The organism is Collinsella aerofaciens, from assembly GCF_040910265.1.
GTDB classification, from domain to species: domain Bacteria; phylum Actinomycetota; class Coriobacteriia; order Coriobacteriales; family Coriobacteriaceae; genus Collinsella; species Collinsella aerofaciens_BK.
The window spans coordinates 1-51871 of the sequence record NZ_JBDGAW010000016.1 but is presented as its reverse complement, the minus strand read 5'-3'; the positions used below and the strand labels follow the sequence as shown (position 1 = coordinate 51871).

The 51871-nt window shown below is 59.1% G+C and carries 33 protein-coding genes; 15 read left to right on the top strand and 18 right to left on the bottom strand.

What is annotated here, in order from left to right:
• Positions 1–140: 140 nt before the first annotated feature.
• Positions 141–2048, bottom strand: coding sequence for a DUF6273 domain-containing protein (locus tag AB5Z14_RS07345; RefSeq protein ID WP_368130919.1), 1908 nt, complete (start codon positions 2046–2048; stop codon positions 141–143).
• Positions 2049–2277: 229 nt separating this feature from the next.
• Entirely contained in the window at positions 2278–3189 is a 912-nt protein-coding gene (locus tag AB5Z14_RS07340) for a zinc-ribbon domain-containing protein (RefSeq protein ID WP_368130918.1), read from the bottom strand.
• A 133-nt stretch (positions 3190–3322) separates the two neighbouring features.
• On the opposite strand from AB5Z14_RS07340, the gene AB5Z14_RS07335 reads away from it, so the two are divergent.
• From AB5Z14_RS07335 to AB5Z14_RS07315, 5 genes are all read left to right on the top strand, one after another.
• Complete coding sequence (locus AB5Z14_RS07335) at positions 3323–4012, top strand: zinc-ribbon domain-containing protein (RefSeq protein ID WP_368130917.1); 690 nt, start codon at positions 3323–3325, stop codon at positions 4010–4012.
• A gap of 283 nt (positions 4013–4295) precedes the next feature.
• Complete coding sequence (locus AB5Z14_RS07330) at positions 4296–6890, top strand: hypothetical protein (RefSeq protein ID WP_368130916.1); 2595 nt, start codon at positions 4296–4298, stop codon at positions 6888–6890.
• Between the two features lie 192 nt (positions 6891–7082).
• Positions 7083–8354: a hypothetical protein gene (locus AB5Z14_RS07325; RefSeq protein WP_368130915.1), complete on the top strand. Its 1272-nt coding sequence runs from the start codon at positions 7083–7085 to the stop codon at positions 8352–8354.
• A 60-nt stretch (positions 8355–8414) separates the two neighbouring features.
• Entirely contained in the window at positions 8415–10823 is a 2409-nt protein-coding gene (locus tag AB5Z14_RS07320; RefSeq protein ID WP_368130914.1) for a hypothetical protein, read from the top strand.
• Between the two features lie 25 nt (positions 10824–10848).
• Positions 10849–12072, top strand: coding sequence for a DUF4357 domain-containing protein (locus AB5Z14_RS07315; RefSeq protein WP_368130913.1), 1224 nt, complete (start codon positions 10849–10851; stop codon positions 12070–12072).
• A 137-nt stretch (positions 12073–12209) separates the two neighbouring features.
• Here the strand turns inward: AB5Z14_RS07315 and AB5Z14_RS07310 are convergent, their stop codons facing one another.
• From AB5Z14_RS07310 to AB5Z14_RS07265, 10 genes are all read right to left on the bottom strand, one after another.
• Positions 12210–13274 carry a hypothetical protein gene (locus AB5Z14_RS07310; RefSeq protein WP_368130912.1) on the bottom strand — a complete coding sequence of 355 codons (1065 nt, stop codon included), beginning with the start codon at positions 13272–13274 and terminating at the stop codon, positions 12210–12212.
• A 27-nt stretch (positions 13275–13301) separates the two neighbouring features.
• Positions 13302–14207 (bottom strand): hypothetical protein, encoded by a 906-nt coding sequence (locus tag AB5Z14_RS07305; protein WP_368130911.1) that lies wholly within the window; start codon positions 14205–14207, stop codon positions 13302–13304.
• Positions 14208–14228: 21 nt separating this feature from the next.
• Positions 14229–15095, bottom strand: a complete 867-nt coding sequence (locus tag AB5Z14_RS07300; RefSeq protein WP_368130910.1) for a hypothetical protein — start codon at positions 15093–15095, stop codon at positions 14229–14231.
• A 392-nt stretch (positions 15096–15487) separates the two neighbouring features.
• Positions 15488–16114: a hypothetical protein gene (locus tag AB5Z14_RS07295; RefSeq protein WP_368130909.1), complete on the bottom strand. Its 627-nt coding sequence runs from the start codon at positions 16112–16114 to the stop codon at positions 15488–15490.
• Between the two features lie 99 nt (positions 16115–16213).
• Positions 16214–19714: a protein kinase domain-containing protein gene (locus AB5Z14_RS07290; RefSeq protein WP_368130908.1), complete on the bottom strand. Its 3501-nt coding sequence runs from the start codon at positions 19712–19714 to the stop codon at positions 16214–16216.
• Between the two features lie 2 nt (positions 19715–19716).
• Positions 19717–20478, bottom strand: a complete 762-nt coding sequence (locus AB5Z14_RS07285; RefSeq protein ID WP_368130907.1) for a PP2C family protein-serine/threonine phosphatase — start codon at positions 20476–20478, stop codon at positions 19717–19719.
• A complete protein-coding gene (locus AB5Z14_RS07280) occupies positions 20475–22430 on the bottom strand; it encodes an AAA family ATPase (protein WP_368130906.1) in 1956 nt (651 codons plus the stop codon). The genes AB5Z14_RS07285 and AB5Z14_RS07280 overlap by 4 nt, the downstream gene beginning before the upstream one ends.
• A gap of 3 nt (positions 22431–22433) precedes the next feature.
• Positions 22434–23030, bottom strand: a complete 597-nt coding sequence (locus AB5Z14_RS07275) for a 4Fe-4S single cluster domain-containing protein (RefSeq protein ID WP_368130905.1) — start codon at positions 23028–23030, stop codon at positions 22434–22436.
• Entirely contained in the window at positions 23020–24036 is a 1017-nt protein-coding gene (locus AB5Z14_RS07270) for an FHA domain-containing protein (RefSeq protein ID WP_368130904.1), read from the bottom strand. Before AB5Z14_RS07270 ends, AB5Z14_RS07275 begins: the two co-directional genes overlap by 11 nt.
• A gap of 3 nt (positions 24037–24039) precedes the next feature.
• A complete protein-coding gene (locus AB5Z14_RS07265) occupies positions 24040–25515 on the bottom strand; it encodes a hypothetical protein (RefSeq protein ID WP_368130903.1) in 1476 nt (491 codons plus the stop codon).
• Positions 25516–25705: 190 nt separating this feature from the next.
• On the opposite strand from AB5Z14_RS07265, the gene AB5Z14_RS07260 reads away from it, so the two are divergent.
• Entirely contained in the window at positions 25706–26971 is a 1266-nt protein-coding gene (locus AB5Z14_RS07260; protein ID WP_368130902.1) for a protein kinase domain-containing protein, read from the top strand.
• A gap of 114 nt (positions 26972–27085) precedes the next feature.
• Here the strand turns inward: AB5Z14_RS07260 and AB5Z14_RS07255 are convergent, their stop codons facing one another.
• Positions 27086–28309, bottom strand: a complete 1224-nt coding sequence (locus AB5Z14_RS07255) for a zinc-ribbon domain-containing protein (RefSeq protein ID WP_368130901.1) — start codon at positions 28307–28309, stop codon at positions 27086–27088.
• A 178-nt stretch (positions 28310–28487) separates the two neighbouring features.
• Here AB5Z14_RS07255 and AB5Z14_RS07250 point away from each other — a divergent pair, with 178 nt between their 5' ends.
• The 8 genes from AB5Z14_RS07250 to AB5Z14_RS07215 all read left to right on the top strand — a co-directional run bounded on the left by AB5Z14_RS07250 (position 28488) and on the right by AB5Z14_RS07215 (position 39725).
• Positions 28488–28805, top strand: a complete 318-nt coding sequence (locus AB5Z14_RS07250; protein ID WP_368130900.1) for a hypothetical protein — start codon at positions 28488–28490, stop codon at positions 28803–28805.
• 3 nt (positions 28806–28808) lie between these two features.
• Complete coding sequence (locus AB5Z14_RS07245; protein WP_368130899.1) at positions 28809–29450, top strand: FHA domain-containing protein; 642 nt, start codon at positions 28809–28811, stop codon at positions 29448–29450.
• 171 nt (positions 29451–29621) lie between these two features.
• On the top strand, positions 29622–31706 hold the full coding sequence (locus AB5Z14_RS07240; protein ID WP_368130898.1) for a serine/threonine protein kinase: 2085 nt from the start codon (positions 29622–29624) through the stop codon (positions 31704–31706).
• A 381-nt stretch (positions 31707–32087) separates the two neighbouring features.
• Positions 32088–35447: a hypothetical protein gene (locus AB5Z14_RS07235; protein ID WP_368130897.1), complete on the top strand. Its 3360-nt coding sequence runs from the start codon at positions 32088–32090 to the stop codon at positions 35445–35447.
• Positions 35448–36025: 578 nt separating this feature from the next.
• On the top strand, positions 36026–38365 hold the full coding sequence (locus AB5Z14_RS07230) for a heavy metal translocating P-type ATPase (protein ID WP_368130896.1): 2340 nt from the start codon (positions 36026–36028) through the stop codon (positions 38363–38365).
• Positions 38366–38512: 147 nt separating this feature from the next.
• Positions 38513–38734, top strand: a complete 222-nt coding sequence (locus AB5Z14_RS07225) for a heavy-metal-associated domain-containing protein (RefSeq protein WP_055251893.1) — start codon at positions 38513–38515, stop codon at positions 38732–38734.
• A 135-nt stretch (positions 38735–38869) separates the two neighbouring features.
• Positions 38870–39139: a metal-sensing transcriptional repressor gene (locus AB5Z14_RS07220; RefSeq protein ID WP_229066831.1), complete on the top strand. Its 270-nt coding sequence runs from the start codon at positions 38870–38872 to the stop codon at positions 39137–39139.
• Positions 39140–39251: 112 nt separating this feature from the next.
• Entirely contained in the window at positions 39252–39725 is a 474-nt protein-coding gene (locus tag AB5Z14_RS07215) for a hypothetical protein (protein ID WP_195234706.1), read from the top strand.
• A gap of 106 nt (positions 39726–39831) precedes the next feature.
• Here AB5Z14_RS07215 and AB5Z14_RS07210 read toward each other — a convergent pair whose 3' ends face one another.
• From AB5Z14_RS07210 to gltB, 5 genes are all read right to left on the bottom strand, one after another.
• Positions 39832–41202 (bottom strand): amidohydrolase family protein, encoded by a 1371-nt coding sequence (locus AB5Z14_RS07210; RefSeq protein ID WP_368130895.1) that lies wholly within the window; start codon positions 41200–41202, stop codon positions 39832–39834.
• A 295-nt stretch (positions 41203–41497) separates the two neighbouring features.
• Positions 41498–42574: a hypothetical protein gene (locus AB5Z14_RS07205; protein ID WP_368130894.1), complete on the bottom strand. Its 1077-nt coding sequence runs from the start codon at positions 42572–42574 to the stop codon at positions 41498–41500.
• A gap of 193 nt (positions 42575–42767) precedes the next feature.
• Positions 42768–43475: a hypothetical protein gene (locus AB5Z14_RS07200; protein ID WP_195234702.1), complete on the bottom strand. Its 708-nt coding sequence runs from the start codon at positions 43473–43475 to the stop codon at positions 42768–42770.
• A gap of 415 nt (positions 43476–43890) precedes the next feature.
• Positions 43891–45372, bottom strand: coding sequence for a glutamate synthase subunit beta (locus AB5Z14_RS07195; RefSeq protein WP_368130893.1), 1482 nt, complete (start codon positions 45370–45372; stop codon positions 43891–43893).
• 5 nt (positions 45373–45377) lie between these two features.
• Positions 45378–50075, bottom strand: coding sequence for a glutamate synthase large subunit (gltB, locus tag AB5Z14_RS07190; RefSeq protein WP_368130892.1), 4698 nt, complete (start codon positions 50073–50075; stop codon positions 45378–45380).
• Between the two features lie 362 nt (positions 50076–50437).
• Between gltB and AB5Z14_RS07185 the strand changes: the two genes are divergently transcribed.
• Positions 50438–51694: an Nramp family divalent metal transporter gene (locus AB5Z14_RS07185; protein ID WP_368130891.1), complete on the top strand. Its 1257-nt coding sequence runs from the start codon at positions 50438–50440 to the stop codon at positions 51692–51694.
• The last annotated feature ends 177 nt before the right edge of the window (positions 51695–51871 follow it).

The following is a 51871-nucleotide window of genomic DNA, read 5'->3' as shown; positions in this document are numbered from 1 at the left end:
TAAAGCCGTTTGTCTCCACCCGCGTAGCGGGTGGTTTAAAGCTGGCCGCTGCGCGGCCAGCGGACTAAAGTCTTGAACAAAAGCCCTCGGAGAGGATTCCTCTCCGAGGGTCCATGATCACCGTTGAGCAGTATTAACGACTACAGACAGAAACCAGGGAAAACCGCATGTGCTTCGTCGGCCTCAATACCCGGGTAGAGAACAGAACCGTTATAGACAATAAAGGCTCCAGACTGAGACGCATCGCACGAGCGCGTCCATGCAGAGGGAGTATTTGAATTCCAGCCTTCGATGTGCTTGTGGGACTGATAAAAATGCTCAACGAACAAATCGCCTTCCTTCTCGTAGACAGCAATCTGGTCGGGCTGCCGTCTAATGAGTCCCCGAGATTCACTTTCGATTCCAGAATTCCCAAAAAGTTCCAAGGCAGACGGCAGCCATAGCGTATCCTCGGTCTCCGTCACAGAAGAGGCATCGGTCGTCACGCCAGTGTTGTTAGTAAGCTTCTTGACCTTAACAAGATTTTTCTTAAGGTCATTGGGCAGCTCTTTAATGAACTGCTTGTTGAGCGTCTTACGAAGGTCGCTATCCTTCCAGCCGCCAGAATTGGCGCCGTCCTTGTTCATAGCGGCCTCGAACGGAGCAATGTCGTCGAACATAAACGTGATGCCCGCTTTGCCCTTGCCATCGGCGCGATCGTCCCAAGCGAAATCCTGAATATACGCTTTAGTCGTCACGCCGTTCTTGAGCTCTACCGTCTTATAGCTAGAAGCCGTGGGGATGCCGTCTTCATCTCCCAGATGGTATTTGACAGCAACGGCATAGGGATCGCCGCCATTATTCTCCGCGTCGGCGATCTCGTCGGCAATAACCTTGAGGTCGCTCCAGCTGTAATTGTCGACGCTGTCCTGAATGGTAACGCTATTGGATTCTGCGGCAGCAGAGTCCTCATCGGCGGCGGGAGTAAGGCAGAACAGGGGCTGGGTCACCTTGTCGCCGGGGTTGGTTAAAGCTTTGTAGCGGCCAGGATCGGAAAACTTGGATTGACCAATCGAAATGGCATAGTTATTGAAATTTTCATCCGGCGTTTTCGGATTCAAGAACAGCGACCTATAGACGGTCACGCATTGATCGTCATCCGAATCACTGGTTTTGAAAATATCCGGCGTGGCGTCCTCTTTCACCGTTCCGTGACTGCCATTCATAGCATCATTCTGCTCAACAAAGTCATCATCGCTGTAGCAGCAGGTATAAAAATAGGATGTTGGATAATCCGAGAACGCCCCCGACTGATCGTCCCAGCTTAGACCCTGGTCTTTAAATAGGTCATACTGTGTGCCCTCGGCATTCAGCGCGTTTGCCATCCACTCAGTATCGCGATTTAAGCCTGCCATGTCTTTGGCATCGCCCAGGACCTCAACAGCCGAGGGAGCCCACAGCTTGGCGTCGAAAGAAACCGCCTCGCCTTTTTTGCCTGAATCGACGGATGCCGTTTTGACTGAAACCGTTGCCAAACGGCTGGTGAGATCCGACGGCAGCCAAGAATCGGCTGCAAGACCCTGCATCACTGTATCCATGAGTTTGAAATTATCGAAACCGCGGGCGCCATTTTCGCTCAGAAAGTCCGTGTTGCACATGCCATCGACAAACTGCCACGTGATGCCGGCCTTGCCGGATCCATCAGACAGGTCGTCATGGTAGAAGCCGACGATACGGACCGAGGTCTTGCCCGCAGACAGCGCCACACTCTTGGTCTGGGTACCGTCGAGCTTGCCCTTCTTGTCGCAGAGCTTGTACTCCTTGGCGATCTTGAGGGCAGCCTTGCGGCTACCAGACTTGGTCATGGCGTCGGAGATCTTCGCGAGCTCTGCCCAAGAATACTTGTCGACCTTCTTCTTGACCTTAACGCCCTTTACCGATCCGTCCTTGGTCTTCTTCGACTTTTTGGACGACTTCTTGGAGGCGGCGTACGCCGGGGTGGGCGCAACGAGAGCAGCTACGTTGCCCACAACAAGGGAACTAATCGAGAGCGCAAGCGCTCCGACCAACACCCCCCCCTGAAACATTTCTTGATGTTTCGCATGGCAGATTCCTTTCTCTTATCCACCGGACATCTCAACCCTAAACGGTGTTGGTCAAATTCTGTTGCGCAACATTAAACGGTAGCTGGATAAGGCGCCGAAACGCCCAATGCAAAGGGCCGGACCCCTCTAGGCGCAGTGCCTAGAGGGGTCCGGCCCCATGACGAAGCTCAGCTTTGTCGATACTAAAGTTGCGTTAACGAAGCTTGGTGCCGCAATGCATGCAGAACTTGTCTTCGGGATCGTTGGGTGCACCGCAAGTGGGGCACGTGTTGCTCGGGAGAGAAACGGCTGTCTCGGGTTCAGGCGCGGCTGCCTGTACGGGTGCTGCAGCAGGCACGAACTCGGGCGCGAACGCGGGTGCAGACGCAGCGGCAGGTTCGGGCTCGGGAACAATGACCGGCTCGGGTTCAAAGGCAGGTGCAGGTGTAACGATCGGCTCGGGCTTAGGTGCGAGAGCTGCAATCGGCTCAGGATCGGGTACAACAACCGGCTCCGGCGCAGGCACGGCAACCGGTTCGGGCACGACAACCAGCTCAGGCTCAGGCTTGGCAACCGGCTGAGACTTCGGCTCGGACGCCGGCTCCAACTTGGCGCCGCAGCTCATGCAGAACATATCACCCTCGTTGATGGGAGCTCCGCACTGAGGGCACGTCGCAACGCTTGACGCGCTCGAAGCTGCCGCCGTCGCAATACCTCTGGTTCGCTGTTTAGTAATTTCCGCCTCGATCTCTGCCATAGGCTTTCCGCAACCGGAGCAAAACAGGTCGGAGGCGGCAACGGAAGAACCGCAGAACGGGCAGGTATAGCGCACGGCAGCAGCCTGAGCAGCCTGGGCTTCGGCCTCGATGCGGTCAATCTCGGCTTGATAGCCGGCACGCTCGGCATCGATGGCGGCAATGCCGTCATAGATAGCCTCGCGACCGGCGCGGAACGTGGGGTCATCCTTAGTCGCATCGTACAGGCTTGCGCCAAGTTGGGCAGCAAGGGTCTGACGGCGCTTCATGGCTTCGCTCAGCTGCGCCTTGAGCTTAATCGTGTTGCCCGTGCGGTTGGCGCCGGCAACGCCACGATTGATAGAGTTCTGAAGATCGTCAAAGAAACTCATGGGGATCCTTTCTCCGCCTTTAATTCGTTTGCGTTAAGGATACCCACGCCATCGCGCGCAATGTTGCGCAACATAACCGGACGGCCAAAGATTATCTTAGGACTCGACAAGGTTCCCAACGAAAGGAAGCACCATGTTCTGCCCTAAATGCGGAGAGAAAATCCCCGACGGCGTCGCCTTCTGCCCCAAGTGCGGAAACAAGTTTGCCGCCGAACCCGCTCCGGCCAAGGCCACCACATCTCACGACGGCGCAACGATCAAGGCGTCCGCCACCCACACCACCGCTCCCAGCCCGGCAAAGCCAGCGATCAGCACCCCGAGCATCTCGCTCGACACTAACCTCATCGTCCCACTGGTCATTGGCATCATCGCTCTCATCCTGGCCTTTATGCCGTGGTTCTCGCCTTCCGCCGACGATTTTCAAACATCCCAGTACATCTCCGATGGCGCCAACAACCTCTCCAGTTTCTTTGGCGGCGATAGCACGGCTGGCGAGGCATATCGCCTTAAGTCCAGTTACACCATGCTGGAGCTGGGCGACTATGCCGATACGATGTCGGCGTACGGCAGCAGCGGCATTGACGATGTCCAAATGCTAACTATCTGCTGGGCAATTCCGGTCTTCATCTCCCTTATTGGCCTTATCATGGCATTCCTGCAGAAAAAGACACTCATCGCACGCATCGGCTTTGCCCTGCTCGCCATTGTGGCCGCGATTATGGCGTTGATGTCTATGAGTTGCTCCGGTCCCATCTACCCGGCCCTGTGTTGCATTGCCTCATTCGCCACAGCCGTAATACTACGCTTCTTCATCAAAGAATAGGCCTAGTCTCTATCCCCATCCTCAGCTCATATGCAGGGCCAAACGCGCTCGCCGACAACAATCTACCGGCGGGCGCGTTTTTATATGCCACGGGTTTGCGCAGGGCTTGTCCGTCTAGCCTATCGTCGCCAACGTCTCGACACAGCTCGCTCTGCATCGAAATTCACGCGTTCGTGGATGTTGCGCAACGCTCTCGCCCATCGGGGCGGTAACGTTCGAGTTAGCAAAGCCACGAGCTCAAAACCGGGATCGTGGGCTTCCACCGCATATGAAAGAAGGAACGATGGACGAGATTTTTGAGCATCTGCTTCAAGATACCGACCGAGGGATCTCGATCAACCAGATTGTCAATCGCATCGTGTTTCCCAACCACGATATCTGCATGCAGGCCAAAGCTGCCCTGGAGCGAGACTATGGCGAGTTCTGCTTTGCTGCCGTGATCCCCGATTACGAGGACTTCCAGCACATGGATCCGACCGACGCCACCAATGCCGCCCTGGAGACCTGCGGGTCCGACGGCGAAGAGGTCACCAACGTCGTCTGGGGCTACAACTCGCTCCAGTACGAATACAACGGCATCCCCTCGCTGGAGGTTGCCAAGACTATCTCCAAGATGATCGGCGTTCCCGTCTACTACGAGTACACCGATGCCGATGAGATCGCCGCCGGCGCCGTGATCGCCGATGCGCAGGGCGATAGCGTCTCGTTTGCAAACGTGGTCGACAAGAGCTGCTGGGTGTATTTCCCAGAGGGGTTCGACGGTGCCATCGACACCCTGTTCCGCTGCGGCATGGGAACCATGTCCATGCCCGACGGAAGCCAAAAGTACTTTGAGGACACCACCGACCCCATCATGCGTTCGTATGCGCAGCGCGGAAACGTGTCCCTGTACTTCGACTTCCTCAAGGACCAGTTTGGCGCCCAAGAAGAGCCCCAGGCAGAGTCCGATGCCCAGGCAGAGTCCGATGCTCAGGCGTCGGGCAACGTCTACATGTCCCAAGCCATGGGTGCGATGACGTTTCGTATTGTCTTTCCCAATCATGACTGCTGCGCATATATCCACGACGATCTCGACAAGTGCTTTGGCGGGTTCTCGCTCCAGGCGATTTGCGGCACGCCCGATGGAACGTTTGACTCACCCGATGAAGTCCTGCCCACCATGGCGGGTCACGGAATCCCCGATGATGCAACCGATGTCGAATGGGGCTATAACTCCGCATGCTATCGCGTGGCGCACTCCGTGCCCAACGCCGTCGTTCTCGAGGCGCTCGTCCAGCACTACAAAATTCCGCTATACGTCGAGTATTTCGATGAGCTTAAACGCGCGACCGGCGCTGCTATTACGATCCCCGACATAGCAAACCCGACCGCATTCGTCCCCGGCACACTCGGATGCAAAGAGCAGATGTACTTTGACCATGGCAGCGACAACGAAGGCTACGTTGCACTTCGATGCGGCTATTGCCAGGCAGTCTCCGATGATGGCAAAACGCGCATTTCCTTTGTCGACGACCCATCGCAGTCAGTCATGGCGGAAATGGCAGAAGAAGCATCGGTCGGAGTCTACGTTAGGCTGCTTAAAAAATTCGATCTTGAGCAAGTTCTCCCCGCTGGATATCAGAAACCGGCTTCTCGTCCCGCCGCAAGCTCCAAAAAGAGCACTTCGACCTCCTCGACAGAAAAATCGAAAATCAGCCTGTGGATGAACCCCATTGCAGAAAAGCATGTCTGGAACTCCCTCGATGCCTACGGTCAAAAGCAGGGCAAGCAAAATGACATGAACATGTTCTTTTTGGAGCCGCTCTATCGCGGCGGCGATCAGATCCGAGACCCATTTGGATTTGCCACAGGCCGCAAACCTTTACCGGCTTATGCAAGCCACCAGGCGCACCGCAAGGTTATCGACGCCGCCCTTACTACCGACATAGAAGTCGGCGCGCTTGTCGCGGGGCTTCTCGGCCAAGACCTGTTGACATCCGAAGAGCTCAACGCGCTGCACCGCGACATCGAGCTCAAGGCCCAAGGCATAAGCGCCATCGCCACCGGAAGAGGCGCCGCACTCGAAAGCCGTTGCGACTCGGTTTGCTACCTTATTGCAAAGCTCCGGAGCCATGACGGCGACAATAGCCAGCGCTTTATGATGTGGATGGCGGACACCGACCAAGCCGTACGCGTAAAGTTCTACGGCGAGGCGCCGGCAATCGGCGCGCCCTTTACGTGCCGCTTTAGCGTAGTGGAAAATGACGTCATTACGTACTGGATGCCCGTCGAGGGCGAGAAGGGCTTCTCTCGATATAAGCAGATTCCCGAGGGAGGACGCATCGACGTCTCCGCGGCAAAGAGCGACTCTGCCGCTATGAGCGCCCTGCGCAAGGCCAACGCGATGTTCCTTAAGACGTGCGGACTCAAGCAGACCGCGCCGTCCAAGACGCGCATGACCCCGGAGCAGTCACAGCGCTTTAACGAGCTACGAGAAAAACTGGGTCGTAAGACGGGCTATGCCCTCACGGTGCTCTTCTCGCGCTGCGTACTCTGCAGCGCCGAAGCCGACCGATTCCTCGAGCTCATGGAGCACGCCGCCGCCGCGCACGATCGCGGAGAGGTGATCGACGTCGACGATACCGAGGCCGTAGAGCACAAGGCCGTTTACATGGTTGGCCCGATCTCTACCGAGGATGGTACTTGTCAGCTCTACAACCCCAACACCGTCAACTTTGAGGACTTTAGGTTCCAGCCCAACCTGCTCGAAGACTTCCATACCGACCTGCCCCGTGCCGGCAGCTTTATCAACATTGCAACGAGCGTCGTTGAGTCGGACGTCATCGCCGCTTGGGCGGGCTACAACCCGGGCAACGCCCAGCGCTCGGCGCGCTACTAGAGAGCGATTGGCACGGCCAAGCCATGTATCTGTTGCGCGGCATCGGCCCTGGACGTCGAACCGCGCCGTCCACGATGTTGCGCAACAGAATGCAGCGCAGGCGGCCTAGTATGCGAAGTAACAGGCGCGTGCAGGTCAGATGCATCGAATCTGGCCCGCACGCGCAACACAAATCATCGCAGGGAGCACACCATGGCGCGCGACACATCAAACGATCCGGTTGTTAACTTGCCGCTCGATTACAAGTTCGACGGCAACAGCAACATCATCCAGAAAGTCTTTTTTGGCGTAAATGCGGTATTCTGCCCCGTCTGGTACTGGTGGTACTTCAAAAGCAATCGTGATCCCAACTTTTGGATCGGTGACAGCGACATGGACGGCTATGATCCCGAGGAATGTGCTACCGAATTCCAGCACCGCATGGATAACTTTACGCCCGAGGAGAGCTGCAACCTCTTTGAAGTCGCAAAGTATTGCGACCGCATGACGGGTGTTACCGTCTTTGACGTCGTAAACGGGCGAAATGTAAACGAGCGACACCTGGATGACTACTACACCGGCTACGACCTTGGCATCGAAGATGATGACGAGGACGAAGAAGACGACGCAGACATCGAGATGGAGTTTGAAGGGCAACCTGTAAGCCCCCAGCCGATGCGCGTATGCGACGAGGGCCCCTGTCAGTTTATGCTGCCGCCCGTTTTAAACTGCGGAACGGACGACGGTTCTGGCTACGAGGTCGAGATTCCCCTGCGCGCCAAAACGACCAAGAGCGGTACTCCGCAGGAGCGACTATCGTTCTATATCCCCGCCGACGTCGCCGTACAGTGGTTCCGCGAGGTCACGGGCGAGCCGCAGGCCGACTACCAACTGTTCCAAACTGTTTGGATGGATCGGGCCAATCGGCTTGAGAACCCGCACTTTGTCGACCACCTGTTTTCCTATGCGTTTTGGCAGGAGCGACTGCTGCGCATCCTGCACTACACGTACAAGCGGGGCAAAGTGCAGAGTGTGCGCATCGTTGCCGATTACGAAGGCGATGCCGCCGAGTTTATTGGTAAGTACTATCCGGAGGCCGAGGTCATCGGTCATCAGAGCAATGAGAACGCCTTTGAAACGGGAGCCGCCTATCTGGTGGACCTCACGCTGGACTACAAATACAAGGGCGACAAGCTTGTCGAGAAAAAGACGTTCTCGGTCCTTGGCAGCTTTGGGCGCGAATGGTATCGACTCTTTAGCGGCAATCCCAACGCCACCGTTGATGATTTCTATGCATGGTGCGAGCAAACCGACACCTACGAGCCCCTACGTCAGGCAGCCGAAACCGCCGGCGCAATCGTTCAGTACACCACCTACGGGCTAAAGGACGGCAAGCTCACCAGCAAGCGCACCGAAGATCTCCAAGGCCGCACCAACGTCGAGATTAACGAGGCGGCCGAGCTGAGAGACCGCATGCTTACGTAGGCGGCAACAGGCCCAGATCACGTTATCCGTTCATCTCTATACTCACAGGAGGTACCTACTTTGATTTCTCCAATCTGTTGGTTCGCGGCATTCCTCGTCGCTCTCGTCGCGCTCTGCTATTCCATACACTTGGAACGGCACAACTATCAGCACAAACTCTTTGGCTTCGAGATCAATTCCAACCGTCGTATCGTCGCCTTTGGAATTCTTGCTCTTGGCGCTTTTTGCCTATTCGCCCCCGTTACCTGGGCGCAGTGCTTTTCTTCGGATCTTGGCGAGGGCTGGGAGCCGGGAGCCTTCAACTTTATTAGCTGGGTCATCACCAATTTCTTTGCCGTGGGATGGACAACGACCATCCAGACCGGTCTCACCGATGTAACGTCAACCGTCTATAGCGCTATTCCCCTTGGCGGCAGCATTGCCGGCCAGGTGTTCAATCTGCTCTATTCGCTGCTCACACTTGCATACATCATCGCCCTTCCCGTTGAAATTGGCCTGTTTGCCTTCAACGCTATTGCTACGCGTCTCTCGGGCAGCGTTATCAAGCGTCATCTCAAATATGCCGACCATGCAATTATCTTTGAGAGCGTCGACGCCAACACCGAGTTGCTCGCGCGTGATATCGTTAACAACATCAAGGACGGAACACTCAATAACGCGAATGGCAACGGCGACATCGCCCTCATCTTTTGTCTAGGCAGCGACGAGGACAGCGAGCGTCAGCGTGTACTGCGCAATCTGTGCCAGGGCTATGTGCGCTATGTGTTCACCGACTCCGAAGCAGCCAATGTGCTCACAACGATTACATCGCTGCGCGATGCAGCTAAGCATCTGCCCGCAGTCGATGTCGTCGCGACGAGCGAAGAAACCGAACACAATGTCAGCGCGACGATCGACATGCTCGAAGCGACGCACAAGGATCCTCAGGCCGGCTGCGCGCCCAAGATTACGTTCCATTGCACCCACAAGAACCCCGATGATGCCCAGATCTTCGATGCCATCAAAGTCGACAATGAGTCGACTTGTCTTCACTTGCTCTCACGCGTACAAGACGAAATATACGATGTACTCGAAGAGGCTCCACTCTACAGCGTGCTCGAGCCCATCGATATCTCCGTCGACCCAAATCCCAAGCCTCAGAATCTCACCGTTCTCGTTTTCGGCGCAGGCGATTTCGGCATGCAGGCAACACGCACTTCCTTCTGGATGGGCCGCATGCCGGGCGTTCGTCTGAACATTGTTGTTGTCGACCCCAACGCCCGAACGATACTAGAACGCGAAGCAGCCCGCTACCCCGAGATGTTTGGCGAAAGCTGCAACGGCATGCCGACAATTCGCTTTGTAGAAGCTGAGGCGCCCTCGGTTACAACCGATCGCCTTATTGCAGGCGGCACCGTCACTACGCTGCACTACGACGCTCAAAACAAATGCGTATCGTCCAAGGCCGACAGCGCGCTAATTACCGATGACGCTCGTCTTTACGCTTTCGTAACCATGGGAGATTGTGGACAGAACCTCTCCTATTCGCTCATGCTCCAACGCCAGATCTTCAACCGCTTTATCGACCAGGGCTCACCGGACTACACCAAACAGCAACCCGTCATCTGTCCCCATATCGAGAGCGAAGAAATCCTAGGCGCCCTTAAAAGCCTCGATAAGACTCAGACGACTGGCAAAGACGCCGCCAAAATCATGCATCCGTTTGGTGCCCGCAAGGCGTTCTACACCTACAGCAACATCATCAATGACGAGCGCGAGCGCCTGGCCGTGCAGCTCAATGCAGTGTACTGTATGTGCAACTATGACAATGCCACCGTCAGCTATGATGCCTCCATGACTGACGATAAGGCACGCAGCGGCTACAACAATAGCGAGTGGGACAAATGCAGCAGTCGTGCGGCGGCTGCGTATCTTCCCAGTCGCTTTTGGTCGGTTGGACTATCGGAAACCATCGATACGCTCGAAACTGACTATCTGGCGAAACTAGAAGGCGAAAGAAACGAAGGCCTAAACAATGGTCATCTGGTAAGACAATACCTAATTGAAGATAAATTGGCTGGCAAAACATCGGAGGCATTTGCCAACAATGAAGCCAATTATCGCAGAAGAATTAAAACTATCTGCCTATTGGGTGATATAGAGCACGATCGTTGGCTTGCCTATTGCCAGGCAACGGGTATGACCGAACTGGGACACGGCACCATCGAACAGGAACGCGAACAGCGTATGCGTGCAGCAGCCGTCGATGCGTTCCTGAGCGGCAAGGTCAACAAGAGTGGGGCCGAAGGCGTTCGCAAGTCCGACATCCTCATGCGTCACGCCTACATGACACCTGACAACGACGTACTTGGTGCCCGCGGGTTCCTGCTAGGAAAAGACGTCTACGCCTACGACCGAATCATCGTCGCCCTCTCGGCCCGCATCGCCAAGGGAAATGTTGTCAAGCCCAAGAAGGACATGGATAAATAACGATTTCAATCGAGAGGATTGCAATATGGGAAAGCCATCCACCGCAAATATAAAGCAAGATAGCGAGGGCCACACCCTTCTACAGATATTCGTAAGCTACCGACGTGCGGACAACATATTCAACCACATGCTCGATATCGTTGACAGAACCCTAGATATGCTCAACACAAGCAAAGATATGCTTGCTTTGACCGACTATCGAATTGACAAGTTCACCGATATCGTCTCCATCGATTACGGGCAGCGCTGGGAACAGAAGATGAATGAAGCTCTCGAAGACTCGGACATCCTGCTTGCTTTCATAACGCCTGGCTATATCGAAAGCAAGAACTGCTGTCACGAATACAATCATTTCCTTGAAAACGCTGAAGGAGAAAATGAGGAAAAAACTGACAAGGATGATAGGCCTCGCCGCTGCATTCCCGTTTTTTGGACAAGCCAAGATAAAATTGAAGCGAATATAAAAAAGAAATATGGCGAAAGCCCCGACGGAGAACCCGCTGCAAAAGAAAAATCCAGTCAAACTAGCTCGGACAGCCATGACGACAAAAACGATCATGACGAGTCACTCGCTAAAGAACAGACCCGCGAAATCCGCGATAAGGAAAGCGGCGACAAAAGCGTCTCCGACAATCCCTCAAAAGATAAGAACTCAGCAAATAACGCCCGTAGCACTTGGGATTCAATCAAAGAGTTCAATGGCCTAGAGGCGGTCCTCCCTAAGTTCATTGAGCTTCTTAAGGACAATGCGCAGGGGTCTGATTACGATTTCGTGAAAGACTGTATCGTTCGCTGGCTTGCTAACAAGATTTTCATCGTTGCAGATTCAATCATTAAGAGCAAACAAATGGTTGAGGAAGAGGATTCTACGATTGCGGAAGCGAAGACGGTCAAGCCATTAGACGACGAGCTTGCCGCCGCACTTTCCGACCATGTGTTTCATCTCTCGACAAAGAGCTCCGAAGGGACCGCTCATGTGTCCGATGGCGTTTTTATCGTCGAAAAAGGCACAAAAATTGCCAGGGATCTTACGGCAAGCTGCCCGGTCTCCGTCATCAAGCAACGCAGCATGCATGCAGACCTCATAGAAGATTGCGTGCTCACCGGTGACATTGCGTTTTCGAGCCCCTCGGCGGCAGCGGGATTCGTAGCAGGCCGAAGCTCCAACGGTAAAACTATGTGGACGACCGATGAAAATAAAACCATCAACGATCTTGAGGAGGAATACAGGATGGGAAAACAGTCGTAAGAGGAAAATGGACTGGAAAGAAAAACCATCCAGCAATAATGAACGAAAAGAAGCGGGGCTCGTAAATGGCCGAGCCCCGCTTCTTTTCGTTCGTTTATGGCCTTGCAGCAAAAGTTACTCTGCCGCTTCAAGAGACCCTACCGCTCCTCCAGCGTCCAGCCCTTCTGGGCGCAAAGGTCACGCAGGGTAGCCACCAGGTCCGCGTTGGTGTTGCTGTCGACCACGATCTTGTCGATGTGATCAGCGGCAATGTTGAGCTTGGGGAATGAGTGGCTGCAACCCGACAGGTTGAGCTCACCGACGTTGCAGGTAATCTCGAGTGCGCCAAGAATGTCATCATTCGAAAGATCAATCTTCTCGACGTCACCCTGAAGGCCTTGGTCAACGGTAAAGAACATTAGATTCTTAAGACCCGAGGCGTTGATGGAACTGACAGCACCCTTAAGGCCCTCGATCTTAAAGGCGTTAAGCTTGGGGCAGACGCTCAGGTCGAGGTCCTGGGTCGTCATGTCGCCAAACTTGAGCACCTCGAGTGCCTCGAGCTCGCTAAAGTCCGCACTCTTGGCGCTTAGGGTATTGATGCCGAGCGTATCGAGCTTGTCCAGCTTGCTAATGGGCGTGAAGTCCGTCACCTCGTCACTCACGACCAGCTCCGTGATGCGCTGGGTCTCCTTGGCGGTCAGCTGGCCATCGTCATCGTTATCGTAGTCGGCAAGCAGCCCGTGCAGGGTATCATCCGTGATCGCATCAACATCGACGAGACCTTTTTCTTTCTTGGTCTCGGAGCCAGAGGCGTCAGTTGAGCTCGACTCTTTAGAGGCGCTCGACGAGGCTCCCCCGCCGCCTTGCACATCACCGACGCCGCCAATCACGGCAAAAGCAGCAACCGCGCCTATGACCACAACCGCCGCAAGCACTACCAGGGCGCGAACGCCGCCCAAGCGAGAAACGGCTTCATTTGCACGTTCAGCCGCCTGTCCATTCGGCTGCCTGGCAGGGCGAGGGATCCGACTTGTCGAACGCCCCGGCGTCTGCTGCGCCTGCCCAGCAGACTGTTCGGTTGCCTGCCCGTTCGGACGCATATTCACCCGCACACCCGGCGTCTCGGCAGCCTGCTCATTAGCCCCGCCCGAAGGCTGCTCGGTCACACGCTGAACCCGTTCGTTATCCCGCCAAGACATGTCGGGCTTAAAATTCGCCATATCGCTTCTCCTCACTTGAGCGCATCGCTACTGCTGCTCCATGGTGTAGCCGTAGTCACTGCTCATTTTTTGCAAATACTCGACCAGGCTGCTGCTCGTGTCGCTGTCGTACAAGATCTTGCCAACACAATTGGGTGTAAAAGTGAAATGGAAGGCATCTTCCCTGCCTGCCCCGCACAGATTGAGCGTTTCGACTCTGCTACCGATCTTCAGAACCTCGAGGTTCACATCGCCCGAAAGGTCAAGCGTCCCAATGCTGCCATCAAGGCCTTCGATCTGGACATTCGTCAACGAGGACATGTTTTTGGCATTCAAGGTATCGACGGGGCTCTCGAGCCTGTTTATGGTAACGCGCTGTAGCTGAGGAAAACGTGTGAGATCAACTTGAGGCACCGAACAGTCGCCAATGGACAGATGAGTGATATTGCTAATGGAGCTTATGTCGTAGCTTTCGCTGTCGTAGTCGCCGATGCCAAACGTCGTGATGTTGTGGAAGTTGGCCAACAGCGGAAGCGAATCAAACGACTCAACGTCGATTGAGCTAGCGTCATCTGCAGTCTCTTGCGAAATATTGCCGTCCTCATCTGCATCGAGCGCTAAGTCCGAGCGCAGCGCCTCGTCCGTAATCTCATCGAGCGTGAGCACTGTGGCCTTTTTCGCTTCTTCCTGGTGGCGCTCCTCTTTTTCTTTTTTACGCTGAGCGCGCGCCGCCTCCTCTTCTTGCTGTTGTTTGGCCTCGGCGCGCTGCTCGGTCTGCCGATTGGTGTCGGAGATGCCGCTTGTGATGGACGTGACCGCCACAATCGCGATGACTATCACCACGGCAAGAACGATCACTACGCGCGGACCGCCCAAGCGGTTCACGATATCGTTGATATCCGATCCGTTGGACCCGGCGCCCCCGCGGCCAGACCCGTTCTGATTAATTGCCATCTGTGTTTCCCCTTCCGGCGCCTACAGGCGGTCCTTGTCGAAGTAATCCGCGTCGCGCCAGTCGCCGCGCCAGCGGTAGGCGTGGGCGTTCTCGCGCGACCAGTCGCTCAGGTGGCGCAGGATGAAGCGGCTCATGTCGTCCGCGAGCGGCTCGATCGGCCCCACGCGCCGCGCCTCGGCCGCATGCTCCCAGAACGAGTACGCCATGAGGTAGAACGTGCCGGCATCGACATAGTCGCCCGGGTAGGCGGGGTCGTCGAACCAGCCGTGGGTGTCGGGCGTGCCGTTTTGCTCGCACCACTCCGCCACGTTGAGGGCGAGGCTCATCAGGGTCGTGTAGTCCTGCGGGTCGCCCGCGGCGAGCGCCTCGTGCAGGTTGGACATGGGGCCCTCGGCGCCGTAGGCCGGGTAGTACAGGTCCCAGATCCTCGACGCCGCGTCGTCGGTGAGCTCCATCTGCGAGGGGCGGTCGCCCAGGCCGTCATCGTAGACGGGCGCGTTGGGATCCTCCCCAGTGAAGGCCCCGACGCCGTAATCGAGCGTGGAGGCGCTGTTGCGGGCGCCGCGGGCGGCGCGGGCCATGGAGCCGAAGACGGAGTAGCCGCTGTGGTAGCCGCGAACCGTCTCGGTGACGAGCCGGCGCAGGCTGGAGTTCGCGTGCGCACGGTCGCGGGCCTCGCGGGTGGCGGCGGAACCGCGGAAGAAATACGTGACGCCGATGATCAGCTGCTTAATGATCATGCTCAAAGGGCCGGCAATGATTTCTGTCAAAACTACGAGAAGACCAATGAATACAACAGCACCCAGAGCGAATGGATTGAATGCGCTATACCCCGGCGCCGGAAGCCCCGTATGCAGCACATCGTCTCCGCCAGTGTTCAAGTACATGCGGTACCAGACCGAGCAGAGCCCCCAAACCGTAAAAATACGCAGTGGAAAAACCGAACAATGGTGGGAATCGCGTCCACGATGCGCGAAAGATTGATGTTAAAGCGAGGGCGATTCGCACCCTCGTTGTTTACCGGAGTAGCTGCCTCCGGATCGCCCGGAAGAGGCACGCCGGCGCGTCGCGCACGCAGGCGGTCGAGACGTTCCTGAGTAGAAACCGTTTGAGCCTGCGGTACTTCTGACGAAATGGACACTCCCGCAGTCTCACCCGCGAACGACGTCGCGTCCTCTTGCTGCCCCTCAGCACGAGCACTATAAAGACGGGCGAGACGCTCTTGCGCCGACAGGCCCTCTTGCTGTTCATCGTTTGCCATATGTTTTGCCTTTACCTATTAGTAATGGAAGTGCGTCTGGGCATAGCGGTTAAGCGCATACCCAAACTCCCTGGTCACCGTCTTGATAGTGTGCGTCTCCATCTTTCTGGTCTGAGGATTACGCCGGTTAAAGACGAACGTGGGCATAAAGCCGCTCACTTCTTGAAACCCGCTCAGAGAATTAAAGGGGATGATAATCGGCGGATTGGAATTGCCCGGAGCGAAAAGCCTGCCCGCCACTGCCTTGCTATGACCCAGGCCTGGAACGAGTGACTTGACCACAGAATGGTTATCGAGCGTTGACCCCTCACGCTTGGCGATAATCTCAAGGTGGTTCTCGTAGATCCTAATGGAACACGGACGTCCATCGTACGAACCCAAACCTTCATTGATCACCACGTCGTTTCGAATCTCACGTTGAGCCATGTTCGAACGCGAGTGTGTATTTGTTTGAGAACCGCGTTGAGACGCCACGTTCTCAATACCCAACATGTCATCAAAGGCAGCCATGGCGCGTCGCTCGGTGTCATGGAGACCGTCATTGCGTTGCGGTGTATTGGGAACCTGCGGTCGAGGCACCACCGGTCGCTGTTGGCGACCATTATTGGAATCCGAGAAAAGATTCCCCAGTCGTAGCGTGGGCATACCATGCTCCTATCGTTTATCAAAATTAACAGGTCACCAAGGAGTCAGAAACCCTCCTTGGCGACCCAAAACGGTTCATGAAAAGAGTGACCCGCTCTATTAGGCGGAAAGGAAAAGGTAGAAAAAGAATGCGCAGATACCAAAGCCAATCAGCATCACAATAAATCCGAAGATACTAAGCAGCTGTGCAATGGTCACGATACCCCAGAGGAAAAACTCGATGACAATCGGCAAGATCCAAGAGAAAAGCCAAGTGCGAATCGACTTTGCACTACCGGGGTGAGCATCGTCTCCAAAGAGAAGCATGACCGCCATGCCGCCAATGAGAATCGCCATTACTACGTCAAGCTTGGTAAACGTGTCGCCATCAACAAACATCGTTCCCATAAACCCAAAGGCGCTGGTGACAAGCGGAACGAAAACGACCAAGCGGCCAGCATAGCGTCCCAGTCTGTCCATCAGCTGCGGATCCATGTAAAACGCCGCCGGCGCACGACCACTTGAAAATGCAAGCGAACCGACCTGAGCAAGAGGCTTGTCGTCTGCCGACATCGCAAGCTCCTCAAAAACTTGCCCCTTACGATCGGCAAACTCAACGAGCTGGAGCAAATATCGTTCAAGCGCATCCGAATTGGCATCAATATCGTTCCTAAGCGCGCTAACACGATCGGTGGCCGAATAAGAGCGCAGAAGATTGAGGGCGAGAAAACCAAAGCAGCCAATAAACGCAACCGCCAGGAAAATGCCCGCAAGCGGACCAAACGAACCCCACGAAACAATCAGCTGACCAAAGGCACCACGGGAGCACATGATAAGGATGCAGTAAAGAAGCGCCACAAGAACGGTATACATCAAAACACCCCGCTGCTCCTTCTTTATGGCAGCAGCGCGAGCATCGCTATCGGCAATGCCCTCAACGACACCGTAATCACGTGTATCCTGCTCGATAGCGGCCTTTAAGGAGCCGTCTGCAACACCGCGGCTATCCTCGAGGAACTCAGCATATTCGGCAGAGGAGATCAAACTTTCATCTGCAAGAAGCCTTATGCCGCGAGTAGCGAGCAACCGCTCGTCAACGCCCTGAGATATAAGCTCGGCAACATAGCCGCGTGGCACGGCATCGCCGCCGACCTGAGCGCAAAACAGCGCATTGCGCGTGCAGGGGCGCGTTCCGTGCTTTCCGTCGACTTCCCAGCCGTTCACATACGGAACAGGCGTGAGCTCCATATCTTCCCGAAGCTTGATTCCCTCAAGACGCGCGTTGGAACCCGCCTGGATGAGCATGGAAACGGCAGTGTTTGCCGGCGGATTCAATCCAAGCAGGGCAATTTTAACCGCCTCGCCCACAGAGCCTTGGGCCGAGTCGTAGAGGTCGGTGTGGGCGGCAAGCCACAGCCAAGCAGCATAGCTACCAAACTTACGATAAAACGCGCGAACCGCTTTCTTATTGACCGCGACCTTATCCATATAATCGATCACGACATCTATATCGACGGCTCCGTGCGAAGTTGCCGCATCTCGAGCCGAGATAATTGCCGCCATCTCAGAAACGCCCGCAAAATTGAGCAAGAATTCATCCAGCTTGTGAGCCGACGAGCAAACGCCAAAAAACGCCGCCGGACGATTAACAACCGACATAAGCACCGTCTGAGCAGCAGAACTTTTCTCCTCGTTGCGCGTCAGCAACCCCTTGAATAAACAAGCAGCGAAATGAGGATCACTTGAGTGCAGCGCCAACTTTTCGAGTTCATGAATATCGACAGCAAGCTTTGCGCGTTCATCGTTGAGATCGTTTTCTTGAGAAAGAATGCGAGATAAAAATCCCGAAGGCAGCACACCTGACGATTTTGACCCGTCGAGACCGGACAGAACGGCGTAGCGATCAATTTCGGTGACATCCATCTTGGCGATGCGTGCCGGGAGGGCATCGCTCGCATCGGTGAGCGAGACATCCTCGCCGCGCCACGACATAATCTTGCCGTTGGACATCTCATAGATGACGCAAGCAAGGGCCAGGTCGGGATTGGACGCTGTCTGGATATCCTCTTCGACCAACTGGTGAATCCTGGTCTGCAGGTCATTTTCACCCCAGTCGCCCATCAGGTTTTCGAGCTGCTGCTGGCTCATGCGAAGCTTGGCCTCGTCCCAATTGGAGGACAGCGTGCGAGCGAGCAACACCGGATCGCTATACAGCTTGCCGGCAAACTCGTAAGGTTTGCGTGCGCTACCGGCATCCATGGTGGGAAGTTTGCGATAGAAATGTTCTGGGTCGGCCATCCAGTCTTTGACCTCTTCGTAGCCAAAGCGCTCGCCCGATAGCTCAAACGTCAAACCCTTGAGCAGGTTCCCCAAGGTCGCATCTTCCGGATGGTTGAAGTCTGCAGGCTCGCCCGTCTCTTGGCGATCGGAAAGCGTATTGTCGTTTATGAACTCCTGCAGCGGATGGACATTGTTTTCGTAGAGCGTCCAGATCGTGTAGCCAAACGAATACCAGTCGTTTCGAGGGTCGACCATGCCACCACGACCGGGCGTGTAGCCGTCGGAGCGCGTCATGGTGTTCGTCAGTCGGCTGTCAAATCCGGCAAGCGAGCGGGCGGAGCCATAATCTCCGAGCACGATCTGCTTGTCGTACAGGTAGACATTCTGCGGCTTAATGTCACGATGGACAATGCCAAGCTCGGTATGAAGCAACTCGATTGCCTGGCTGAGCTCGGGAATCACGCGGCTCTTAACCATATTCTTGCTACGGGGACGATCAAAAAGGCATGTGGCCAGCGGCGTAATGGAAACATCCCACAGCTGAGGAGCCGCAGCCCCCACTTCGGTCGCGCTCAGGCCCTGGTGCAGATAGGCAAAGATGGGCAGCAGATGCGTCTGAGACACGGGGCGGCCATTGAGCCCCATTACGGCGCTTACCACCTTTTGATATGCCGAACGCTCGGCGCCCACAAGAGGCTTAAAGACCTTGGCAACGCATGCCAAACCATCGCTCACCCGCTCGGCGGCAACAATGCTAGATTGACCGCCATGGCCAATGACCTGTCCCAAATGAATAATAAACTGCTGCCCGTCATTCGAGACAACCGTCGCATCCTCCGCAACAAAAGGCGAGGCAGATGCAGCGGCAGCATGTGCGCCCCCACGAGAAACGGTCACCGTTTCACCGTTGGGACTGGCCGTGGCGCCGCGCGAGACAGTTACCGTCTGGCCGTCGGGGCTCGCAGCGCGCGGCACCGTGACAGTTTCGCCTGCCGCAGAAGTACCAGGGCGTGAAACAGTAACGGTCTTGCCGTCGTCGGAAGCACCAACAGACGGCCTCGCAACCGTTACTGTTTCACCATTCGATTCAGTCATCGGACGATGCACCGTTACGGTTTCGTTTGTCGATGGCGTACCGTCGCGGCGGACGGTGACCGTTTCACCAGATGCCGGAGCGTCGGCTCGACGCACCGTCACGGTCTCTCCAGGCGCAGAAGCCTGGTCGCCACGGTTCACGGTAACCGTCTCTCCCCCTACGGGCGCATTCCCGCTGCGCACCGTTACGGTCTCATCATTGTCATTGCCGCCATCTCGGTGTACCGTAATCGTCTCATCAGACATGGCTACTCCCCCACTTCAATTACAATCAGCGTTGCATCGTCCGTCGAGCCGTTCACCCGAGCCTCGGCATATAGCTCTTCGCACAACTGCGCACATGTCGAATCGCTCGCAAGCATCTGCTGCAAACGCTCCTGCGCAATCTGTCCATCGATACCATCGGAACAGATCAGATAGCGATCGCCCGGAAGCATCACGGTCGTCTTGACCTCAAGATTGCGACCGCCCTGATTGAGTCCAATCGCGAGCTCAATACAATGCGAAACGGCGTCGTCTCTGTATTCAGCGCCAACGCCGCCCACGCGCCGCTCAGGCGTGTGGTCACAGCTAAGCACGGCAAGCACGCCGCCACGCAGTCGGTACACGCGAGAATCGCCGGCATTAAAAACAGCACCGTGCCCGTCAGGAGCAACCACGAGGCCAGCAACCGTGGATGCGGCAACAGACAGTCCATAGCGAGCCGCATACGTCTCAACATCATTCTCGGCTCGCTCGCCCGCCATGCGTAGGCGCTCCTGTAACGCGTTGACGGCATCGGTATCAAAGACGCGCACGGCCTGCGCAAACGCCTGAGCAGCAAGCGTCGAGGCGGCCGCTCCGTGCCCGCCTTCGCTCACGCCGTCAAAGACTGCCATGCAGCCCATCTCGCGCTCGCAATCGCCTACCAGGCCATAGCAAAGGACGTTACCGTCAAGAAGCAAACGGTCCTCGTTGACGGGGTGATTGGTTCCCGCTTGGGTTTTTGCTGCAGCGATAAACTTCGTCATCGCCAATCGCCTCCCATCGATCCGGGCACGAGCTCAAATGCGATATGCGCATCATCGCCCTCGCCCTGCGGCACGGCGCGTGCCACCATACCGGGGCGACCGCGCCACTCGGCGCGGTGCTCAAACAGAAAATCGGAAAGCCCGTTAAGGTAACCGCTCTCTACCAGGTTACCAATGCCGCGGCCGCCCTTGGCCTTGACGGCGTCCGTCATGGCAATGGAGTGCAGCAGCTCGCGGGCGGCATCGGTCGCCTCAACCGTAATATCGGGCTGTGCCTTATGCACGTTGCGGTTAACGGCATCGATCTTGGAATTGAGGATCTGAAGCGCCACGGCATCGTCGATAAAGTTGAAGATCACCACGTTGTCGCCGATACGACCCAAGAACTCGGGCTTAAACTCGCGATCCATCTCGGTGCGCACGCGCTCGCAAATCTCGTCATAGGGCGTGTTGGGCGCGATGGTATTACGAACTTCGTTGCCCTGGGCATCGATCTCGATCTTGGAAAAGCCGATGTTGCTCGTAAAGAAGATGACCGTCTCAGAGAAGTACACGGTATTGCCCTGGCCATCGGTCAGGCGTCCATCTTCGAGAATCTGCAGGAACTTGTCCATAATGCTCGGCGCGGCCTTCTCGATCTCGTCGAAAAGAACCACCGAGAACGGATTGGCCTTGACCGCATTGGTAAGCTGGCCGCCCTCGGCATAGCCCACGTATCCCGGAGGAGCGCCAAAGAGCTTTTGATCGGAGTTCTCGGCACCGTACTCGGACATATCAAAACGCAGCATGCTGCGCTCATCGCCAAAGAGGAGCTCCGTAATGGCCTTAACGATCTCGGTCTTACCGGTACCGGTGGGACCGCTCAAAAACAGGACGCCTTTGGGCTTGGAACCAGACGAATGGGTGGCACCCGAAAGGCCCATAACGGAGCGCTTGAGCACGGTGACGGCCTTCTCAACGGCCTCGTCCTGACCCTTCACGCGGTGCTTGATCTTTGCCTCGGGATCCTCTTCGAGCTTCTCGAACATCTGCTGCCATTTGTTCTCGCGAAAACCGTACTTATACACGTCGACGAGCTTGGGAAGGATGGCCTCGATGGAAGCATCGGGGTTTTGCATATCGCGCTGATACATGCGCTGCAGGCCCTCGAGCTCCTTAACGCTCATGCCGTCGGTGGTATCGATAAAGCGACGCACCGCACGGTCATCGGAATCGGACAGCGCCTCACCAAAGCCAAACTTGCTCTGAATATAGGCTTCGCGCATATCGCGGTCGGGATGCGGCAGCGTGATGGTGCGCAAGAAGGGGTTCTCCTCGATAAACCACAAGGGCAGGTTGCGCACGTTATCCGTTACCAGAATGAGCGTATTGACGGCCGTACGGTTAATGAGACGAGCCTTGCTGGCACCAAGGTACAGGTTAAGGAAGAACTGCGTCTCGTCGGGCATAAGGCCGGTCGAGGAGGCAAGCAGGCGCGACGCCATGTTGACGATCACGCAAAGCGGCTTAGCCTCGGTGCCGCCATCGGGATTGTCGTTGTATTTAAGGCGCAACATTGAGCGGATAACCTCGCCATATGATGGCAGGCTCGACTGCTCGGTGGCATATGCTTGGCGGCCATCGGCGATGCAGGCGTTCGCCTCCATCATGCGGTCGTCGCTCTTGGAAGCCTCGTCATGAGCCAGCGACACCAGGCGCTTGCAATCGACGTTGCCCATGCTGCTCGAAAACAGCTGGATGGGATCGAAATATGCCACGTTGTACTCAACTGAGCCATTGGCGTCTTCAAAAAGGCCGCGCACGACCTCGGCGAGCTCCGAGAACTGAAGGCCGCCGTCGACCACATCGGGATACTTGTCGTTCACGTTGCCTTCAAGGATAAAGAGGCTCTTCACCCCTTTAAAGTTGAGCATCTCGCGCTGCCAGGATTGGCGCTCGAAATCAGTTGCCATGTGTTAACCCTCCTTGGCAGAAAATTCATGGTGGTAACGGTCGGCAATACCAACGGTGATAACCGTGCCGTCCTGGACATAGTTTTGAAGCTGACGAGGCTGCTGAAGATACTGGTCGTAATCATCGTGTGGGCGGTCGCTCAGGTAAATTACGCGCTGGTTAGTCGAGCCGCGCAGCGCACAATCGGGCACGTTGAGCTCGTCTACGTACGGACCGTCAATCAGCACATCGATAAGAGACTTAAGCGTCTTCCACGTATCCGCACCGATCACTTGTGGCAGCTCCTCAAACGTGAAGCCGGTGTAAACGAGAATGTCGTCGTAAGCACCGCGGATTGTTGCCAGCAGCTTCACGAGCTCTGATGCCTGCTCGAGCGGATCTCCACCCGAAACCGTCAGCCGATGTACGCCGTGCTCGCGTGCGGTATCGAGCAACATCTGCGCAAGCTCATCAACATCGACATCCTGCTCGGGCAGCTGGTTGCGCCATTGGGGCGAAATACATCCGGCGCAACGCTTTGAACAACCAGCGGTCCAGACAACAATACGTTCTCCCGGACCCAGCGAGACGACGGGGGCAAGCACATGGCTAACGAACATCGGCGTAATCCTCGCCCGGATCGAGTGTACGGTACACGGCCGAGGTACGTGCAAGCGAGCAACCGCATTCCTCACAGCCATCCCCAACCTTTGCACGCTCATCAGCAACGAGATGCAAACGACCGCACTCGGGGCACTCGACAAACCAGCCCTCGACACCAGCAGACTCACCAGCAGCATGAACAACCGGTGCCGCAGCAGACGTGGGCTGAGGCGCAGACCAAGCCTGGGTCTGCACGGGTTGCGCCGCAGGCGGTTCCTCCACAGCAACCGTCAGACGCAATTGAGCAAATTCGCCAGACGCAGCCGGAATGAGTAGCGTATCGCCGGTATGAATCGGCTGGGCCACGCCGGGAACCAAGTTGAGAATCTGGCCGCCACGCATAAGAGCCGTTCCGTTATTGGACCCCTCATCGGCAACCATCCATGTGCCCCGCTCAAAACGAACGCTGGCATGCTGCCGGGACATGGCAAAGTTCGAAGCCATAGAAGGAAACGCGTTGCGTCCAAGCACGGCAGCGTCCGTGAGACGAAGCTGCTCACCCATTACTGGATCGGCAAGCGTAAGCGCGGGAGCCGCGGGAGTAGCTGCAGCATTCGCCATGGGTTGCGGCGCGGGCTGCGGCATTGGCGCAGGCGTCGGCCGTGGCATCGGCGCAGGCGTCGGCTGCGGCACAGGAACCGGAGCAGGTTGCGGAACGGGCATGGGGGTAGGCTGCGGCGTGGGAGCAGGAACAGCCTGATGTGCCTGCTGGGGCGCGGGACGCTGAGGCCGCGAAGCACCGCCCATCGATGATGTCGCAGGATAGACGGCGGGAGCCGGACGCTCAGCGACCGCGGCGGCAAAGCCGGACGCTGAGGCGGCCGGCGCCTCGGGTGCCGAGACCGCGGGCGCAGGGACCGAAGGCGCGGGAACCGCACCAGCGGGACGCGGCGTCCCGCAGTCCTCGCACATATCGCGGGCATCATCGTTCATAAGACCACAGATAGGGCATTCCCATGTCATGGTTTACCTCATTTCCCTTTGCTTGAGCTGACTTGCTTGACGGCGATTACGCAGGCGACGCTCCGCATCTGCGGAAGGCGTGGGCGGCACGTAATCGTGCGGGTGAATCTCGACGGCGGTCTGGGGATCAGCGGGTCGAACAAAATGACCAGGGGCGTCGGACGCGACAACAACGCCGCGTTCTTTAAGGTCTTCCTTAAACTGCTGGTAAAAATCGCAGAACTCAACTTGGTCCTGAACGACTTTGTCGACCGTCGCTTGATCTTGGGCTTTCATATCTTTGATGACGGTGGGATTAACCGGATCTTCCGAAAACTCGGATGGATCGGCCTCGACAACTCGCATCACAAGCTGCTGTTCGTGCGATCCCTTAAGGACGGCAACCGCCTTGCGCTTGTTCGTGTCGAAGATAAGGCGCCACGGCTTGCCAGACCCATCCATAACCGCATAACGGACAACGTCAGCCCCGTGTTCGGCCATAACCTCGTTAACGCAGCGCTCGATGTATTCGTCTTTAGCCGCCGAAGCAAGCGCGGCGTCTGCGGCATCCACGGCAGCGTACAAATCCTCAATCTCATGAGGCCGCCTGAGCACCGTCGGACGATGATAGCGTTCATTAAGAAGATCAACGCGCAGGCGGTATTCCTCATACTGCTCATGAAGCTCATTCGACTCATGCTGAGCGCTTTTCATCACATGCTCGAAGTCCTTGAGAATCTTCATGGCGGCAAGACGCTGTTCCTCGCTCGAATCCGGACCAAGCGCGCTAAACGAAGCACGGGCGGTCTCGAATTTTGCACTTAGGCGATTTCGTAACGTCATATCGAGCACCTCATCCTGCATGAGCGGGATAATGCGCGCCGCCCACTCTTCAAACGCGCGCGCTGCATCCTCAAAGGAACCCGCCGTGGAGCTTGCGGTGGTGTCCGCAATATGCAAGAGTGCTTTCTCGAGGTCGATGGAACCGTCGCGGGCAACGTCGTAGTCGATTGCCTTTAGGAGACCCTGGGCCCTGAGCTTTTCGGACGTCTGCGCGGCATCGATACGGCTCTGGCCCATCTCTGCCCTGCGATGGGTATGAGCATCGAAAGTTAACGTCGGAATCAAAGTGTGAAGCGTCGCCGCCAGCTGAGCCAACGCCGACTCAGTTCGAATCCGCGTCACCGTGCCTCGACCCATGACGATCTCTTCGCCCACAAGCGGTCCCGTCACGTTTTTTCTCGAATATTCGTCGATTACGCTATCCAACGCGGCGCGTGTCGACTCATCCATATCGGGAAACTCAAGGAGTATCTGCGACTTGATATCCAAAAGCCCATGTCTGTAGTCCTTGACGGCGCTTTCAGCCTCGGCGCGCTCCGCCTCAATGCGCAGCGCCGCTGCCCCGGCAACAATTGCAGCAGGGGCCAATGGCATTGCCAGCGGTGCAGTGGCTATTCCGGCAGCGACTACAAAATTATCTCCCACCGAGCCGCTCATTATCACGTTCCCTTCTCCATGGATAACGGGGCCACCCCGGTCATCAAGCGTTTTTATTGCCTCATTTCTACCGCCGCTTTGCGCGATTCTGTTGCGCAACATTGGCGAGCGGCAGATTTGCCGATGTTGCGCAACAGAAGGCAGCGGCTAGCGCATATCCTGCTAATGGAAGAAAGGATGAAAGCGCGCCATGACCGGATCCTACGAAGAAGTTCGACTCGTCAAATTTCATACGCCAGCGCTGCTCTCCGAGCGTGAGCAGGCTGCGGCACGGCGTCGCTTCTGCACGCTTCTCGTTCCGCCGCAAAAGGGCGGCTTTGGCGGCAACGCTTATGTCCGCCGCGTCCAGAGCGGCGATCGCGCTTTTGAGCTCGCGCTTAAGATGCCGCGCCCCGATGCCCAGCCCGAGCAAGAACAGCTCAACCGAGATACTTTGGAAGAGGAGTACCGCACGCTCTCCGTCGTATCCAATCTAAGGGGTTTTCCCGATGTCTATGGTTTTGGCTACACGGCAGACGGAACTCCGGCGCTGCTCATGGAGTGGGTTGACGGCGTCTCGCTTCTTGATGCACGGCCAGCTCTGAGTGATGGCGCTGAAACCTGCCCCGGTGATATCGTCGCCGCGCTGGGTCTGAGCGTGCTCAAGATCATCTTGTCCACGCAATCGCTCGACACGCCCTTTGTCCACCGCGACCTCTCCATGCGCAACATCATGCTGCGTCACGATCGCATCCCGCTCGAGGAGCAGGTCTCGAATGGCTATTTTGACATCTGCCTGATCGATATGGGCAGTGCCAAGCTCGTTAAACCGGACTTTTCCTTTACCGTCGACGTCAACGCTTTTCGCGGTGCCACGCCGGCATACGCGGCACCCGAAATGCTGGAGCGGTTTAAGGCCGACCCCGGTGCGCGCGACAATCCCGCCGTCGATATCTATGCGCTGGGAAGCATCCTCTACGAGCTTTATTGCGGACATGCCCCCTTTGAGGCAGAGCTCAGGCGCTCCGGAGACCACGCGCGCCTCAAGCGCACCGTGCAGCCGCAACCCCTTGCGCCCGCAACTCCCTGCGAGCAGGGCTTGGTCAACGCGATCATGGCTTGTCTTGCGGTATCACAAGACGCGCGCCCTTCGGCAAACGAGCTCGCGGCACGGCTCGAGCCTTTCGCCCGTACGGGTGCTCCGCGAAAGCGCCGGCCCGTGGCGGATCGCGGCGGCGTCACTGCCATGGTGGACGCCACAGCCCCTGCAAACGCGGCCGCGCCAACCCGCGCGGCAGCTCAGGCACAACCCGCATCGCGGCCAACTCCATCCACCGAGACAGTCCGCAGCGCCGAGTCCATACGTCGAGCGCGCCTTGCCGTCAAACGTCAACGCTCGATGGCACTCACGATGGTGATCGTCGCCTTTGTGGTGATAGTGGTTATACTCGCCCTCGCATCCGCCGGCATGCTTTAGCCGGCGGCAGCACCAAGGCCAGCTCATAGACCCCCGCATGAAAAAAGCGGCGGCGGCCGCAACTCTCGATAAAGCCGCGCCCGCCACCGCTTCACGCATCGCATGCAGGCAGCACTAGGAGATCAAAAGCTCAAAGGAATCCGTAATGCGCGTTCCCATGTTAACGGCACCGTCCCCCGATTCGACCGTGGTATTCAGGTAGTACTTGCCGTTCTTCTTTTTTCGCACACCCGCCACCGTAAGGTCGCAGTCTTCCTCCTCGACGGGAAGCGAGAACTCAAAGCCCTTGTTCCTGACAAACGTTCCGGTGACGTCCGTATAGGTGCGATAGACATCACCATCGGACTGGGCGACGGTTTTTTCGGCGTTGTAGGTATCGTGGGCATGCAGCGTGGCCGAGATGTCTGCAACCACTTCGCCGGAATCGCTGATGCTCTTAAACACAATCACAAGGTCGTTTTTGCTCGCGCCGTAGCAAGTATGGCCCCAAGAGTTGCCCGTCTCCTTAAGTGCCCCACGCCACGTGGTGTTGGCAAAGCTCGTGGGCTTATCGATGTTGAGCTTCGCCGTGCTACCAGAGGTCGTGGTGGTCGACGAGGTCGCATTGCCCGTCGCGGAAGAGCCCTCGGCATCGGAGCTGGCGTCCTCGCCGTTCTTGCTTGCAGTCTTGAGCTCGGCTTTGGCATCCTTTAGATCCGCCTTGGTCTGGTCGAGATCGTCTTGCGTCTTTTTAAGCTCGTCCTTGGAAGATTCAAGCTGCTCCTTGAGCTTTTGGATCTGCTCTGTATTTTGCGGATGAGCCAAGCCGTAGGAATAGCCCGCCCAGCCGGTTCCAGCACACAAGGCAGCAACGACAATAACGCCAGCAGCAATGGCGGGCGCATACGACTTGCCCAGGCGCTTACGCGCCAGTTTGTACTCGGCCTTGGCGGTCTTGAGGCTCTCGCGGTCTTGCTCGAGCTGCTCTTCCTCGCTGAGCGGTGTGGAATCAAGATCGGCATGGTAAGCCGGCTGGGTCTCCGCGTCCTCGATCGTAGTGCCAAAGTCTGACAAGGGATCGACTACGCGGGTGGCAGCGGGGTCGGGCTCGGGCGCGCCGGCATTCGCTGCCGGGTGCGAATCTGCCAACGGAGCGTCGCCCGTCTTAGGTATCTCTACCGTTGCGGCAGTGGCTGCCTCGCCATCTCGCCACGAAAAGGCCGGGCTCTGCGACACGGTCTGGGGCGTGGCGTAGAGGTCTTCGGGGGCCGCCGGCGCGGCATCGGCAAGGGGCGATCCATACTCGGAGCAAAAACTAGCGTCATCGGGCAATAATGCACCGCAATAAGGGCATTCCATGGGGCACAACCTCTCAAATGTATCGTTTGCAACCATCCTGCAATTTGGTGTGTATGCCCTATAATGTCTCAACAGTTATGTAAAGCGTTGCGCAACATTTATTGAGTCGACATGCTCAAGCGCAATCAATTTCTATCATGTTTGCTGTACGTCATCGAAGTTATCTAGGGAGGCGACCATGGCGGCGGAAACACCGTGCTCGGTCCTCTACAACGATATCCGCTCGTTTGGCGGTCTTAAGCATCTCGAGATCGCCCGCATGCTCATTAACGGCAACTCGTATGCGGGCAGCGCCTTACTCGACAAATGTTCCACCAACCGCTCGTATCTCACTCGCTACATTGTCCACCGCGAGCCCGATCAGTGTGCGCCGGGTATCTACAATGACTTCACCGTCTCTACACTTAACCTAGCCGCCGCCATCGGTAACAAACTTGGTGGTGGCGAGCGTGCCTACCAGGAGCTATCTGACCATTACAGCGGCCCCGCGGCCTAGGCGATGATGTCGATTCTCGCCGAATATGGCCTCGACGATCGACTCTACGCCAACGCCTTGGGGCGCATTCGCAGCTCCGATGACCATAGCCCCCGCGAAAAGAGCACGCTCTTCCTGATGCTCTTTGTGGCGACGGGCGCACTTGCCGATCCCGCTCAGGGCGTAGCAACCGTTGAGCGCTTTTGCGATAACAAGACAGGCGGGCACTTTGGAACCACCGAGACCACCGTCGGCCGTGGTTTTTTGCGCAGCTTGGATCAACCGCGCACCGTCGCCCCCAACCTCGGTTTGCTTAGGACGCACGCCGGCAACAGCGTTGACATGCAGATCCATCCGCTCACGCGTGACCCGCGCGGCACCGTAATCGGATCGCTGCCCAAGACATCGCCCAGCATCACCGACGTGGGTGCCGATGCATCGCGCGAGCACTTGCGCATTTGGCTCGAAGGCGGACGCTGGTACGCTCAGGGCCTTGGGTCGACGAACGGCACCGTGCTCGAATCGGGCGCGGGCGACGGCGACATTGTGATTGAGCCGCCACGCGACCAACGCGAGCCCGGCAAAATCTATCCCCCGGTGGAAATCGAAAACAGCGACCGACTCCATTTGGGTCTCTACACGACGTTCCTTGTCATTGTGGACTAACGCGGGCGGCGATCGAAAAACGGTCGCCGCCCGTCTTCTGTCTTCTACCTTCTGCGTCGTAAACGACAATACTCAGGGGCTTATGCTGATGGTGCGGCTATCATGGTAATTTGCCGATAGCCGCACCGCCAACGTATACGCGCGGCAACCCATGCCAGACAAAGGAACGCCATGGATACTACCGATAGCGCCTATGGCGACAAACTTATCCGCCTCGACACGTTCGACACCGCCATGGCGGTCGACCCCAGCGCCGAGGACGACGCCAAGCGCCGGTTTATGACGCTCATCCTGCAAACGGACCATCACAGCAACGGCAACATCGGCCATGTACTGCGTGCAACCAACACCAACGGCGAGGTCTTTGCCGTTAAGCTGCTGGCAGACAACGCCATCCTTTCCGGCGAGACGCCCGATCGCTCCGCCGAGCAATCGGCCGCGCATCTGGCCAATACCGCCGCGCTGTTCGAGGAGTACCGTCACCTGTGCACCGTCTCGCACCTGCGCGGATTTCCGCGTGTCTATGGCTACGGTTCTTGCGAGGACAACCCGCTCATCCTCATGGAGTGGGTCGAGGGCACCTCGCTCAAGCAGACGCTGCCCCTGCTTCCGCACGATACCTCGGGCGGGCTAACCACCCAGATGGTCGCCGCCGTCGGAAACGCCGTGCTTCGCGCGCTCTTGATGACCCAAGGCCTCGTGAATCCGGTCGTCCATCGCGATCTGTCGCCCGCCAATATCATGTTCCGCACCACCAGTCGAACGCTCGAGCAGCAGATTGCCGACTGCTCCTTTGACCCCTGTCTCATCGACATGGGCTCCGCCACTATGGCCCTCAGCGATGACACGATCACCCGACGTGCCGACATCTGGCGCTTTGCCACGCCCGCATACGCCGCGCCCGAAATGCTCACGCAGGATATCGAAGGCATCGCGGCCCTTCGCCGCTCGCCCGCCATCGACGTCTATGCGCTTTCGAGCATTCTGTACCAGCTCTACAGCGGTCGTAAACCGTTCGATGTCGAGTCGACGGGCGCTGCGGCAACCGGCTCGTTCTATCTCATAAAGACCAAGACAAAACCGGCGCCGCTCGAGCCGCGTTGCGAGGGCGACAAAGCGCTTGTCCAGATCATCATGAAAGGTATCTCGGTTGAACAGGGCGATCGCCCCACCGAGCAGCAGATGCTCGAGGCGCTCTCGACATACCTTCCCGCTGCAGAATCTGAGGGCCGCGAGGGCGCGGGCAATGACGCCGTGATCGACATCGACTCCGGTACGCACCTTAAGGTCGACGTCGCTGGCGAGCGCGCGCGAGAGATCCTGGAGCAGGCCCGGCATGATGCCATGACCCGCCGCCGCTTTATTATCGGCGGCGTCGTTGCAGCCGTTGCGGGACTCGGCGTCATTGGCGCGGCAACCCATGGCTTTGGCATCCCCGACTACCTGGACGGCATCCGCAGCTCGCTTGACGACTACACCTGGGATCAGCTGCAGGAGATTTCGCTCAAGATCAAGGCTGCCGAGACCCGCAGCGAGGCGCGCGAGATTGCCAAGCGCTATCACCTGCTCGACGCCGATGGACATATCCCCTATCCGTGCACCAAGCGCGTAACGCTCACCAACGGGCTGAAGGTCGGCGCGCAACTTGTGGGCATCCGCCACGACGAGCTTTTGGACGGGACGGGCAGGGCCGGGCTGACGTTTATGTTCGATGCCGGCATTGCCGAGCGCGATGCTGCGGCTGAACCGCCGAGCGCCGGCTGGGCAGATTGCGAGCTGCGGGCATGGCTCGATGGCGGCGGCCTTAAGCTGCTGCCCAACGAGCTGCGCGCGCTTATTAAGGCCGTCAAGAAGACCTCGAACAACGTGGGCGTCGCCAGAAGCGCTTCGTGTCTGAGCGAGCTGCCCGCGACGCTCTGGCTGCCCGCCATGGTCGAGCTCTGCGGCGTACAGCCGCCCGATTCGTTTGCCGAGGACTATCACTACCTGGCAGACATCTACAACGGCGAGGGCAAGGAGTACCAGCTCTTCCGCGAGCTCAAGGTGAGCCCGTATTCCACGAACGAGACGATGGTCCGCCAGTGGAAGGGCAAGGACACCTGCTGGTGGGAGCGCACGGTGAGCCCCGACACGTCGGAGACCGAAGGCACGCTCTACATAAACCGCGTGGGACACGACGGCGACGTCTTTATGTACGCAACGCCCGCGGACAATCCCAAAAAACGAACCTGTGTGGTTCCCGGGTTCTGTATTTAGGGAGCGGGTGCCTTGCCGTGAACATCTCGATCTGTAACATCTAAGACCCAAAAATCGGTCTAGTTGTTACAGATCGAGATCTTGAGTTGGCGTCCGACGGAATGTCTCGATCTGTAACAGTAACCCGCCAAAAACGGGTCTAGTTGTTACAGAACGAGATAAACCCCAACCCCGCGAGACAACATCTCGATCTGTAACAGTAAGGGGTCATATTTGCTGCTAGATGTTACAGATCGAGACGTTAGTTTGCCGAGAACTTCGCCTCATAAATGTGACTCAAGTGTGTCGATATTTCCTTGCCAATGTTGCGCAACAGGAACCCTTTCGGCGGTCGTAACGTACGAATTGTCATAGGTACCCCTTCAACGATTGGGAGAAGAAATGGCAAAGTACGCACCTAAACACTTGGAACCCTCAGGCGGCGCCGAGCCCCGTCATGCATTCGCGGGTCACAAGACCGCGCGACTCGCCGTCACCGCAGCCACCACCATCGCAATGACTGGTTCGTCGTTGCTCGCCCCGTTCTCGGCATTTGCCAACGATGCGAACGACACCACGGCACAGGACGCAATCATGTCCCCGCTCGCCGTCCACGCCGGCGAGGCGGCAGGCTCCGCAGTAAAGACGAACGCCCAGAAGATTGCCGACTTGCAGGCCGCAATCGACGCCGCAAAGGCTGCCGAGGCAGAAGCCAAGTCCGACTACGACACGGCAGTCGCCCCCTATACCAAAAAGCAGACGGCTCGCGACAACGCGCAAGCCGCCTACGACGCTTCCGTCTCCGACAATTCGCAGGCAGAGGCCGCCGTGCGCGCCGAATACGCCCGCCAGCTCGATGAAAGCGTCAAGGCGGCCGACAACGCCAGTGCCACGCTAAAGGATGCCCAGAGCAAGCTCGACACGGCCAAGGCCGATGCCGAGGACAAGACGAAGGCACTCGACTCCGCAAAGCAGGCGGCAGCAGATGCACAGGCCAAGCTCGAAGCGGCCCAGAAGGCAGCCGCCAACGCAACGCCGGAGGAAATCAAGGCGGCCGAGCAGTCTGCCGCAGATGCCCAGAAGGTTCTTGACCAAGCAAAGGCCGCAAAGACCGCTGCCGACTCCGCACTCGCCGACGCCCAGCAGGCCCAAAGCGCAGCGCAAAGCGCTTACGACGAGGCAGCGGGCGTGTTGGCTTCTGCCCAGCAGGCAAAGACCGCCGCGGATGGTAAGGCAGCTGACGCGCAGGCAGCGTATGACAGCGCGCAGGCCGATTTGGCAGCCGCAAAGGCAGGCGCCGCTGGGCCGGAGTATGATGCCGCCCAGGCAAAGGTCGATGCTGCCAAGGCCGATCTTGACGCCGCAAAGAGTGCCCAGGCAAACGCCGAGAAGGCTCTGGAAAACGCCCAGCAGGATCAGAGCCAGAAACAAAACGACCTTGCCGCTGCCCAATCGGGACTCGATGCTGCAAAGCAGAACGCCGAGCAAAAGAAATCCGAACTCGATGCCGCGAATGCCGAGGTAGTTGCTAAGGACAAGGCGCTTGAGGACGCAAAGGCGGCTCATAGCGCAGAGCTCGCCAAGCTCGACGAGGCGAATAAGGCTGTGGAGGAGGCAAAGGCAGCAAAGACGACTGCAGACAATGCGGCTGCACAAGCTCAAACCGAGCTGCAGTCAGCCCAAGCCGCGGTTCAGTCTGCTCAAGCAGCCGTCGACGCCGCCCAGCAGGCGGCAGACTCTGCCGAGTCCACACTCAAACAGGGTGCTATTGGGTTCTTTAAATCCGTTGGCGCCAATGAGGCCGTCTCGATTATCGAGAACTGCAAGTATAAGGATGCCACCCATGTTGGCGATGACGACGATGCGACTTCGCTCGACAATATGGTCTCGGCAGTCACCGTCATGAAGTCGATTAACAGCTACCGCGTTTCCGTTGGCCTGAGCCCGCTCAACGTCACGTACAACCTTGTCGCGGCGGCAATTGCCGATGCCAACTGGTCGAGCTCGAACATTGAGCACGCAAAGCAGTTCGACGTCTCAGAGAACCTCTCGTGGGGGTACAGCGACCCCTGTCAGGGATGGATTACGGAGGAAAAGGCATACTTCGACGAGGCAGCCGCCAAATTGGGCGGCTACAACCTCACAGGACAAGCTGCCTACAACTTCTACACTGCCCATAAAGCCGACATTATCAGTTATGTCGCCGATAAGTTTGGCGCAATGGTAGGCCATTACACCAACTGCATCGATCCTGACCTTGCAGTCATGGGCACGGGAACAAACACCTCCACCAAAAATAATATCTACGGCACCACCGCCTCGTTTACCGCCCAGACAGCCTCGCCATGGAAACCCGGCCACGATTGGACAAGCGCTGCTATGTCCGTCGACGAGTTCGAGCAGACGCTTAACGACTACGTCAACGGGCTCAAAAACTCTGGAAGCAAGCTCGACACTGCCAAAAAGAATCTTGCCAGCAAGCAAGCTGCACTCCAGCAGGCATCCCAAAACAAGCAGAAGGCCAACGAAACTGCAAGCGAAGCCGCATCCGCGGTCGAGCAAAAGCAGCAGACAGCACACAATCAAAGCGTCAACGTCGCTACCGCCGCAGCTGCCGTAACCACAGCCCAGTCGGAACGCGATGTCGCGCAAAACACTGCGGATGCGGCTAGTGCGCAGGCGGCAGCCGCGCAAGCCGCAGTCACTCAAAAGCAGGGTGACGTCGACGCCGCCCAGGCAGCATATGACCAGGCGCAGCAAACAGTCGCAGTACGGGCAACGGATCTCGAAAACGCAAAGAACGCCGTTGCAGACAAGCAGGCCGCCTACACCGCCGCCAACGAGGAGCTCGCAAAGTATTCGGCCGACGTTGCTGTGGCTCAGGAGAAAGCTGACAAGGCCCATCAAACGCTCGATGAGGCCACGGCGACCCAGGCGTCTGCCCAGAGCGCTCTTGAAAAGGCGGAGCGCGACGCGGCTGCCAAGAAGCAGGCCCTCGATATCGCCAAGGACGGCGTCGAAACCAAGGCGGCAAACGCGGAGCACGCTGCGAGCGATCTGGCCACGGCGAAAAACGACTTTGCTTCAAAGAAGGCCCGTGCCGACGCCCTGAGCAATGCAGCCGATAATCTTGCCACCGCCGAGGCGGCCAAGAAGGACGCCGACGCAGCGGTAACCGAGGCCGAAGCCGCCCTTGGTGCGGCAAATGACGCCATCGCGAACGCCGAGCAGGCGGTCGAGAATTCTCAGGTCGCATCGGATGCCGCTGCCGCCGCCCTCGGAAAGCTCAAGTCCATCAACGTCGAAAACGGCATTGCTACTGGCTCTGACGCAAACGCGAACGATACGCTCAATGCCCTCTTTGCCAAGTGCGTCGCCGCCAAGCAGGCGGAACATGATGCGAAGGCCGCACTCGACGCCGCCCAAGCAACTCTTGACGAGGCGACGCCCGCCTATACCGCGGCGCTCAATGTCTACAACGAGGCAAAGGCGAAGCGCGTGGCCGCCGAGCAAGCCCTGAAGGACGAGATTGCCCGCCAGGAGCAAGAGGCGGCGAAGGCCGAGCAAGCCAAGATTACGCCGGCTGCCGCTAAGCCGGTTGCCGGAAAGCCGTCTGCCGGCAACGCCAAGACGGCAGCCAACTCGGCGCTTCCCACCACAGGCGACAATGCTGCGCTCGCAGGCGAAACCTTCGTCATCGGAGGCGTCGTGCTTGTAGCCGCCGGCGTCTTCCTAACCGACAAGAAACGTAGTCAGGAGTAAGGATTTCGGGGGCGGCTTCTCCCCCTCTCCCGCTACTCCGTAAACCCCGCCCAACATGCGCCGGGGCGTCCATCACACGGGTGCCCCGGCGTTTTTCATTGCAGGGTCCAAGACACCTGCTCCGGTTTGTCTCGATCTGTAACAGTAAGGGGTCATCTTCGCTGCTAGGTGTTACAGATCAAGACGTTTGAGTTGACCCCGGACGGTTTCTCTCGATCTGTAACAGTAACTCGGCAAAACGGTCCCCAGATGTTACAGAACGAGACAAATCTCAACCCCACGAGACAACATCTCAATCTGTAACAGTAAGGGTCCAAAAACCTCTCTAGATGTTACAGATCGAGACATTCGAGTTGACCCCGGACGGTTTGTCTCGATCCGTAACAGCAACTCAGCAAAAACGGGTCTAGTTGTTACAGATTGAGATGTTGGCCGGACGGTCCGCCGCCCCGGCAGTCGGTCTCCTTCTGTAGCGAAATGTCATACATTTCAATCTCCACTAGACACCCCCAGGGGGTATGGGTGTATAGTATCATCAGGTTAACAATTCCAACAGCGAACAACAGAAAGGAGAAGCCATGGCTCAAGATAAGTTCGATGTGGGCGGCATGACGTGCGCCGCCTGCCAGGCGCACGTGGACCGTGCCGTGAGCAAGCTCGACGGCGTCCAAAGCGTCGCGGTCAACCTGCTCGCCGGCTCCATGCTGGTCGACTACGACCCCGCGCAGGTCTCCCCCGACGACATCTGTACCGCTGTCGACCGCGCGGGCTACTCGGCCTCGCCCGTCAGCGCGGGCACCGACGCTGTCCAAAGCGGAAGTGCGCAAGCCAGGTCCGGCGCCGCCCATATGGAGTCGCCGACCAAAAAGTTGGAGGCCGCCGCCTCTGCCATGCGCACCCGCCTCATCGTCTCGATCGTATTCCTCATCCCGCTGTTCTACATAGGCATGGGGCACATGCTCGGCTGGCCGCTGCCCGGCATCTTCACCGACCATACCCACAGCATGACGCTCGCGCTCACCGAGCTCGCCCTGCTCATCCCCATCGTCTACATCAACGACGCGTACTTTATCAACGGGTTTAAATCGCTCGCGCACGGCGCGCCTACCATGGACGCCCTTATTGCCGTGGGTGCCACCGCATCCATTGCCTGGTCGCTCTACGCCATGTTTATCATGGCCGATCAGCTGGCCGCGGGCCAGGTCCACGAGGCCATGATGACAGGCATGAACAACCTGTATTTTGAGAGCGCCGGCACCATCCTGTCGCTCGTCACCGTAGGCAAATACCTCGAGACGCGCAGCAAGTCCAAGACCGGCGGCGCCATCGAGGCGCTCATCGACCTAGCACCCAAGAACGCGACCGTCGTGGCAGAGGACGGCACCGAGACCACTGTGGACGTCGACGCCATCCTACCCGGTCAGGTGCTGCGCGTGCGCCCCGGCGAGTCCATCCCCGTTGACGGCGTGGTGCTCGAGGGCAGCTCGGCCGTGGACGAAAGTGCGCTGACCGGCGAATCCATTCCCGTGGAGAAGACCGCCGGCGACACTGTCAACGCGGCCACGGTCAACCGCACGGGCTCGTTTACCTTCCGCGCCACGCGCGTGGGCGCCGACACGTCGCTCGCCAAGATTATCCAGCTCGTCGAGGATGCCAACGCCACCAAGGCGCCCATCGCCCGCCTGGCCGACAAGGTCGCCGGCGTGTTTGTGCCCGTGGTATTCGTGATCTCGGCCGTGACCTTTGTGGTGTGGATGGCACTGACCAGCGACGTGAATGAGGCGCTCACCTCCGCCGTCGCTGTGCTGGTGATCAGCTGCCCGTGCGCGCTGGGCCTGGCCACGCCCGTCGCCATTATGGTCGGCACCGGCAAGGGCGCCGAGATGGGCATTCTGTTTAAGAGCGCCGAGGCGCTGGAGAACCTGCGCAGCGTGGGCACCGTGGTGCTCGACAAGACGGGCACCGTCACCCGCGGTAAGCCTGCCGTGACCGATATCGTGGTAGCCACGCGCGCCGACGGCTCGCCCGCCATGAGCGAAAAGGCGCTGCTCAAGCTGGCCGCCGCGTTGGAGCGCTCGAGCGAGCACCCGCTGGCCGAGGCGATTATGGCCGAGTGCGAGACACGCGGGATCGTCGCACGCATGGTCGAGGACTTTGCCGCCGTGCCCGGTCGCGGCGTTACGGCGCGCGAGGGGCAAAACGCCATTGCAGCCGGCAACGTACGCCTGATGAACGAGTTGGGCGTTACCGTGCCCGCGGGTCTTGCCGAGCAATTTGCCGCCGAGGGCAAGACGCCGCTGTTCTTTGCCAAGAACGGCGAGCTTGCCGGCACCGTTGCCGTGGCTGACGAGGTCAAGGAGACGAGCGCCGGGGCCATCGCCGCACTGCGCTCGCTTGGCGTCGACGTGCGCATGCTCACCGGCGACAACCGCGTCACCGCCGAAGCGATCGCCCGCCGCGTGGGGCTGAGCAGCGAACAGGTCATCGCCGACGTTCTCCCCGCCGACAAGGAACGCCACGTGCGCGAACTGCAGGATGCGGGCGGCAAGGTCGCCATGGTGGGCGACGGCATCAATGACTCCCCCGCCCTGGCGCGCGCCGACGTGGGCCTTGCCATCGGCACCGGCGCCGACATCGCCAAAGAAGGGGCAGATGTGGTGCTCATGCGCAGCGACCTCATGGACGTCGCCCGCGCCATCGAGCTTTCGCGCGCCACGATCCGCAACATCAAGCAGGACCTGTTCTGGGCGCTGTTCTACAACGGCATCGGCATTCCGCTGGCGGCGGGCGTGTTCTTCCCGCTCACCGGGTGGCAGCTCTCGCCGATGTTTGGCGCCGCGGCCATGAGCCTGTCGAGCGTATGTGTCGTAAGCAACGCTCTGCGCCTAAAATCCTTTAAGCCCAAAGTGGCAAAATAGGATCACCATTAAGTCCATTTAGAACGGGTTTTCCAGGTGCCCGAGATTGACCTGAAAGAGGAGCGACGCGTACTTTGGTACGCGAGCGACGGCTTGAAGGTCAAGGTCGGGTGCCTGGGAAAGCCGACACAACAGAGAGGAATACCCATGCGTTTCACAATCAAGACTTCCGGCCTCATGTGCGGCCACTGCGACGCCACCGTCGAGACGGCGCTGCTCAACGTAGCCGGCGTGACCGACGCCGACGCCGATCACGAGACCCAGACCGTCCAGGTAGAGTGCGCCGACACCGTGACCGCCGAGCAGCTCGCCGCCGCCGTCGAGGGCGCCGGCGAGAAATTCCATGCCCTGTCCGTAACCGCCGCGTAGCAGGCGCCACCTGCCCCCTCAGAAGTTGCGGTGAAATACGGACTGTTGAGCCGCCCTAGGCCCTTAAACAGTCCGTATTTCACCGCAACTGACGGGGACATCCGGAAGATCGACCAGAAACGAGGACCCGCCATGATGGCAGACCACAAATCGGTGACCCGCATGCTCAAAACGGCACGCGGCCAGATCGACGGCATCTTGCGGATGGTCGATGAGGACCGCTATTGCGTCGACATCTCCACGCAGCTCATGGCAACACAGGCGCTCCTCGCGCGCATTAACGCCGACGTGCTCAAGGCGCATATCGAGGGCTGCGTGACTTCGGCAATCGAATCGGGCGACGAAGACCTCAAAGCCGCCAAACTCGCCGAAATCGAACGCGTCGTCGACAAACTCTCCAAGTAATTGGGGCATTGGGGACAGGTACGTTTGCACCACATTGGTGCAGATTAACCTGTCCCCCTTGCTCTAAATCGGGTATAAAGGCGTGCGGCATATCGAATGAAAGGCAATTTGCATGAATGACTTTATGAAGGGCCGCAATGGCGCTGACGAACTCACCATCGTGATGGGCTTCGCAGGCATTATCATCGCCATGATCGGATCGATAGCCCGCATCCAGTGGCTCAGCTGGATTGCCATCGCCGTAATCGTGATTGGCGTGCTGCGCGGCCTGTCCAAAAATATCGACGCACGTCACAAGGAGAACGAGGCCTTTGTCGCCGCGACCGCCAATGTTCCCGGCTTGGGCAAGTTTGTCGCCAGCTTGGGCGCCGGCGCCGCAGCGGCCAGCACCTCACGCGCAGCCGGAACGAGCAAGGAAGACTTTGAGCGCGCCAAGCGCACAGCCAAGAAGATGTGGAAGGGTCGCAAGACCACGGCATACCTCAAGTGCCCCAACTGCGGCCAGATGCTCTCCGTCCCCAAGGGCAAGGGCAAGATTCGCGTCACCTGCCCCAAGTGCCACGCCAAGATGGAGACGCGCTCATAGCCGCTACACCATAGGACAAATAAAAGCCGAGGCCTCGCACCGGGACCTCGGCTTTTTCTGATTATGACAAAAGGATTGTCCTTTTTCGCATCGCCATATCGCGCGCTTACGCCACGCCGTCGCGGGCAAGCTCCTCGGCCAGCGCCTCAGCCGGCATGGCCATAATCGCGTCGAGCTCGGCGTCCACCTCGGGAATACGCTTCACCTTGAGCTTGCGTACCAGATCACCGCGACACATCACATGTATCGGCTCACGCAGAGCGCACAGGTCATCGAGCGGGTTCTCGCGCGTCACCAGGATATCGGCGGCCTTGCCGCACTCGATTGTGCCGGTCTCGCCGCCCAGCCCCAGCAGCTCGGCATTGACCTGCGTGGCCGTATGCAGCGCGAAGGCGTTGCCCACGCCGACATACTTGGCAAAATAGGCCACCTCACGCCACATGTCGTACTGCGTCACGAACGGGCAGCTCGAGTCCGTGCCAAGGCCCACCTTAACGCCAGCTTCCAGTGCGGCACGGGCGCTCTCGATGATGCCCGAGCACACGATGTCACCGTTCTTCTTTTGTGTATCGGTCGAATGGGTCTTTTCCGGGTCGAGCAATACAAACGGCAGCGCCGGGCTGATCGTGCAGGTAACGCTGGGCGCACGCCCCTCGAGCTGCGTGCCCGCGGCGCCACGGTACAGTTCCATGATCTCGGGCGTCAACGGAGCGCCGTGCTCGATCGTATCGACGCCGGCCTGAAGCGCAGCCTTCACGCCTTCGGTGCTCTCGACATGGGCCATAACCGGCAGGCCCACCTCGTGCGCCGCCTTGCACGCCGCCGCGGCAACCTCGACCGGCATACGCAGCACACCCGGCTCGCCCACCTCGGTAGCGTCGAACACGCCGCCCGTCACGAACAGCTTAATGACGTCGGCACCACGCGCATACAGGTCGCGCACCTGTTCGGCTGCCTCGGCGGGACTGTTGGCCACTTGGGCGAACAAGCCCGCACCATGGCCGCCCGGCACCGTTACGCCCGTTCCCGGCGCCACCAGGCGAGGACCTTGATACTTGCCGGCATCGATAGCATCGCGCACGGCCAGATCGGCAAACAGCGGGTCGCCCGCGCCGCGCACCGTGGTCACGCCACTTGCCAGCTGTTGTTGGGCGCTGCCCTTAAGAATATGGCGCACGATGGCGCGCCCCACGGGATTATCGAGCTTCTTCATCAGCGCGCCCGCATCGCCGGCCGAGACAGGCTTGCCCGAGCCGCACAGGTGCACGTGCATATTGATGAGACCGGGCATGAGATACGCACCGCCCAGGTCGATAACCTCGGCACCCGCGGGCGCCTGCGCCACAGCACTCGGCCCCATCCAGGTGATGACGCCGCGCTCAACAGTCACGGCCATATCGGGTTGCGGCTCCATATGCTCCGAGCCGTCCAGAATGGTCGCATTGATAAACAACGTGGAACGATCGGCAGACGCCATATCGAGCTCCTCCCCCTCAGAAAACTTGAACATCTGTTCATTATTATCCAGTGTAGCCCGATTGCCACAGACATATCGGTTAACGGAGGGAAGAGGGGATGTGGGGGACGGAATACGCTGCAGTCCCACCCCAGCGACACCAGGGAAGTGTCTCGATCTGTAACAGATACAGGGTTGTTGGGCCCCTTGCTGTTACAGATCAAGACATTCGGTCGACGCTTCACCGGTTTGTCTCGATCTGTAACAGTTACGAGCTCAAATAACCTCTAAACGTTACAGATTGAGACAAAACCTCTCAGCGCCCATACCACTGACGTCTCCACTCCTCAGCCAAATCGGGCCGTCGCGGAATACCCGCCAACCTCATCTTCTCAACCAGCTTCCCCGGATTCTTGAGCTCATCAAACGTAAACCGAAGCACCTTGTGCCCGAGCATTGTCAGATGGGACTCCCGCTGACGCTCTGCCACGAATGGGTCGACCGGCTCCCGACCCTCGCCGTTCTGCAAGGTGTACTTCCCCTTTCCGTCGAGCTCGCCGATGACACACGTCCCGTCCTCGAGCTGCCAAAAATAGTCGACGCGAAATACCTGGCTCGGATCGAGCGGGTCGCGAAACTCCACCTGCAGCTCCGGAACCGGAAAGCCGTACGCAATAAAGAACGCTCTGAACCGAGACTCGCCGCCGTTTTCGGACATCCCGTCCGCATACGACGCAATCACCTGTGCCCTGCGATACCCTCGCCTGCCCTCGCAATCGGCGCGGAGGCGCTCGCACAAATCCCCACGTGACACGCTCTTCGCCCGCAGCGCAGAATCGGCAATCGCCAACCCGTAAGAGAACGGCGCACGCAGCAAGCAATCCTCCACCGTGCGCCAAAACGGCGTCACCCGCACGCCGTCGACGCGCTCAAGCGCTCCCGCCATCTGAGGACGCAACAGCCTACACCCGTTGCTCAACGTCACCGAACAGCCCGTCTTAACAAGAAAACGCGGCCCGAGCAGATCATTCGGCACCTCCAGACCCCATATCAGCGCGGCGTCATATCCCCAAAACGCCCAATCGGGATGAAATTTCGCAAGCCCTTTGATAGTCCTCAGCGCTCGCTCCGCCGGCGTCAATGCATCCCAATCATGCTGAAAACAGAACAGGTACGGCTCGGGCTCCGCGATATCGTCGGTTCCAACATGGCGTCGCAGCCACATGAGCTCGGTATTGTCATGCGTTGCGAGCAGCGCACCTTGCTTGGCCGTCTCCGCGAGCCGCGCGAGCATCCTATTCCGCGCCAACGTGTTGCGAGTCGCATGTTTGTGTTTGAGAACGGTATTAGGCACTTTCATCACCACCACGTCAGACAAATGGACCATCGTCACCGTTGCCTCCGCTGACAAATGTCTTGATCTGTAACAGGAAGACAGTCTTTGAGCCTCTAGTTGTTACAGAACAAGATCTTTCGGCAGCCGCCAACCTTCCGTCTCAATCTGTAACAGTTACGGGCCCAAACAGCCGCCAAACGTTACAGATTGAGACAAAGTCAGGGCAGCAGGGCGACACCAGCCACATCCCCTACTCCCACTCCTGCTCGTAGATGTTGAGCGACTTTACGTAGCGCCCCTGGGCGCCCATGATGTCGCGGACCAGACGCAAGAAGAAACTGATGCACGAGGTGTCAAAGCCATCCTGCAGGTCCTCCGGATGCACCGCACCAGGCCCATCGACCGCCGTGTCACTCAGGCGTGCGATGTCATACAGATAGAGTTGTCCCGCCGTCAGCCAGACATCGTCGACGCAGGCGAGGCGCACCGCAATCGCTCCGTCGCTCCAATGCTCCTTTTGCACGATATGCGGGTCGTAGACATCAAAGCGACGGTCGGCGCGCGTGTCCTTCAGCGCGACCATACCAGTCGCAGGATCCTTGTCCAAAATGCCAAAGCGCGAGAAATACTGCGTGTCGCGTACCTGCTCGAGCCGCTTGAGCGCGGCAGGCGAAAGCGATGTCGGCGGCTCTTCAACATACAGCTCGAGCAGCGTCTTGCCATGGCGATAGGGGCGCTCGAAGAGCAGCCAATCGGTAAATGCCATGTTGTAGGCCATGATTTCGTTTTGCGAAGGCTCGGTGCAATAGCTGAGCCACGGGTCGACAATGATCTCGAACTGTTCGCGCGCCGGCTCCAAAAACTGGAACTTCCGCAGCATCCAAAAATGGGCCATGTCGGCAATATCGTTGCCGACGGCTTCGGCTAGCTGCGCTCGGTCTAAAACGTGGTCAGTCACGGCATCCTCCTCAAACTGATGAACCTCAATTTGAGCTTACGAGGAGGGTGGGCAGCCACTGTCAGCACGGACAAAATAGGCCTCCGGCTGCAAACCAACTGCCGACCAAACACTTGACGGGATGCTTGACCGAAAATGCGCACCGCAAAGAAACGGCAGGTAGATATAGACAGCTGACCCGCCATTTTGAGCCAGATGCCCGCTGCCACCACAGAAACAGCAGAGCACCACAGTCGCAAACGTCGACGAATGAATACTTGTACGTCGACAAATGACAAAGTCGCCCGCAAACCCGCAAGGAGTGTCCCCGAATGCCGGCACATAAGGAACGCCCCCAGCTGCCGGCACTTGGGGACGTTCCTTTTGGGCCGGCCGTTGGGGACAGCCCTTGACGATTCAGCTGTGGACAGCCGCCTTACAGCTCCAGCGCCTCGGCGACTTCGGCAGCGCAGGCCAGGGCGTCGGCCATGGCGCTCACTACGAGCGAGCTGCCGTTGCGGGCGTCGCCGGCCACATACACCGGCGCGGCATCTGCGGCGACGCCGTCGACACGCGCCGCAAGATGCGAGCCCTCGGCGACCATCACAGGCAGCGGGCGGCCCGCCGTGGCAACAGGTACGCCGACAGCTTCGAACACGCTGCGCTCCGGACCCGTAAAGCCACAGGCGATGAGCACCAGCTGGGCCGGCACCTCGTGCTCGGAGCCCGCGATGCGTTCGGGCTTGCCGGCCGACCAATCCAGATCGACCACGCGCAGGCCCGCTGCCGCGCCCTTCTTGTCCAGCAGCACCTCGAGCGTATCCACGCCCCAGGCACGCATCTCGCCGCCCATGGCAGCGATAGCCTCCTGCTGACCGTAGTCGGTCTTCTTAACGTTGGGCCACTGCGGCCAAGGGTTGCTCGCCGCACGCTTATCGGGCGCGGCCGGCAAGAACTCAAACTGGCGCACACTGCGCGCACCCTGGCGCACCGCGGTGCCCACGCAGTCGTTGCCGGTATCGCCGCCGCCAATGACCACAACGTCCAGGCCACGCGCGTTCACCGCGGGCTCACCACCATCGAGCACCGAGACGGTCGAAGCCGTCAGGTAGTCCACGGCATACACCACGCCCGGGGCATCCACATTCGTAGCCGAAAGACCGCGGGGTGCACGAGCGCCGGCAGCCACCACAACGGCGTCAAAGCCATTGAGCTTGGCCGCTACCGCAGGGTTCGTAACGTCAGCGCCCAGCTCAAAGACAATACCCAGCTCGCGCATGAGCGCCACGCGGCGCTCGACCACAGACTTCTCGAGCTTCATGTTGGGAATGCCGTACATGAGCAGGCCGCCCGGACGGTCGTCACGCTCAAACACCGTCACGCGGGCGCCGCGACGCGCGAGCTCCCATGCTGCCACCAGACCAGCAGGACCGGAGCCCACCACGGCGACCGTGGGTGCGCCCTCCCCCGCCGGCTCAAAGCGACGCGGACCGCCATTTGCCCACTCATGGTCGCTGATCGCACGCTCGTTGTCATGAATCGTCGTGGGCTGGCCGTCGACCGAACCCAGGTTGCACGCGGCCTCGCACAGCGCCGGGCACACGCGGCTCGTAAACTCGGGCATGGGCGAGGTGAGCGACAGGCGCTCGGCAGCCTCGTCCCAGCGGCCGCGGTACACCAGCTCATTCCACTCGGGAATCAGGTTGTGCAGCGGGCAGCCACTCGGACGCGCCTTGCCAAAGCTCGCGCCCATCTGACAAAACGCCACGCCGCACATCATGCAGCGGCTCGCTTGGGCACGGCGCGCATCGTCATCGAGCTCCACGTACAGCGGATCAAAATCATGGCTGCGCTCCTCCACGGGGCGAAGCTCGTGGGTCACGCGATCGATATCAAGAAAAGCACCGGGCTTACCCATGGCACTTACGCCTCCTTCTTGGTCGAAGCAACAGAGCTGGCGGTGGTGGACGCAGCGCCCGCAGCGCCGCCCGCGGCATCGAAGCGAGCGACATCCGCGGCACTCGCGCGACCGGTCACAATGTCAAACGCCAGCTCCTCTGCCTGCGCATGCGTCTTGCCGACGGCCTCGGCGGCGGCGACAATCGCCAGCACGCGCTCGTACTCGGTCGGAATGACCTTCACAAAGTGCTTGCTCATCGTCTCAAAGCTGTAGAGCAGCTTAATGCCGCGCGGGCTCTGCGTCGCGTCCACGTGCTCCTGGATGAGCGCACGAATCTGCGCCAGCTCGCCGGCCGTCGGGGCCTTGAGCTCAACGCTCTCGTGGTTCACACGGGCATCGAGCGTGCCGTACTGGTCAAAGACGTAAGCCACGCCGCCCGTCATGCCGGCGGCGAAGTTCTGCCCGACCTCGCCCAGGATGAGCGCCAGACCGCCCGTCATGTACTCGCAGCCATGGTTGCCGCAGCCCTCGACCACCACCGTGGCACCGGAGTTGCGCACGCCAAAGCGCTGGCCTGCCAAGCCGTTAATAAAGCCGCGACCGCTCGTGGCGCCAAAGAAGGCCACGTTGCCCACGATGATGTTCTCGTCGAACTTGTAGGTCGCATGCGGGTTGGGGCGCACCGACACCTCGCCGCCCGAAAGGCCCTTGCCAAAGTAGTCGTTGGCGTCGCCGCACACGTTGAGCGTAATGCCGCGCGGCAGGAAGGCGCCAAAGCTCTGACCGGCCGAACCATCGCAATCGATGGTGATGGAGCCGGCGGGCAGGCCCTCGGGATGTGCCTTGGTCACCGCGTTGCCCAAGATGGTGCCCACGCAGCGGTTGACGTTGGCGATATCGGCGCGAAAGCGAATCGGACGCAGGTGCGCACGGGCATCGGCCGTATAGGGCACAAACAACGTGGAGTCGAGCGTCTTATCGAGCTCGCTGTCCGCAGCCATCTGGGGCAGGAAGTGACGGCCGTCGGCGCCCGGGATGTGGGCACCAAACTCACAGGTCACGCTTGCCAGCACGGGCGACAGATCGAGCAGGTTGGCCTTGCGGTTGCCCGGGACCTCGATCTGGCGCAGGCACTCGGGGTGGCCGACCATCTCGTCGACGGTGCGGAAGCCCAGGCTCGCCATGACCTCGCGCAGCTGCTCGGCAACAAAGAGCATAAAGTGCTCGACGTGCTCCGGCTTGCCGCGGAAGCCGCGACGCAGGCGACAGTTTTGCGTGGCGATGCCGGCCGGGCAGGTATCCTGCTGGCAGTCGCGCTGCATGAGGCAGCCCATGGAGATGAGCGGCATGGTCGCAAAGCCAAACTCCTCGGCGCCCAACAGGCAGGCGACAGCAACATCGGTGCCGTCCATGAGCTTGCCGTCGGCCTCGAGCACTACGCGCGAGCGCAGGCCGTTTTGCAGCAGCGTCTGCTGGGCCTCGGCAAGACCGAGCTCCAGCGGCAGACCCGCGTGCCAGATCGAATCGCGAGCAGCGGCACCCGAGCCGCCGTTGTGGCCGCTGATCAAAATCTTGTCGGCAGCGCCCTTGGCCACGCCGGTGGCGATGGTGCCGACGCCGGCCTCGCTGACCAGCTTGACCGACACGCGCGCGCCGGGGTTGGCGTTCTTAAGGTCAAAGATCAGCTCTGCCAGGTCCTCGATGGAGTAGATGTCGTGGTGCGGCGGAGGCGAGATCAGGCCGATGCCGGGCGTGGACTGACGGACCTCGGCAATCCAGGGGTAGACCTTCTTGCCGGGCAGGTGACCGCCCTCGCCGGGCTTGGCGCCCTGGGCCATCTTGATCTGAATCTCGAAGGCGCTGCACAGGTAGCGGCTCGTCACGCCAAAGCGCGCGCTTGCCACCTGCTTGATGGCGGAATTCTTGGAGTCACCGTTGGCCAGCGGGGTCTCGCGACGCGGATCCTCGCCGCCCTCGCCCGAGTTGGAACGACCGTGCAGGCGGTTCATGGCGATGGCCATGCACTCGTGTGCCTCTTTGCTGATGGAACCGTACGACATGGCGCCGGTGTTAAAGCGACGGACGATGTTGAGCGCGGGCTCCACCTCGTCGAGCGAAACCGGCGTGCGACCGTTGGCATTAAAGTCCAGCAGGTCACGCAGGCGCACGGCACGGCCGGTGCGGTGCAGGCGGGCGCTGTACTCCTTAAAGGTGTCGTAGCTGTCCTCGCGGCAGGCGGTCTGCAGCAGGTAGACGGTCTGCGGGTCGATAAGGTGATCCTCGCCGCCGAGCGGGCGCCACTTGGTCAGACCCAGCGTGGGCAGCTGATCGGGAGCCGGGCTCTTGAGGATAGCGAGCGCGGCGTCGTAGCGCTCGTTCTGCTCGCGCTCGACGTCCTCGACACCCATACCGCCCACACGGCTCACCGTGCCGGCAAAGTACGCGTTGACGAACTCGGGCGTAAAGCCCACGGCCTCGAAGATCTGCGCCGAATGGTAGCTCTGCACCGTGGAGATGCCCATCTTGGACATGATGGAGACGATACCCGCCGTCGCGGCCTTATTGTAGTTGTCGATGCCCTGCTCGGCCGTCACGTCCAGGTCGCTGCGCGCCGCCAGATCGCGAATGCACGCATGCGCGTTGTACGGATAGATGCCGCTCGCGGAGTAGCCCACCAGCGCCGCAAAGTCGTGCGGAGACACGGCATCGCCGCACTCCACCACGATGTCGGCAAAGGTACGCACGCCGGCGCGGATCAGGTGGTTGTGCACGCAGCCCACAGCGAGCAGCGACGGCACGGGCACCTCGCCCGCAGCGGCACGATCGCTCAGCACCACGATGTTCACACCGTCGCGGACCGCAGCCTCAACGTCCTCGGCAAGCTGCTTAAGCGCAGCCTGCAGCGCGCCCTCGCCGGCGTCGCGGCGGTAGACGGCACGGAAGCGACGGGTCTTAAAGCCCACGCGGTCGATGGCGCAGATGCGGTCGAACTCCTCCTCGTTGAGCAACGGGCGCTCCAGGCGCACCAGCTGGCAGGCCGTGCGGGAGTCCTCGAGCAGGTTACCGTGGTTGCCCAGGTAGAGCGTGGTCGAGGTTACCATATGCTCGCGCAGGGCATCGATCGGCGGATTCGTGACCTGGGCGAACAGCTGATAGAAGTAATCGAAGAACGAACGCGTCTTCTTGGACAGGCAGGCCAGCGGCGCATCGATACCCATCGAAGCGAGCGGTGCCTTGCCCTGCTGGGCCATGGGGCGCACGACCTCGTCAACATCATCCCAGTGATAGCCGAGCTTGGCCATACGCACGGCGGTAGGCACCTCGTCGTCCTCGGCGGGTGTTGCCGCAACGGGCTCATCGAGCGCGTCGACGGTCAGCGTCTCCTCGGCAATCCAATCACGGTAGGGCTTTTCCTTGGCGTAACGGGCACGCAGCTCGTCGTTGTAGATGACGCGACCGCGGGCAAAGTCGACCTCGAGCATCTGGCCCGGCCCCAGACAGCCGCTCGTCAGGATGTTCTCGGGGCTCACCTCGATGGTGCCCACCTCGCTTGCCAGCATAAAACGACCGTCGCGCGTCACATAGTAGCGGGCGGGACGCAGGCCGTTGCGGTCGAGGGCAGCACCCAGGGTACGGCCGTCGGTAAAGGCGATGGCGGCCGGGCCGTCCCAGGGCTCCATGAGCATGGACTGGTAGGCGTCGTAGGCGCGGCGCTCCTCGCTCAGGCTGTCGTTGTGGTCCCACGGCTCGGGCAGCAGCATGGACGCGGCACGCGTGAGCGGACGGCCGTTCATGACCAAAAACTCAAGCACATTGTCCAGAATCGCGGAGTCGGAGCCCTCGCGGTTGATGATGGGCATCACGCGCTCAAGATCGTGCTGCAGCACGGGGCTGTACAGGTTGGGTTCGCGGGCGCGAATCCAGTTGACGTTACCCTTGAGGGTGTTGATCTCGCCGTTGTGGATGATAAAGCGGTTGGGATGTGCGCGCTCCCAGCTGGGCGTGGTGTTGGTGGAGTAGCGCGAGTGGACGAGCGCCACGGCCGTTTTGACGGCGGCGTCGTTGAGGTCGATGAAGAAACGGCGCATCTGCGTGGCCACAAGCATGCCCTTGTACACGATGGTGCGCGAGCTCATGGAGCACACATAGAAGATCTTGTCGCGCAGGGCGAACTCAGCGTCGGCCTTCTTTTCGATGGTGCGGCGGCACACGTACAGGCGACGCTCAAAGGCATCGCCGGCGGGCGTGTCGTCCGGACGGCCCAGGAAAGCCTGCAGGATAGTAGGCATGCAGGCGCGGGCCGTCTCGCCCAGGTCGTGCGGGTCGACCGGCACCTCGCGCCAGAAGAGCAGCGGCACGCCGGCTTCGGCGCAGCCCTCCTCAAACACGCGGCGGGCATCCTCTACACCCTTGTCGTCCTGCGGGAAGAACAGCATGGCCACGCCATAGTCGCCCTCTGCCGGCAGAATCTGACCGCACTTTTGAGCCTCTTTACGGAAAAAGTGATGCGGAACCTGGAACAGGATGCCAGCGCCGTCGCCGGTGTTCTTCTCGAGTCCCGTACCACCGCGGTGCTCCAAGTTAACCAGAATGGACAGTGCATCGTCCAGAATCTGGTGATGGCGCTCACCGTTGATATCTGCAAGCGCGCCGATGCCACATGCATCGTGGTCGAATTCGGGGCGATAAAGGCCCTGCTGCTGAGCGGAATCTGCCTGCATCGCGATCCTCCCCTAGGTGTTAGACAGTCAGTTGACTAGGCATACTAGAAGCATCACCGGTCCGTTGTGTTTCCCGCCCGTTTCGAAACAATCGCGTAACGCACGCCCTACGAGTGGACACCGCCGACCTCAAGGGCGACAACATAGGCCCCAAGTTCGGCCTGCAAACTCACCTCTTCAAACATCTCAATCTGTAACAGTAAGACCCAATTTCCATCCCTAGTTGTTACAGATCAAGAGATTTCGGCAATCCCCTTTCACCAGCCTATCCAAATACAACAATTTTGTTAGTCTTGGTTAACTTTTTAGCCTAAAACAGGTATCCTTTGCGGCGTCAAACAAACGACACGCAGGAGCGCACCATGCTCAACCATCTCAAACAACACTTTGGCTCCCGACGCACCGGTGGTCACGGAGGCCTAGACATTGCGCGGCATATCGGCCCCGGGCTGCTCGTGACCGTCGGCTTTATCGACCCGGGCAACTGGGCCTCCAATATGGCCGCGGGCTCGCAGTTTGGCTACGCGCTGCTGTGGATCGTCACGCTGTCCACGATTATGCTCATTGTGCTGCAGCACAACGCGGCACACCTGGGTATCGCCACGGGCGCCTGTCTTGCCGAGGCCACCACACGTTACCTCCCCCGCTTCGTTGGGCGCACGGTGCTCGCCAGTGCCTACCTCGCAACCATCGCCACCACTATGGCAGAGGTCCTGGGCGGCGCGATCGCGCTCCAGATGCTCTTTGGACTACCCGTGCGCGCCGGCTGCGTCATCGTGGCCGCGGCATCGATGGCGATGCTCATGACGAGCTCCTACAAGCGCGCCGAGCGATGGATCATCGCCTTCGTAGGCGTGGTAGGACTCTCGTTTTTGGCCGAGCTTGCGCTAGTCAAGGTCGACTGGCCGCAAGCCGCCGCAAGCTGGATCACACCCAGTATGCCCACTGGCTCTGCCGCGATTATCGTAAGTGTCCTAGGCGCGGTCGTTATGCCCCACAACCTCTTCCTGCACTCCGAGGTCATCCAATCCATGCACTTCGAAGGCCAAGGCGAGCAGGTTATCGAAGAACGTCTGCGCTACGAGCTCTTTGACACGCTCTTTTCGATGGGTGTTGGCTGGGCAATCAACTCGGCCATGGTCATCCTGGCCGCGACGACCTTCTTTGCGCACGGCATTGTCGTAGACGACCTCGCCGTCGCAGCGGCCACGCTCTCCCCCATTCTGGGCCCGGCGAGCTCGACCATCTTTGCGGTGGCGCTGCTGTTTGCGGGTCTCTCGAGTAGCGTGACAGCGGGCATGGCGGCGGGCACCATCACCGCGGGCATGTTCGACGAGGAATACGACATCCACGACCGACATTCCTCGATCGGGGTGGCAGCCTGTTTCGTCGGTGCAGTGGCGGCGTGTCTGGTCGTCCCGAATCCTTTTGAAGGTCTCATCTGGAGTCAGTCACTGCTGTCGCTTCAGCTGCCGATTACGGTCTTTGTGCTCATACGACTCACCAGCTCACGCCGCGTCATGGGCAAATACGCCAACTCGCGCCCGCTCAACGCGCTGCTCGTAGGGATCGGCGTCATCGTGACGATTCTCGACATCGTGCTGCTAACGGGGATGTAATTGGGATGGCGTGACTGTCCAGATATAACGTCTTAATCTGTAACACGTGAGACCGTTTTAAACCGTCAGATAAATCAGAACCACCCTTAAAAAGGGTGGCTTGCTCTTAGGGTATAACCCACGGGCCCCGGGCTCGCGTCTAAAGGCGCGGGCCCGGACTTCGTCCAGGCCTAGTGC

Excerpts from the sequence above, each read along its gene's own strand:
- AB5Z14_RS07340 (WP_368130918.1), bottom strand. The coding sequence starts at position 3,189 with ATGAGTTTCTTTGACGATCTTCAGAACTCTATCAATCGTGGCGTTGCC.
- AB5Z14_RS07335 (WP_368130917.1), top strand. The coding sequence starts at position 3,323 with ATGTTCTGCCCTAAATGCGGAGAGAAAATCCCCGACGGCGTCGCCTTC.
- AB5Z14_RS07330 (WP_368130916.1), top strand. The coding sequence starts at position 4,296 with ATGGACGAGATTTTTGAGCATCTGCTTCAAGATACCGACCGAGGGATC.
- AB5Z14_RS07325 (WP_368130915.1), top strand. The coding sequence starts at position 7,083 with ATGGCGCGCGACACATCAAACGATCCGGTTGTTAACTTGCCGCTCGAT.
- AB5Z14_RS07315 (WP_368130913.1), top strand. The coding sequence starts at position 10,849 with ATGGGAAAGCCATCCACCGCAAATATAAAGCAAGATAGCGAGGGCCAC.
- AB5Z14_RS07310 (WP_368130912.1), bottom strand. The coding sequence starts at position 13,274 with ATGGCGAATTTTAAGCCCGACATGTCTTGGCGGGATAACGAACGGGTT.
- AB5Z14_RS07305 (WP_368130911.1), bottom strand. The coding sequence starts at position 14,207 with ATGGCAATTAATCAGAACGGGTCTGGCCGCGGGGGCGCCGGGTCCAAC.
- AB5Z14_RS07300 (WP_368130910.1), bottom strand. The coding sequence starts at position 15,095 with ATGTACTTGAACACTGGCGGAGACGATGTGCTGCATACGGGGCTTCCG.
- AB5Z14_RS07295 (WP_368130909.1), bottom strand. The coding sequence starts at position 16,114 with ATGCCCACGCTACGACTGGGGAATCTTTTCTCGGATTCCAATAATGGT.
- AB5Z14_RS07290 (WP_368130908.1), bottom strand. The coding sequence starts at position 19,714 with ATGTCTGATGAGACGATTACGGTACACCGAGATGGCGGCAATGACAAT.
- AB5Z14_RS07285 (WP_368130907.1), bottom strand. The coding sequence starts at position 20,478 with ATGACGAAGTTTATCGCTGCAGCAAAAACCCAAGCGGGAACCAATCAC.
- AB5Z14_RS07280 (WP_368130906.1), bottom strand. The coding sequence starts at position 22,430 with ATGGCAACTGATTTCGAGCGCCAATCCTGGCAGCGCGAGATGCTCAAC.
- AB5Z14_RS07275 (WP_368130905.1), bottom strand. The coding sequence starts at position 23,030 with ATGTTCGTTAGCCATGTGCTTGCCCCCGTCGTCTCGCTGGGTCCGGGA.
- AB5Z14_RS07270 (WP_368130904.1), bottom strand. The coding sequence starts at position 24,036 with ATGACATGGGAATGCCCTATCTGTGGTCTTATGAACGATGATGCCCGC.
- AB5Z14_RS07265 (WP_368130903.1), bottom strand. The coding sequence starts at position 25,515 with ATGAGCGGCTCGGTGGGAGATAATTTTGTAGTCGCTGCCGGAATAGCC.
- AB5Z14_RS07260 (WP_368130902.1), top strand. The coding sequence starts at position 25,706 with ATGACCGGATCCTACGAAGAAGTTCGACTCGTCAAATTTCATACGCCA.
- AB5Z14_RS07255 (WP_368130901.1), bottom strand. The coding sequence starts at position 28,309 with ATGGAATGCCCTTATTGCGGTGCATTATTGCCCGATGACGCTAGTTTT.
- AB5Z14_RS07250 (WP_368130900.1), top strand. The coding sequence starts at position 28,488 with ATGGCGGCGGAAACACCGTGCTCGGTCCTCTACAACGATATCCGCTCG.
- AB5Z14_RS07245 (WP_368130899.1), top strand. The coding sequence starts at position 28,809 with ATGATGTCGATTCTCGCCGAATATGGCCTCGACGATCGACTCTACGCC.
- AB5Z14_RS07240 (WP_368130898.1), top strand. The coding sequence starts at position 29,622 with ATGGATACTACCGATAGCGCCTATGGCGACAAACTTATCCGCCTCGAC.
- AB5Z14_RS07235 (WP_368130897.1), top strand. The coding sequence starts at position 32,088 with ATGGCAAAGTACGCACCTAAACACTTGGAACCCTCAGGCGGCGCCGAG.
- AB5Z14_RS07230 (WP_368130896.1), top strand. The coding sequence starts at position 36,026 with ATGGCTCAAGATAAGTTCGATGTGGGCGGCATGACGTGCGCCGCCTGC.
- AB5Z14_RS07225 (WP_055251893.1), top strand. The coding sequence starts at position 38,513 with ATGCGTTTCACAATCAAGACTTCCGGCCTCATGTGCGGCCACTGCGAC.
- AB5Z14_RS07220 (WP_229066831.1), top strand. The coding sequence starts at position 38,870 with ATGGCAGACCACAAATCGGTGACCCGCATGCTCAAAACGGCACGCGGC.
- AB5Z14_RS07215 (WP_195234706.1), top strand. The coding sequence starts at position 39,252 with ATGAATGACTTTATGAAGGGCCGCAATGGCGCTGACGAACTCACCATC.
- AB5Z14_RS07210 (WP_368130895.1), bottom strand. The coding sequence starts at position 41,202 with ATGGCGTCTGCCGATCGTTCCACGTTGTTTATCAATGCGACCATTCTG.
- AB5Z14_RS07195 (WP_368130893.1), bottom strand. The coding sequence starts at position 45,372 with ATGGGTAAGCCCGGTGCTTTTCTTGATATCGATCGCGTGACCCACGAG.
- gltB (WP_368130892.1), bottom strand. The coding sequence starts at position 50,075 with ATGCAGGCAGATTCCGCTCAGCAGCAGGGCCTTTATCGCCCCGAATTC.
- AB5Z14_RS07185 (WP_368130891.1), top strand. The coding sequence starts at position 50,438 with ATGCTCAACCATCTCAAACAACACTTTGGCTCCCGACGCACCGGTGGT.